Origin of the sequence: Bacillus sp. AFS029533, from assembly GCF_002585125.1 — a bacterium.
Classification (GTDB): Bacteria; Bacillota; Bacilli; order Bacillales; family Bacillaceae_G; genus Gottfriedia; species Gottfriedia luciferensis_B.
Genome location: NZ_NUQC01000016.1, coordinates 1 through 57,671, shown reverse-complemented (window position 1 = coordinate 57,671; position 57,671 = coordinate 1). Strand labels below are relative to the sequence as shown.

The following is a 57,671-nucleotide window of genomic DNA, read 5'->3' as shown; positions in this document are numbered from 1 at the left end:
AATCGCCATTTATATCAGTATGAATTGGATTTGCAGGACGCGGACCGTTGTAAAACGAAACAACTGAATTACTTGACTGATCTACTGGGATACCTAAGCGATTCGCTTCATCCGTTTCTGGATCATATAAATGAATGTTAAAATCATATAAAAATTGTCCATTTGCATCAAACTGACTATCGTCATATTCAATTACTTTTTGATCTAATGAATCAAAGCTAGTCGTCATTTTTGGAGCTCCAGCTTCAAAAATGAAGTCTGATGCAGCAGAGAATGTTTTCCCTTTTTCGTCACTTCCTACAAGTCTTAATTTATAATGTCCGGTTTTTGCAATTACTGGTTCATTACTAACCGGATTTTTTTGGTCACCAGTAAATGGATAGTAGTAAGAATTAAAGCCATTGAAATTAGTGTAAACTTGGTCTTCATTTAAAGTAATTGGTTGATAGGAACCAACTAGCCCAAGGTCTTCACCAGTTTTTGCATCTTGTAAGATAACATCTAACGTTTTCATATGTGTTTTTAATGAAAACTCGAACGCTAGGTTGGGATTTGCATTTGCTGGCCAAATCGTATCAACACCAAATAATGGATTATCTATTTTAAATGATTTAATTCCTTCTTCTACAACTCGTCCTCCAAATGGGATCTGGTATTGCTCTGTTGGATCAGCAGTATTCGTAAACGTTACATAACCTTCATATGTTCCTTTTTCAGCCGTTTTAGGAAAATTCAAGTCGAACTTAACTGATTTTTGACTAATTCCATTTAACTTAACGGATGTAGGACCAGACAATGTTACTCCATTTGCTGCAGCATCTTTAGATCCCCTTAATCCAGTTTGAAATTTTACATTTACGTTAAATGTTTTTGTTTTTTCACTACGATTCTTCAAAATAACGCTACGAGAGTCTGTAATATCTTGATTTTCAAACCCAATTGAGCCAAAGCTCATTCCACCTGTTATTTCTTTGATCGATTTTTGCTTCCCATTAATAATTGTTGGTGTTTGATCAATTACTTCTAATTCGACATTTGAGTGGATTGCTTCATATGCATCAACTCGTCCACTACCTATTTCAAATACACTATAATCTTTTGATAATGGATCAGCAGTATTCATCAAAATAGATTTTACATCTTCTGGTTGTAAGTCCTTATTAGATTGTAATAATAAAGCTGAAACACCTGCTACATAAGGTGATGCCATTGAAGTACCAGATAAGCGCTCATAAGCATATTTATAATCTTCTGGTTTTGATCCATCCGCTACTTTATTATTTACAAAGAATGGAACTGTTGAAAGAATCGATACACCAGGTGCAGTTACTTCAGGCTTAATATCATAATTTACACGAGATGGTCCTCTTGAACTAAAAGTAGCTAACTCATCACCATTTGTTTTTAACTTTGTATAGTCACCAAAAGTGAAATCAGATTTACCTGATTTTAATGCGGCTGAGATTGCTAAACCATCTGCATTCGAAACGGAAAATGCTGGAATTGCATCTACAGATTCTCCAAGGAATGATTGGATTGGGCCTTCCGCTTTATTTGTTTCATCATTATACATTAATACAGCAATAGCACCTTTTGCTTTTGCGTTCATAATCTTATCCATTAATCCAATTGAGCCACGCTTAATGAATGCAATTTTCCCGTTAACATCTTTCCCATTAAAGTCGGATGTATTACCTAGTCCAACATCAACAAGTTGATAGCTTTTCCCTTTTAATGTTGTTAAATCGTCTGCATAATTCCTTGCTAACTGTCTTAAAGAATAATTCGCTCCATTTTGTACGCCAGCATATTGGAAAATATCTAAAGCAATTGATGATGCTCCTACTGTTATAGGTAAAGCTGCAGCGGCTGGCGATCCTACTGTATACATTTTATCGCCTGTATTCCCTGCTGCAACAACAGTTGTTATACCGCTTAATACTGCATTATTAACAGCTACCGATGTCGCATAAAGTGGGTCATTTAATGTATTCCCTAATGACATGTTGATAACATCCATACCATCTTTTACTGCTCGATCTATTCCAGCAATAATTGCTTCAGCTGTACCACTACCACCCGGACCAAGAACTCGGTAAGAATAAAGATCCGCCTCAGGAGCAGCGCCTACCGTTTTGTATTCGCTATCCGATATACCTCGTCCACCAATAATTCCTGCTACATGGGTACCATGTTCTGTATAGTAGTCTGCTCCATTTGCAGTACCAGGTTTTCCTGCTTTTACCCAATCAGCATAGGTGGTTTCCATTGGATCATTATCATTATCAACAAAGTCATATCCACCTTTATATGCATCTTTCAAGTCTGGATGATGATAGTCAATCCCTGTATCTAATATCCCTACTTTAATTCCTTTTCCGGTATACCCTTCCTTATGTAAGCGATCTAATGCGTCATAAGGAGTATAATTGGAAACATTTGCTTCATCTGCTTTTAATTGTTCAGACTTTGATTCAGCTGGTGGATCAATCGTAAATTTCTCATTACTCCATACCGATTTTACTGCATCTGACTTTAACAAGTTTTTAATTTGGTTTGCTGGTAAACTCATTGACACACCGTTAAATGCATTTTTGTATGAATGATTTATCTTGTAATCTACTTTTTTATTATTATCATTAACTAATACTTTCCCAACGTCTTGGCTAAATGTTTCGTGGTCTTTATCCACTAAGTCCTCTGCTTCAGATTTTGAAAGTTCTTTCCCCGCTACACTTGCTTCAATTTGTGCAACTTTAGCTGGTTTGTTTGAAAATTCAACAATGACAGATGTTTGATTTGTTGATGTTAAATCAATTTGGGAAGAAATATTAAGTACCGTTTGTTCATTTGTAGAAAGTTGGTTGATTGCTGCTCTTTGAGCTGGTATTAAATTAGCAAGCATATTATCAGCATTCGTGATACTACTTGCTTTTGTAACATTTGATACATGACCAAATGCCCCAATCATTACACTTGAAGTTAATGCAAAAACTGCAACACTTTTAGAAATTTTACTTTTCCGTGCTTTTCTCATACCTTTCTCTTACCCCCATTTTTTTAGTTTTATACCCTGAAAACATATTTCTAGTAATCTATCAGAAATAGTTCCTTATTTAGACAATTTATTTGCCTATAATAATTTTAAATTTTCTGCTTATTCAAGCATAATAGGGATTATTTAATTGGTATTTAAATTTCACGAAATTCCATGTGGGACATGAATCGTAAAAAAAAAATTATTGAATTGATAAGTTTATGAAGAGAATTTTGTTTTGCAGAATAATAATTTTTAATAAAAATTACCAATTCAAATTTTGTGAAATTCAACAAATATTCTGCCTTCTCATGTATAATAAAAAATTAAATGCTGTATGGAATTCCCAAACTACCCGGAGGATCAAGATGTACTTAGAAAAAATTAACTATCTTATAGAGGTTGCGAAAGAAAAATCAATCATAAAAACTGCAGAGAAACTTCATACTTCTCCTTCTGTAATCAGTCAGTTCATTACTCAAATGGAAAAAGAATGGGGATTAAAGATTTTTACACGGACTAAAACTGGGACAATTCCGACTGAGGAAGGACAGGTTGTTATTAGAAAAGCAGCTGAAATTTTATCTAAATACGAAGAAATGAAAGAAGAGATAAATATTCAAGCTAACTTATCGAAAACTATATTAAAAATAGCTTACGTACCGAGCGTGACGAATATAATATTTGATTCAATATTAGAACTTAAAAGAGAATCTCCCGAAATTGATGTCTATATGTATGAAATGGGTCCGATGGAAGTATTGGCCAATATTAAGTCAGGTAAATCTGATTTAGGATTACTTCCGATCAATGAATTTCAGCTAAAGAGTGAAGTAGATATTAATTATAAAAAAATTTATGAAGGTAACCTATGTATATGTGTCGGTAAGGATTCTCTGTTAAGAAGTTATGAATCACTTACCCCGGAAAATTTAATTAATGAGAAATTTGCTTTATATGACGGTACGCACGTAAAGCGAATATTTGACTTATTTTTTGATGAGGTTAACATTCTCTTTTCTGCTACTAACACAGAAATAATAAAAAAAGCTGTGATCGAAGGTTTGGCAATCACATTAACATATGATAAGACTTTAGATTCAGATATAAATGTATTGACCGGTAAGATGTTCACAATTCCAATTGAATTACCTAATTTTAATCCAAATCCTATATGGTATATTCAGGCTAACAATAAACCCGTTTCAAGTATCACAAAGAGATTTCTTCAATTACTAAAAAAAGAAATAGAATAAACTAAAACAACCCCCTCATAAAAAGTTGGGGGCTGTTTTTTTTTTCTAAAATGTTGTTTTATAAACTGTGCAATGCTTGATTACTAGTATTCAAAGCTTTATCAATTAACTAAAAATCTGGGAACATCCCTCTCCATATTTTAAGTTTACGTATTGTGAAAATGTCGGTACTGAGTTTATTAATCTATTTTTTGGACAGAAGGCATTTTATAACTTCCGTTTAACACATTAAAACTAGGTTGATAAAATCTCATAATTAATTTAAAGTCACCTTCTGGAGCTGGTAACCAATTGGCTTCTTTTCCTTTCGGTGAATCGTGTTGGATATAAATGTCTAGTGACCCATCAGGATTGTATTTTATTTCATTAGAAAAATTACCAATTTTATAGCGGTTAATTGGATTTTTTACTAGAAAAAAGTCTGTACCATACATAGTTAGCGACCAAAATGCTTGTACATCTGGTAATCTACCTTTATCAAAATGAAGTACGTACTTATTTTTTCCATTTAATTGAGTATTTGTGCTATCAACTAAAGTACTGGAATAAAGCGCTTCTTCAGGTATATTTGCAACTGTACCATTATATGCAATAACCGATCTTAATAAATAGTTATGACCGTACACACCACCATCAAAACTAAAACGCCAATCTTTTGTATACGCACGCTGTTGAGTTTTATATTTAATGATGTCCATGCTATCTTTAATCGCTCTGTCCACTCCATTTAATGTATCTTGACTAATGTTTTTTAATGAATCTTTTACAGTTGAATCAATACCAATTTCTTTAAATTGATCTAATAAAGTATTCTCTTCTTGAGATGGCATGTTCTTAAGAATATTTTCATTCATTAATCTTAGGAATTCTTTTGCTGACAACGCTTCCACTTTTGAACTCGTTAATAAATCATTCCTACGTTCTTTAAATATTGGATCCTTCCCGTTTAATTTCGTAATTGTAAACTTTTTCTCTAAGTTAACTGCTTCTGCTAAGTCATCATCATTCTTTACGAATATTCGTCCTAAAGCCCAAACGTGATCAGTAGGTGCTTGAATCTTTGTAACCCCTTCTGGCAATGCACCTTTCCAATTAGGCGATACAATTGCAAAGTGACCAACTTTTGTCCCTGTCGTACGTCGACCAATATAGTTAAATGTGTTGTCCCAAGCATCAACTAGTTGAATACTATAGTAACGGTCATTTGTATCCGGTACATTTATCATAACGGGATACTTAGAAAGATTTAACCATGCATCATAATATAAAGTATCATTGTTTGGAGCCATTGCACTTTTCTCATCTGCTGTCGCTAATGTTTCGCTATATCGAAATTTATTTAATAATAACCAATCTTTTGATTGAGTAGTGGCTCTTAGTTGTTTCGTACGTTCCAACGTGAGTAAAGGATACCCATAAATAAAGGCTTGAGTTCCTAGACTATATCCAAGATTTTCCTCAGGCGACGTAATATCAGTATTCGCTTTCACTGATAATTTAGTTGAGATAACTGTGTTTTTGGTTTCTCTTTTAATTGAATCATTTGTTTTTGCAGATGCAAAAGACATAACAGACCCGAATGAAAGAAATAAAGCAAGAACCGTTGATGCATGAATCAATTTGCGTTTTGACATACAAAAATCCTCCTTGATTTACTTTTGAACAAGCGTTCATATTTTTATTTTAAATTTTCTGATAATTAATTTGTATTGTTTAATTTTTAACTAGTGTTCTGATTTTATGAAATCTATTGCTATAATCGGTTAATATAAAAAAAACACGCCATCTTTAAGTAGATAGCGTTTTAGACTAATTTTCAAATTTAGGAGTTTTGATTGCTTGCTCATTGTAAAATAATCATCACGATTTAAAATCATAATTTACTTCTTAATAGCTAGTGAATGATCTGGGTAATTGTTGGGTTCTATAATGGCACCATAATCGCTCGACCTTCCTCCCCAGCTAGAGTAAATCACTTACAAAAGTTGTTTCAATTCGAAAAAGCGACTTTTCCAACCAATTTAATTATTTCGCAATGCTAGAATCTCGAAATTTCTCTACCCTTGACGAATGTAACGACTTTTTAGTCGAACGTTTTGACTCAAAAGTAAAATTTCTAGAAAGTGAGTGCCTTAAGCAACCTGAAACGGAAGCGATTGTTTAAAACAATCAATACCATTAGGTAGTCCTTTTTTTGTTCAATTGTTTTTCATCACATAAATTCTAAAAGAGTCACTCGGCTTTCGAGTGACTCTTTTCATTTAGTTTTTATACGTCAGAATCGGCGAAAGATTACTATTAACAGTCGTACTCCCTACTGTTCGATACGCCATTACTTTATAGTAATACGTCGTTTTTGTTTTCAACGATTTGTTCGTGAAACTAACCGTAATCCCACTTGTGATCTTCCCGACAACACTGTAGGTTCCAGTTGCACTCGTTGAGCGGTACACTTTGTAGCCACTTGCCCCGTCAACTTTTTTCCAGGACAGTGTCATTGAAGACGAACTCACTTTCTTCGAAGTCAATCCAGATGGTGTAGCTGGAATCGCTTTTCCACTCGCCACACGGCTATAAGATTTGTACACTTTTGCATTATTTACAACATTGTAAGGTCGTACTTTATAGTAATACGTTGAACCAGTTGTGACACCTGTGTTGATCGCACTCATTGTTGAACCACTTGTAACCGTTGCTACTTTCGTGTAACTTCCTGTACTTGATGTAGAACGGTATACTTCATAGCCACTTGCTAATGGCATTTGGTTCCAACTCACTTTGATACTATTGTAAGAACTCGATCCTGCTTTGATTGTTGCATTCACAACAGTCGTTGTTTTCGTTGTACTTTTATTCCCTATACCATCGATTGCGTATACTCCAATAACGGTACCTGCTTTTTGTACAGGAATCGTCATGCTGTACTTTCCATCTTTTGCGGTTGTTTCAGCTAGTTTTGTACTTCCAACTACAGCAATTACTTTTGTACCCGATACAGCTGAACCTTTTACAGTATTGTCGAGATCGTATAACGCATCAATGCTTGGCGTTTTATCATTAAACGTTGCTTTAATGCGGTAAGAACCTGATGTGATCCCGCTGAAATCATTAGGTTGAATTGCTACATAATACGTCCCTTTTTGTAAGTTATATTCCAGGTTTAAGTTCTCTCCAGAATAGTCTGTGTACTCTGAATCAATCCGATTTTTGTTTTGATCAAGCAGCTCTACCCAGTACGAACCGATGGTTTTATCTAAAGATAATAATACGATACCGTCCTTATTACTCGTTAGCTGATACATATCTCGGTCATCTATCGAATAAGCAGTCGAAGAATAGCTCACATTTGATGTAATCGGCAGACTTGTTTCGACCGTGTCATTCGGTTCGAAACTTGTTGCATTACGTGTGAAAGACGACGCGTAAGTCGTTTTTAATCGGTAAGTACCAGCCGTTAGTCCGCTCAAATCACTTGGTTCAACTGTGACATAATATTTCCCTTTTGGGACGTTTAATTGAATCACCCCTGAATCACCAGAACCATCTGTGTATTCATCATCTAACTCTTCTTTATTCACATCGCTAAGTGTTATACGATAACTTCCTTTTGTTTGATCCAGCGCAAGATAGACTTCACCGTCTTTTGTACTAATGAATTGGTACACGTCTTTATCTAGCTCTGTTTCAGCAGTTGACGAGACAAACTCCCCATTTGGAACAGTCATGCTCGTTTCGGGAGTGTCATTACTTTCAAAACTTTTTGCATTTCTAGTGAAACTTGCCGCGTATGTCGCTTTTAAACGATAACTTGGCGCAGAAACATTTGTATATCCTTCTTCTTCAACTTGAATCGTGTAGGTTCCAATTGGTACTTCCACCGAAATATAGGCATCATCACCTGATCCGCCTGTCCAGTTTCTTTCCAATTCATTCTCATTTTCATCGAGTAACGATACCTTATAGGATCCTACTGTTTTGTCTAAAACAATGTACACTTCTCCGTCTTTTGTTGTTGAGAACTCAAAACGTTGTGTTGCTCCTTTTGCAATTTGGTTTGTGATCGGCACGCCATTTTCAATTGTATTTTCCTCCGCAAAGGTCACCCCGCGAAACGAAAACATCACCATCAAAATAACCACAAACGCACTCACAACTTTCTTCAAAACCAACCACTCCTTCTCCTCTATGTGTAATTTGGATAAAATTTCCTTATCCGTAGCATTCTCATTTTACACTACGAAAGTTTTGTATGGTGTAAAATTCTCATTTTTCCGTTTTTTTTCTATATATAATGTTTGGTTTCGAGAGTCTCGGGAACCCTTGGAGTCATGGTGAAATTTAATGATTTTAGTTTAAATTACCTATACATCCCACTCGCGAATTCTTGTGGGGGTTTCTTTCCTTTTCGAATTAATCCCCACTCTTCTCTAACCTATTAATGGAAGTTGGAAGTTTATTTAGTACTCCCATGGTAGTTGCATAAAGGATAGTTTATAAAAAAGTAAAAAAAGTTGTTTCTTCCTCAATCAATTATACTTTTTCGATGAAAATCAATTAAATCTGGATCAATTTCCTTTAATAAATCTTCAAAACTTGACCATCCATTTTTTAAAACAAATTCATCTTCTAGTTCGTAATGGATACCATCCAAACTTGAACAATTTGAACATCTCCATCACCTACCTCAATTTCATGAAATGACTCTGTAAAATAAACCGGCTTCTAATTTTAGTTCTAAAGTATATTTGACCATAAAAAAACTGCACCTCCCAATGTTAGTGGTGTCTAACAATTGGGGTGCAGTTCAAATATGTAATGTCCTTTTATTTATCTATCATTTTTAAAATTAGATCTAGACAATTTTTTTCTTGCCCTGTTCTTTCATATTAAGCATTTCTAGTTGCTCGAATATGATCTAAAATAGACTGTTCAACAGTCTCATTGAAATTGTTTATTCTTGAATTCAAGAAGAATGCATCTACCCAGCTCCACAATAAGGAGCATGCTGTAAAACATAGAAAAATATAAAATAATATATTAATTGTACCTGTATATAATAAAAAAATAATTGCAATTAAAGGTAAAATCATGGAAATAAACATTGCACCACCATATTTATAGTCTTCAGTATAAAAACGATGTGCTCCAAAAAAATGAAGACCAGCCCATAAACCCCAGGCAGCATCTTTACTTTTCATTTTTTTCAACATTTCTGTTTCTAAAAAACCAAGTTCTTCTAAAGTAAGATCTTTTTTATTAAGATTACTTTTGAAATGACTCATGAAAATTATTCCTTTGTAGAAGCGATTTCTGAATTTTTCTTAGCGTTTTTAATTAAACGAATTTCTGAAATGATTTCATTTTCAATTTTTTCATTTGTGTTCTTGATCATACCATTGATTAAGAATAAATCAATTAATGACCAAATTCCTAATCCACCTAATGTTAATAACATAGCAACAGCAGAACCTGTTTTACCTAAATAAAAACGGTGCCCTCCTAAACTAGCTAAAAATAACCATAATAACCAAGTTGTTCCAGATGATTTCTTCTTCTTAGTCATTTCTGAACTTAAAAGCTGTAAATCCTCAGATGATAGATCTTGTTTTTGTAAGATAGACATAAAAATCCCCCTTTAACCAAATTTTAATACAATTGTAAATTATACACTAAAAATGTAACATTTTGTCTTGTTTTAAAAAAATAAATAAATATTTTTCATTAAACCCATTTTTATGTCAAAAAAGAGAAGGCCATTTATTAAATATAAATATAGTCTACAAATTTACCAAAAAGATAAAGCCTGTATCTATGATTACCGAGTAATTATAGATACAGGCTCTTATTTTTCTAATTCAACTAGTCGAGTAGAATGGAGTCTTTTTACCTTCTACTTACTAAATCCTCTAGATTTTCTTCGAGATTGCCACTGTATTGCTCTTTCGTTGTGCCATTTATCCCAGTTGCTTTCTTATTTGGTAATTCAATGTGGCATTGAACTAATGATTGCTTATCTAGTAAATGTGTAAGCGATGTAAATTGCATTTTAGGATCAGATTTTGCTAATTCTGCTATCCTTAGTAGTTTTGTTTCCATTTGTTATATCTACCTCTGTGTGTAGTAAATGTATCCCTATTAAGGATGATAAAATAAAGTTTTTCTGCCCCAAAAAGCTGTTTCCTTATAAATCGGATACTGTTATAAAACAAAAAACCTCTTGATATACAAGAGGTTTGAGTATGATACCAACTGGACTTGAACCAGCGACCTCTACCCTGTCAATTACAGAGTACGAGTCTTATCCAGTAATTATGAATATTTTAGTTCAATTAAGTCCAGTAAATCAATGGGTGATGAAATTTTATTCATTGTAATTCGTTTATTTCTATTGAATCTAATATGTCCGTGCAATTTCTGTGCAATTGAAAAGTAATTGTTTATTTTGAGGTAGGGTGCATATTGTAATTAGTTATTGATTACTCAACTAAAAAAGACGATTGGAAAACAATACATGCAGATACCAATTCTTCTAAAAATTATTGAAGAAAGTCAAATTGAAAAAATTTTTTAATAACTTCATCGGTTACATCTGTAATTTGTTTATATTCATAGTTTGGTGGAGTTCATCGAAAAATCTCCTTTCCTTAGTGTCATAAGACAGGCAGTAATGTTGTCCATAAACTTGAGATTTTCCAAATACAAAATGGAATTCCGAAAAATAATATTACCAAATACTCAAATCTTCGAAAGAACACAAGAAGATATATACATGTTCCAAAAACAAGGCAAGGAATAAAAAATCAGTGATATGAGTTGGGAAAATGTCTGTGATTAGCTTATATTAATCAGCTATGGAGACGACCAATACATTTTGGAATTAATTTGAAGGGAAAACAGTTTTATTTTGTTATGACGGAAAGAACTTGCATAGGAAGTATGTGCAATCCACTTAGTAATAGGTGATTTTTTGTATTTAAAAGGGCTTCCCAAAAGTCAGTTCTCTTAACTTAAGGGGTAGCCCAATTTTTATTTATGCAGCTTTATTTGTGGTTCTTCTATACTATCACTCTGATTTAACTTACTGTTTTTATAACCGTAAGTAGCGTAAATTACTAAACCTATTACTAACCAAACTACAAATCCCTTCCAAGTAAATGCTGAAAGTTGGAACATTAAATATCCACAGAATAAAATTGCTAATACTGGAACAACAGGAACCCAAGGAGTTTTAAATCCACGTTTTAAGTTGGGATGAGTTTTTCTTAAGACTAAAATGCCAAGTGATACAGCTGAGAAGGCAAATAATGTACCAATATTTGTTAATTCAGCTAGTTTATTTAATGGAATTAAACCAGCAAATGCAGCAACTAATCCACCAGTTACCCATGTACTTACAACCGGTACTTGAGTTTTACCATTAACTTTTGATAATTTTTTCGGAAGTAAACCATCTCTACTGATTGAGTAGAATAAACGTGTTTGTCCAAACATCATTACGATTAAAACTGTAGTAATACCAATTATTGCACCTAGTGAAATGAAACCAGCTGCCCAATCTTGGTGGATAAATGATAAAGCAAAAGCAACAGGATCTTTAACACCAAGTTGATCAAACGGCACGATACCCGTAAGAATTAAGGAAACAACGATATATAAGATTGTACAAATTGTTAATGCAGAAATAATACCGATTGGTAAGTTACGTTGAGGATTTTTTACTTCCTCAGCAGCAGTAGCTACTGCATCAAAACCAAAGTAAGCAAAAACAACAACTGCAGCTCCAGCTGTTACACCAGAGAATCCCATTGGCATAAACGGTGTCCAGTTTCCTGGCTCAACATACCAAACACCTATAGCGATGAAAAGAATTACTACTGCTAATTTAACAATTACCATTACAGTGTTTAGTTTTGCAGATTCTTTTACACCTCTAGTAAGAACGAATGTAACTAATAATACGATAAGAACTGCTGGTAAATCTATAAAAGTTCCTTTAGAAGGATCAAATGCACTTGTTAATGCTGTTGGGAAATGAATTCCAAAACCTGATAATAAACTTTGGAAGTAACCAGACCATCCACTAGCTACAGCTGATGAAGCCAGTCCATATTCAAGTACCATATCCCAACCTAAAATCCATGCCACAATTTCACCGAATGCGACATAACTATACGTATATGCGCTGCCTGCCTCAGGAATCATTGATGCAAATTCAGAGTAACATAATGCAGCAAATGTACAGGCTAAACCTGCAATTATAAATGAAAGTATAAGTGCTGGACCAGCATAATCTGCTGCTGCTACACCAGTTAGAACGAAAATCCCGGTACCAATAATTGCACCTATTCCTAGCATTGTTAGGTCAAATGCACCTAAAACTTTATTAAGTGAACTGTTAGATAATCCACTCGATACTGATTTTTTTCGAAATAAATTCATAAAAACCTCCTCTAAATTCTTGTGCTACTTTTCCAATTTTAATTATTTAGTACTTTCATAGTTGTTTGCGAAAAAAGAAAATTCAGACAACTAAAACCATAAAAATTTAATTGTTTGAATTGAACGCGATTTTTATCTTATCATACGATTTGTAACTACACAAAGCATTTTTCAACAAAATAAAATATTCAGAAAATGTGTAGAAAGACTATATTCAGATCCTTTTCTAATATTAAATAAACAAAGACAGCATTGGCTTATTATCCGTACCCTTGTTACAACCTGACTACAACACTTTTACACTCCTTGCAATTTGAAGAAACAAATTTATTGGCTAATCCACCAACTGCTTTGATTCTAAATAGAGCGATTGAATGAATTTTTTCATGTTGATTCGGCTTTGATTAGTGCTTTTTTCACTTTTACCTTCAAGCTCTAACATTTTCTTTCGGACTTCCGAGAAATCGAAAAATGTGGATGAATACGCTTCGAATTTTGGATTCGTGTAATCTGTTAATCCTAATGAGGCAATATGGATGAGCACATGGTAAATAGCTCTGCGAACCCGTTGTTCGGAGGCTTTCGATTCTTTTTGTATTTCCGCCTCGGTAGCCTGTTCTCCAAGCGTTTTTTTTGCATATCCATAAAATATGTCTTTTAGAGACGGTAAGATGTAGAAGGATCCAAACTTTTGTTTTTGGTCCTGCAGGAATTCTAAAATATTCATCAAGTCTTCACTACCGCTTTCTCCGATAATCCCTAAATCCGAAATCAATGAACGACCGGCTTCGATTATGTTTTTGGTATGAGAAGAGCCGAATGGTAGCGACTGATGACCTTTTAATAAAGTTAACGATTCTTGTATGCCTCGAATTGATTTTTCCAGAATCACCCGTTCGTTAACCTTTTTTAACACTTCTGAGATTTCAATGCGGTTTAACGGCTTAGTGATGTAGTATTCTGCTCCTAAACTATATACTTCCCCTATGAGCTCCTTTGCCTCTACTTGCGAAATCATCACGAATTTCCCCTTGAATTCAGAAGAAAGAACACGAATTGTTTCAATTCCATCCCTCTTTGGCATCAGTAAATCAATAAGTACTACGTCTACTTTTTTGAGCGCAAGCAAGTCATTATCTACCAATGATCCGTCTTCTGCTTCACCCATAACTTTGCCTAAATCCTCATCCTCAATCATGTCTATCAGCATCGCTCTAATAGCTGGATCATCGTCTATTATAAAATAATTCATTTGATTTATCCTTTCTGTATCATCGCATTAATTGGAAGCTCGATGACAAATACTGTTTCATTATGACTTTCTTTTAGCTTAATATGTCCGCCAAGCTTGTCCACGGTTAGTTTCACATATGAAAGTCCAATTCCTGTAGAAGGATTGCCGGAAGCATCATACTTAGATGTAAACCCCTCTTTAAAAATGACTTCTTTAAACTTCGGTGCAATACCTGGTCCATTATCACTAACATGAAATTCTACAATCCAGTCTCTTCGAATGACATACAACGATATATGTCCCTCTTGCTCAATAGCTTCCACCGCATTTGCGATCAAGTTATTGATCAAAGATAATACCCTATAGACATGATATGGCGGATGTTCCCCTTCGAGGTGCATAGAAAACGAAATGTGTTTATTCAATAACTCTGCATACCGTCTATTGGAAACAAGAATAATGTTACTCAATAACTCAATTCCCATGTAGTCCTCTTGCTTTTCAGTAGAAATCAACTGTGATAGTCCAGCATAAATTCGCTGATTATCTTTTTTTACTTCATGCACGAGACTTGCAATTTGCAGTGCGGTTTGGGAAAAATGGACATGAGAAACTTCCGATTTCAACCTACGATAAAAATCATAACTTATGCGGGTGATTTCTTCCGCATTTTGCATTGTTTTCTTAAGCTGTACCGATTCCTCATACAAATTCGAAATGAACAACAGCATTTGCTCGTTTTGTCTACGCTGCTCTTCCACTGCCAATTTTGATTCTCTCAGTTTAAAAATGTTAAAAAAGCCAAGTACGAAAAAACTTCGAATAAACGCGATAAAGATAATCTGTTCGATTGAGTGAAATGCAATCATTTTATCAGCTATAGAGTATCGAATCACCATTTCAACTAAACTTGCACCAATTTCTATGACCATTCCTAGTAACCCTATCATAAATGGCTTGTTATGCTGCTCATTCATCTTAGTAAAATGAAAGATGAAAGCGAACACCACGTAATAAAAGAGTACCGGAAAATGACTGTAAAATGCCTCATCAACTGGTATACCACTGATTAGGACCGCCAAAAAAAAACGAAATACAAACACACTTGTCCCAGTCAAAATTCCTGCAATATTCGGGTGAATGCCCCTTCCCAATAACAAAAATAAGAAAAATGCCGGAGTCCCCAGGCTGACACGGAAAGCATCATTGAACGGATAGAATTTAAACTCTCCAGCGAGCGGAACGGTTATCATCAAAAATACAACTGCTAAAATTCGTTCCTTCAGTTCGACACCTCCAAACATTAAACATTTTACTCAAACCTTTGGAAAATTGAAATAGTTGTGAGAAAATTATTTATTTTTTATTTTTTATTTGTAGGTTTTTGTATGATTCGGTATGATTTCGAGTGGAATCGCTTACATTTATATTCTTAATAACCTTGAAGGGGTGTATGGGATGAAAAAACTAAAACTCGGGTTAGCTTGGCAGATTGTAATTGGTCTCATTTTAGGTATCGCAGTTGGAGCTGCCTTTTATGGAAATCCAAATATTGAAGGATACCTTAAACCGATTGGAGATATTTTTATTCGTTTAATCAAAATGATTGTTATTCCTATTGTTGTCTCAAGCTTAATTGTCGGTGTTGCCGGCGTTGGGAATATGAAAAAGCTTGGTAAACTCGGTGGTAAAACGATTCTATATTTTGAAATCATCACAACTATTGCCATTCTTGTTGGATTGCTAGCGGCAAATATCTTTCATCCCGGTAGCGGCGTTGATATGTCATCATTACAGAAAACAGATATCGGAAGCTATATACAAACAACCGAAATGACGAAAAGCCACGGTTTTGCTGAAACTTTCGTCAATATCGTTCCACCAAATATCATTTCAGCAATGACAGAAGGAAACATGTTAGCCATTATTTTCTTCTCTGTTTTATTCGGACTAGGTTTGGCAGCGATCGGTGAAAAAGGAAAACCGGTCATAAAGTTTTTCGAGGGAACAGCTGAAGCAATGTTCTATGTGACAAATCTAATCATGAAGTTTGCTCCATTTGGTGTATTTGCATTAATTGGTGTAACGGTATCAAAATTCGGTGTCCAATCACTAATCCCGTTAAGTAAGTTAACGATTCTTGTTTATTCAACGATGATTTTCTTTGTGTTAGTTGTTTTAGGACTTGTTGCAAGATGGGCAGGCATTAACATTATTCATTTTATTAAGTTATTAAAAGATGAACTGATCCTTGCTTATTCAACGGCTAGTTCTGAGACTGTTTTACCTCGTATTATGAATAAAATGGAGAAATTTGGATGCCCTAAAGGAATCACATCGTTCGTTATCCCAACAGGATATTCTTTCAACTTAGATGGTTCTACGTTATATCAAGCAATAGCGGCCATTTTTATTGCACAAATGTATGGTATTGATTTATCGATTAGCGACCAAATCTCATTAGTACTTGTATTGATAGTAACATCTAAAGGAATTGCAGGGGTTCCGGGAGTGTCGTTTGTTGTATTGTTGGCAACGCTCGGTACAGTTGGAATTCCGGTAGAAGGATTAGCGTTTATCGCAGGTATTGACCGTCTTTTAGATATGGCGAGAACAGCAGTTAACGTCGTAGGTAACTCTCTTGCGGCAGTTGTTATTTCTAAATCAGAAGGTCAATTCGATAAACAAAAAGCGCAAGCTTATATTAAATCACTTGATTCCGGTAAGCAAACAAATGTAGCATAATCTTTCTTAACAAGATAATTGAGTAGACATAGTTTCACTGACTACTAAATTGCAGGCATTGACTACATTTCTTATGCCTTCTCTTTTTTAAAATGAGATCAAGCTCTACTTCTTGTAATCAACTAATATATATAACTATTAATCGTTGAAATTAAAAGCCTGTATCTTCAAATACCAAGTAATTTTCGATACAGGCTCTTTTTATCTATTAAAATTGTTATGTTTAGACTGACAAAAAAGAGAAACTCGTAGGATAAAGAGTTTCCCTAAAAAATAGGTGATATTGGTAAAAAAGAAAAATGTAACTGTACTTTATTATATAAAAATTATTATGTATTGTATTAATTATTCACCTTACTTGTTGGAAGTCTTTTCCACCGTTATATAACTAAAGCAATACATTAGTTACACAAGAAAAGCCTTAGTTAACCCTGTATAGGCAATTTCATATTCTGATTTCTCGTTCCAAAACCTAATGCAATCGCGGCGCCAATACAGCAAAATAAGCAACCAGCAATCAAATACACTGATGGATCAGACTCACCGATTAAAACAGAGGCTACTCCACCAATTGCGGGGAAAAGGGCGACCATATAGCCACTTTGAGCTCCTCCAATTTTTTCTACTAGCTTCAAATAGAATAACCATGCAGCAAAAGAAGCGACCAGCGTTAAATATAGCAACGCAGATAAGTACGTAAAAGAAGTTGAAATAATAATTTCTTTCCCTTGAAACAGTATTATTGCTCCCATCAATAAACTGCCCACCGTAAATCCAATTGCATTTGCATAAATGGGATCAACCTTGCGATTTGCATTTCTTGCCGAGCAGGCGTCACCAACCGCTGTTAGGAGAGTACCTAGGAAAGCGAAAATAATTCCTTTTATGTCATGGAACCCTTGAAAATTTTCCAGTGAAGGATAAATTAGAATACACACTCCCACTACACCAAGAATACCTCCAATTAGAACTCGCGAATGTAATTTTTCTTTTAAAAAAATCCGGAGAGCAATCGGAGTTAAAATCACTTTTAAAGAAAATACCAGTGTTACGATTGCTGCAGAACTCAAAATTGTAGCGTAATAAAGACACAGATAGCTTAATGCAAAGTTACATATACCAAATGCCATTACAAAGGGGAGATCCTTTATTGTTGGTCTACCCTTTGGGCGAATGAACAAAACAAGAACTAAAAATAAAAAGGCTGTCATAACTAGTCGAAAAGTTAAGGATAATTCCAAGCTTATTGGAGTTCCTTGAATTTTTACAGCAATAAAATTAAGTCCCCATACAATCAAGCAAAACATATACATAAATTTTATCATTAATATTACCTCTTCCTACTGTTCCTCCAGTAATTGTAACAAATCAAACTAAAGTAGTTCAAAAGATTCTCGATTCATTTCTTTCAATAATTTGCTTTTTAGTACAATTAAAAAGCAACCTTCTATTGAAGTATCGCATTGCTTTAGTTGAACAAGAACTCACATTTCCGTTAATTTATTTGCCTTCGTGCCAAGCTATTAAGACATAATACAAAAAAATCTACTATTATAGAGTTGTCATTCACAGACTTAGAAAATCTAATTTTTAAATTCTAGGTTGGTAGTCTTAATCTAAGTCTGTCTAAAAAATGAAAAATCTCTAAATTAAAACCTTTTTGGTTTGGTGGTTTGACAGTTTCGTTCATATCAGTTGCATAAGAACGTTTAAGCATTAACTAATAACTGTTCCCCTCCTTTCAGGAAATTAAAAAGACCGTGCAAGACGGAATCCAAGGTCGTCTATGCAAAATGACGGATGGCTACGACGACGACATGAAGCGCCACAACCTCTTGCTACCTCTGCCCAGCTACCACCTCGAAAAATTCGATATGATCCATAGACCTGTTCATCATATAAATCCCAACACCACTCCCAAACATTTCCTAACATATCATACAGACCCCATGCATTCGCTTCCTTTTTTCCTACTTCATGTATTTTATCTCCAGAATTTTCATTATACCAGGCAATTTTATCAAGTTCACCGTATCTATAACCCGTCGTCCCTGCTTTACACGCATATTGCCACTCTGCTTCTGTAGGAAGTCTATAGCCATCTGATTCCCAATCACAATATATGTTTTCACCATCATTACTTATTGAATAACACTCTTTCAGTCCTGCTTTATGTGAAAGTAGATTACAAAAAGAAATTGCATCATTCCAAGAAATATTCACAACTGGTTTTAGATCGCTGACAAAAGTATTAAGTGATGTATTTGTTATAGTATTGTATATCCCCATAGTTACAGGATACTGGGCAAGAAGAAATGGTCTTATTTCAGTTTTCCATTTACTTTTTATTCTATCGTCTCTTAATTCTATATTTCCCCCTGGAATTTTTACCATTTGATAGTCAATATAACTCTTAATTTCATTTGACACTCTGTCTTCCTCCTAATGATCATGATTTAATAAAAATCACCTCGTTAAGAACTATAAGATTAATTCAAAAATTACGTTGGTTTTTTATAGATAAAAATCCGTTAGTAAAATAAGAAAGTCTGCAAATCAGCATATTCGTTATACAACAAGCGCATACGCAAGTTCAATATGATATTTATTATCTATGTGTTATAAAGTTAATAATGCTTACCAAGTTTGGGGCCCTAATCGTTTATTACATCATGCACCAACATAAAGGATCAGTTCCACCACAATGAGGACAACACCCTCCTGTATAAGTAATTCTAATTTGATCTGAATGAAGTACATAATAATCAGTAATAGGTTCAACACCAGGGATCACTATCCCACCTGGAATCTCCGGTAATTTGACCTCCCGCACTGTCATGTCAGACCACTTGCCGATCCAGGAACAAATACTGCACTTTAATATCTCTTCCGATAAGTTCGGAGCATTTTGGATGACAAAAATACATTCTCTACTATTTGTATTACAATTAGGACAATCGTGTACTTTCACGAATCTCCACCTCTCATCAAATTTAAAACTTTTCAAGTACCTTCTTCTTATTATTCTTTTTAACAGTCAATTAGTCCTTTTTAATAAAATAGAGGATAATCAAATGATTACCCTCTAAATGTTGTAAAACTAGTCGAGTAGAATGGAGTCTTTTTACCTTGCGGTAAATTGAACTCCCCCCCTCTCAGAACCGTGCTTGCACTATTAATGCACACGGCTCCTCCAAGTTATCATTCACAGAATGTAGCAATCTTAAAATTGCTAATTCTACTATCCTTAATAGTTTTGTTTCCATTTATTCTACCTCTGTGTGTAGTAAATGTGTCCCTATTAAGGGTGATACTTTGGTAGCAGCCTTTCCTCCATTGGCATTTCCCAACTTCATAGGTACTACGCTGCTATCCGACTCCCTACATCGGCATTTGGTTTCCTTACTTGTTATCGTTTGTACACCATACTCTTCTTCTAAATGAAAAGACCGGTAGGGTCTCCTTGTTTGAATTATATAGTTTACTCACATTCCAATGAAGAAATGCAGAAGAATTCAGCTGATCGATTCGAAGAGAAATTTGGTTTAGATTAAAGTACTCGTGAAGTTTCTGTGCAGTCTTTGTGCAATGAATATTATTCATAACAAAAAATAGAAGTAATTGAAAACAAAGAAAAAGCCCAAACCCTTAAAACATTTAGGTTTGAGCCTTTTATTCTTTATGATCCCAACTGGACTTGAACCAGGGACCCCTACACTGTCAATTACAGAGTACAAGTATTACAATTAAATTATCATGCCCGGTATTCATTGAACACCGGAGTTTAAACCTTATATTCTATTGCAATAGCTTATTACTTGTTTATTTTTTAAAGATGCTGTTCACATCTCTATTCGTATTTAGCAGGTCTTCAACTGATGGCAGACCAGAAATATAGCCTACGCCACCTGTACGATCAATACCGATTTCAGTTTCCATTGCTTTTATTAATTCAGCTTTATTGACAGCTGTAATGTTTTTACCCTCTAATTCATCACCTGGATGCTGGAAGTTACTCATAATATAGGAGAATCCATTACGATTATCGATGGCAGACAAACCTGTTGATTCTGCTCCTGCAGGATTCGATAAAATCCTTGATAATTCTTTAGTGTCAACATTATAAGCCCATACGAAGTTATTTGTATGCATGCTGCTGTCCTCACCAATGAATAATGTTCTTAGTGCTTCTGAGTAGCTTAAGTTGTCAGGATTCGCTATTTTCCCCACATTAGCTGTGTTCCCATATGCATCTGGACCAGGTAGATCCTCACCTTTAATTAATCCAAGCATATTGGTTGCCACATATTGACTGTAAATCTTTTGTCCGCTTCTGTCTTTTTGATCACCTGTCAAATTCAATTGATAGGTAACACCAGATTTAATTTTTGGCAGTTTTATATCATCGGAAGGATCACTAGCATTTTCAAGCATACCATTGCTTTGGTCAGAAATGGCAATATACACTTTGTTATCTTTTTCGTTGAAAGTAACACCTTCCATTTTATTAAATTCGGAGGTAGCACCAAGCATCGCTGCATAACGACGGGATTCTAAAAATGCTGCGGCCTTTTCCATTCCAGGCTTTACTTTTAGGTATTCTGTTTTTCCATATGTGTATTGCTTAATCGCTTTGAATCCTTCTTTAGGTCCTTCAGATATTTCGAAAATATCACTGAACTTCACGCCTCTATCAATTATTGCTTTTATTTCTTCGTCGGAAGCATGTCCTAAATTAATCCATTCCAGGTTTCCGGAACCGCCATTTTCCGTCCCGGTTTGATGGAATTTCGCGGCATAAAGTGTACCAGCAGAAAGATCCTTCTCTTTATCGGCTACATACATAAACATCGTTGTGTAGGAACCGTCATCACCAAAGAAAGCAGTGCGGTTATCAGGCATCATTTTCATTAATTCATGAGAAAAACGGCCGATACTGTAGTGTTTTGAAACGGAAGCTGCTCCATGATTATCTACCTTAATTTCTGGAATAAATCCATAGAAATAAGGATTTGCTTTTAATTTATCCCCAAAATAGAGCTGGGCAAAGCTTTCAACGGAAGTCCTTGCAGATGAGGTTGGATTTAGTTCAAAACTACGTGCATCCGGTTCATACTCTTCAGAACCTAAGTGGGTATTCCAAGGCGATAGAGAACCATTACAAGGGATCCAAAGACCGTTTACGCTAGAGAAATCAATTTTTTTTACACTTTTAGGAGTGAGTTTGCCTGAATTCTTATCCTGCTCGATAGTTGATAATGACATCGAAGCAGGAACGATTCCATAAGCAGAATTACCAGCGGCATCAAATGTTTGATATTCATAATGGGTGACCATATAAATCTTCCCACCAATAGGGTCTAACAGACTATTGGAATCGGGAGCATCAGATACAAAATATGTAGAGTTTCCTGGTACACTGTTATCAACAATCGGCTTCCCGTTCACATCAATTGGTGTACCAGCTGGAATTAACTCTCCATTGTTCATTGCGATTTTATCTTCAGATTTGAAAAGCCTGTTATATGAAAGCGGGAAATTCTTTACTTCACCATTACTATATTTTACTTCCAGAGATGCGTTCGAATAGGTTTGAACCATCTTATCAATAGTTTTTGGTGCATCCATCCCATTAAATTTTACAGAATCAATCGTTACATGTCCTTTATTTTCCATGGCCGAAACAGGCATTACAGCGGGAATCGTTAATGCTAGTGCTAATACTATCGTTGCTCTTTTTTTAGTCAAACGTCCTTTTTTCATAATTCTCCTCCTTGGATCTTTTCTAAAATTTATTTAACAAGATTAGAATAGTAGGAGTGTTTCATTTTAATTTAGTAATATTGTAAATATTTCTTTTAGTTTTTGTAAATTACGGTGAAGTGAATCTGACAATCGTCCATGTGACAAACAGAAGTTTTTTATCTTTCATAAATTAAAAGTGGACCATTAATGAAGTTTTAGAGAAAAACATTCCAACTGGAATTAAGGCATTCAATTTTAATTTATATGAGGGTTCAGAAGATACATATGATATAGAGCTAATTGGCTCTGATGAATTTGATGAAGAAGATCCAAATTGGGCGTGTACTGACTTTTTTACAACATGTGAAAATCTTTGTTTCATTAAAAGAACAAGTGAAATTCAAGATTGGGAAGAAGGAAAAAGTTACATTACATTACTAATAAACGCTACCTTGAAGAAGGAACGTATAGACATATACTTAAGAGTGTAGAGGCAATAGGCATAGGCTTTGTCGATGGAGATATTGAAATTATTTACCAAGTAAATTAAATATTCTTATGTAACTATCGCATGCTTTAGTTGAATAAGAACTTTTAAAATCTAAGTTATGTTACTGAAAGTTTTTCTTTAAATTTTTTTCGATAAAGAAAATAGGAATAAATAAAAAAATTATACTTAACCCCATATTAATAAACGTAACTACATCCACTGAAAAAGGTAAAAGATACAAAAGTAATATCACAATCGCAATATTACAGATGCCAAATCTAACGGAATAATAACCTAACAATTTTTGAGCATGATCCCAAGCTTTTTGTGATGCCATAGAACGAAAAGTGCGATAACCATAAAAATGATTGATTTTTTTGGGAGCCCTTACTTTATTTACAACTCCAATAATAACCATAAGAAAAGGAATTAATAAACTGATAAAATATGAAGATATATTATCCACTTTCTCACCCCTATTTAGTAAAATTATGAACCCCTACCGATATACAACTAAGGCACTGCGTTAATTGCATAAACTATTTAGTTATTAAAGTTATTATCCCTATTCTTTTTTCCGAGAGAATAAACTGAAGCAAAAAGAAATATCATAGCTAATCCAACTCCTATAATCATTGAATAATCTAAATAATCTTTAAGTGCCATACCCCCAGCAATAGATGCAACAAACAATAACAAAAAGAAAACTGTATAATTCTTTTTCATAATTTCCCATCACCTCTTTGGTATATTTTACCATAATTATGTGATTTTTTATTGAACTAACCTGCCATTTAGCTGCATAAGAAATTATACTAACTTTTATATAAATAAAGGATTTCTGCCCCTATCCTGCCCCATAAAACTGTTTCCTTATAAATTAGGTACTGTTATAAAACAAAAAACCTCTTGATATACAAGAGGTTTAGGTATGATCCCAACTGGACTTGAACCAGCGCCCCCTCCCCTGTCAAATACAGAGTACGAGTATTATACAATAATTATGAATATTTTAGTTCATTTAAGTCCAGTAAATAAAGCAAACACTGCAATTTTATTCACTGAAAGTCTTATATTTCTATTGTTTCGAATAAGTCTGTGCAATTTTTTGTGTAATCGAAAATGTAATAGTTTATTGTGAGGTAGGGTGCATTATTTTTCGTTACTACTAGATTGAAGAGCAAACTCGAAAGAATAAAAACAACTGATTAATTCTTCTAATTCATTTTTAGCTTTTTCCAAAATTTCTTCATCTGTATATATCGAGAATCTTGTGATATATCGATCTAATTTATCGTTTAGTTCGATAATATTTTCTGAACTTTTATGTTTCGCATTCAAACGAATTAAGTCTTTTGCAAAAGCTTCACTTAATAATTGAATACTAGGGATTTCTATTTCTTTTTGGATAGAAACAATTGCTGGTGTATAATCCATTCTGTATGCTTGACCTGGTATTTGCTCCCAAAATCGTTCCCATTCATCGAGTAATCCTGCCTTATAAAGAATCAACTTTAAATATCCACATAACCATGCCGTGTGCAGCTCGTATTTCTATTTTTACAACCCTTTCCTTCCTCTAACTCATCGCAAAACTTACAACAAGACCCACCAATTTCTATACAAACATTACATATGGATGAAATACCAACGCCCTTTAAATACTGATGTCCAAACTGTATCAGTTCTTCTCTTGTCATGAGACGTTCCTTTTTATAAGTATCCATCACTTTTAATCCTTTCTTTTTTTACTAAAAGAGAGTGTTTTGATCTTAGAAAACACTTGAAATCTTAAAAACTTTGAATTTATCAATCATTGAGATCGTATCAAACAAATAATTGTTAAACATTAACCGAACAACAAAAAGTAATTCGATAATCAATGGGTCTCTAAGGAAATAGATAACCTTGTTACCATTGTCGTGTGATTCCGGGTTACCGAACCTGTTATTTATTTCTCAGAAACACTTATTAAATTCTGAAATTACGTCTGTACATCTTTATGCACATCTCTTTTTGCTTGTATATAAAATTCTACTAATGTGTCAAAACCTTTACGAAAATACGGGTCTCGATAGAACTTGTCGACAAATCCTTCTTCCGATAATCCGTTCATCTCTTTTACTATATCTTTTACGCTCTCTGCTGCTCGTTTTTGTATTTCATATTTTAATTTCAAATGCATACGTCACCGCTCCATTACTATGGTATTCATCTATATTAATGCAGTAGTATTATCATAATCAGTCGTTTCTACTTCTCTCCTACATCCTTATATAACAATCCCGCATAATCTTTTGTCAGTAAAATCATTAAAAAAAGACCAATGAAGATTAGTTTATTCTAATAATGGTCTATGCAAAAAAATGATTTTATTAATTATCTAGAATTAAATATATTCCTTTCTATGAATAACTAATTTTTTCATCTTTATTATTCTTCTTTAAATTTATCTAACATACTAATCGTATCAACTAAGTGATTATTAAAAATTTGGCGTGCAACTACTAATAGCTCAGAAATTATTGGATCCCTGAGGGAGTAAGTAACTTTATTTCCTTCCTTTGTACCATATACAATATTTTTATTTCGTAAAATTGAAAGTTGTTGCGATACAGCTGACCCTTCACTTCCGATTAAATTTTGTATTTCATTTACATTCCTCTCGCCTTCACTTAGAATTTCAAGAATTCGAATTCGTAGTGGATGACCTAGTGCTTTAAAAAAATCTGCTTTAAATTGTTGTAGTTCTAAATTCAATTGTGTTCCTCCAAACTATCTATAAGATCCATATCCTAATTTTAAAATATTTATTATCATTATACCTATTCAGAATGTTTTTATAAAATTTATAAGGATAATTACTCAACAGAGTCCGTTCTATTTTGATCTACTACTCCATTTTTTGATCTTTTAAATCTAATAGATTTGAGTTGGATAAGCTTGAACACTCTAAAAATGCATAGTGCTTACAGCCTAAACACTTATTATAATTAATATTTAATAGTGCGTGGCCAATTGCTTCACCTGAATGCTCGAAAAAGTTTTGTTTACCAATAACATCATACAATTTGGTACGAATTAATAATTCTTTTGGTTGTGATTGAAGACCAGTTAGTAACACAACACTGTCATTGTCCCTGAGGTATTTGACGATACTTGCTAACTTAGCTTCACCTGTTGTATCAATAAAAGGAACCCTTCCAAATCTTAAAATTAAAAACTTTGGTTTGTTATATGATAACTTCAAAATTGTTTCTTCAAATAGATTAGCAGTTCCAAAGAAAATTGACCCTTCAATTGTGAGAATGCTAATTTGAGGACAATCATGATTTTCATTAACCATATATGTCATCAACTTTTGATTCTGTCGTGAACGGTCAGGTAATACCTTTCTAACGATCAGAAGTTCAGACATTCTTTTAACAAATAAAATCACAGCAATGATTAAACCAACCTCAACGGCTGTTGTTAAATTTAGAAAAATAGTCAGTAAAAAAGTTAAGATTAAAATAATAGAATCACTAGATTTAGTTTTTAAAATATGAATAAACTCTTTTCTTTCACTCATGTTCCATGCTACAAGCATTAAAATTGGGGCCATACTAGCTAAAGGAATTTGTGATGCTAATGGTGCAAACAATAATAATATGATTAGGACAATAACACCATGGATAATTCCCGAGATAGGTGAAATAGCTCCACTCTTTATATTTGTAGCAGTCCTAGCTATTGCTCCTGTAGCTGGAATTCCTCCGAAAAATGGAATAACCATATTAGCAATCCCTTGTCCCATTAACTCTTTATTACTATTGTGTCTGCTACCTGACATACCGTCGGCAACTACTGCAGATAATAGTGATTCGATCCCACCAAGCATCGCAATAACAAAGGCTGGTCCAATAAGTGTACGTATTTTTTCAAAATTCAGCTCTATTAAATGAAATACTGGAATACTACTCGGAATATCACCAAATGTGGACCTGATTGTTGGAACTTCCCCTTTAAAAAAGATGTAAGCCATTAAACTAGAAAAAATTAGACCAATTAATGATCCGGGGACTTTTGGGAATAGTTTAATAACTGTAATAACTGTAATTAAACATATGATTGAGGTTATTACACTATAAATATTTATTGTCGAAATATGCAGTCCAATTTCACTCATATTTGATATGAAATCCTCATGTTTAGTTATATTTTGAAGTCCTAAAAAATTAACAATTTGTCCAGTAAAGATAATAACCGCTATCCCTGCTGTAAATCCTATGGTAACAGGACGAGGTATAAACTGTATTAGAAAACCCATTTTAAAGATCCCCATTAATGTGAGAATAACACCAGCTAAAAAACCTGCAATAAGTAAGTTTTCATAACCATAATGAATTACAATTGATAAAAGTATAGGTATAAATGCGCCTGTTGGGCCCCCTATTTGAAACTTTGATCCTCCAAAAATTGAAATTAATACTCCTGCAATAATCGTTGTATAAATTCCGTACTCTGGTTTTACTCCAGAACTAATCGCAAAAGCCATTCCTAAAGGAATTGCAATAATTCCAACTATTATTCCTGAAATTAAATCCTTTCTAAAAGATACTTTATTATAATTTTCAATTCTCCCTCGCCATTTCACTTTATCGCACCTTCTAGTATATTTGATTATTTGAATATACAAATATTTAATATAATCATAATAACAGATCTCTTTTTCGTCAAACAAAATCTTACAATTAGAAATTGTAACTATTTTCCAATTTCCATAGTACAAAAATAAATTGAACAAATACAAAAAGAGAAAAAAAAGAACCTTTTCGAAAAAAGGTTCTTTACTAATGGTGATGAGTTATATAGTAAACATCTATATTTTTTTTACAAATTCAGATTTTAATTTCATTGCTCCAAAACCTTCAATTTTGCAATCTATATCATGATCACCATCAACAAGACGGATACTTTTTACTTTTGTACCAATTTTAACAACAAGAGAAGTTCCCTTTACTTTAAGATCTTTGATGACAGTCACTGAATCACCATCATTTAATATATTTCCATTGGCATCTTTTACAACTTTCTTATCATCCATTTCAGTTTCAATATCCAGTGTCCATTCATACCCACATTCAGGACACACAAATAGATTACCATCATGATATGTATAGCCTGAATTACATTTTGGACAATTTGGTAGTTCGACCATGAACTATCCCCTCCTTTAGTATTGCTTTTAGAGCATCATTATTTCTATACTGACATAATTTAAAATTCTTTACAATATAATTTTTGTATATTTGAATCTTTGAATATACTTTTTTTAAATTGGAAAAATTAACATATATTTAACTAGGAAAGACACTAGACGTCTTAAATATAGTCTACCTAATCAAAATTAATGAGGTAAAAAATGAAAAAACTCAATTTTAATATATTAATTATTTATTATCTACTAATTGGAGTTCTATCCTTCTGTAAGGCCTAGGATATAGAATTGAAGGATGCCAACGTGCTACATTCGATAATGTTTCAACATTAAAAGAGGAATAAAAAGATGGAATTAGATGAAAACAAAGAAAAAGCCCAAACCCTTATATACTTAGGTTTGAGCCTTCTCATCTTTATGATCCCAACTGGACTTGAACCAGCGACCCCTACCCTGTCAATTACAGGATGCGCGGATTATTCAGTATTACTGAATATTTTAGGTCAATTAAGTCCATTAAATCAAGGGACAAATGTAATTTTATGCAATTATTGTCTGTTAATTACATTGATTCTAGTAAGTCTGTGCAATTTCTGTGCAATGAATTAGTAATTGGTTAATAAAGAGGTAGGGTGCTTTTTTTAATAAGAAAATATAAAAAAGCATGGAAATTATTATAATTCATGCTTTTTATATTTTCTTATTGGCTTTTTTGCTCAAATAATCACTACTAATATTTGAATAATAATCTTATACTAACGGCTTTTTTTCTATTTAAATAGTTTTCGAATAACTTTTAGTGCTCCTTTAGTAATATGATATCTAACACTTAAGTCAAATTTAGTTGTTTGGTCTAGAACACTTTTGTCATGTGTGAAACATTTAAATGAATGGATTCCATGGTATGATCCATGTCCACTATGTCCAACTCCTCCGAATGGCAAATAAGGTGAAGTAATATGAATTAACGTATCATTTATACATCCCCCACCAAATGAGACACTATTTATAATTAGCTCTTTTACCGAACTATTTTCGGTAAAAAGATAAAGTGCTAATGGTTTAGGTTTATTGTTAATTTCACTTATTACTTCACGGATTGATTCAAACGATAATACTGGTAAAATAGGGCCGAAAATTTCTTCATTCATTACAGGATGATCGAATGATACATTTGTCAGGATGGTAGGTTCAAAGGCTAATGTATTTTCATCTGTTTTTCCTCCATGGTAGACTGTAGGGCCTTCTAACATTTTTTTCAATCTTGCGAAATGGCGATTATTAACTACATGTGTATATTCACTATAAGTTAGCGGGTTTTCTGTGTATAATCTTTCAATCTCTTCTTTTAAGGCTTCAAGAAATTTTTCTTCAATTGTTTTGTGCACGAAGATATAATCAGGCGCAATACATGTCTGACCAGCGTTTAAAAATTTCCCCCAAGCAATCCTACGTGCAGCACTCTTAATGTTCGCACTTGAATCGACAATGGTTGGGCTCTTTCCACCAAGTTCAAGAGTCGCAGGCGTTAAATGTTTACTTGCAGATTGCATAACAATTCTTCCAACCTGAACACTACCTGTAAAGAATATGTGGTCAAATCTCTCATTTAAAAGAGCTGTACTTACTTCAACTCCACCTTCTATGCAAGTAATATAATGACTAGAAAATGTCTCTCTTATTAATCTTGAAATAAGAGCAGACGAATTTGGTGTAAGTTCTGAAGGCTTTACAACTGCTGTGTTCCCTCCAGCTATTGCACCAATAAGTGGTATAAAAGTTAATTGGAATGGATAATTCCACGGTGAAATGATTAAGTTTACACCATAAGCTTCATGATAAATTTTACCTTTACTTCCAAAGTGAGTTATTGGCGTTCGAACACTTGAAGGCTTCATCCACTTTTTTAAATGCTTCTTAACAAAAGAGATTTCGCTAAGTATTAATGCAATATCCCCGAAATAGCCTTCAAATACGCTCTTATTTAAATCCTTTTTAACTGCTTCTAAAATAAGTTTTTCATTTTCAGATATTACTTTGTATAGTTTATTTAATTGCGTCATTCGAAATTCATAAGATCTTGTCTTACCAGTTTGAAAATAAGCTTGCTGTGATGAAACGATTGAAGCATATCGTAATGAAATATCCAATGGATTTCCTACTAATTGTTCCAAATTATAACTCTCCTTTTATCGCATTGAAATATTTAAGACACTATGTTTTCAACACAATTTGATTCAAAGCCTTCATAAAGATTTAGAAGTTTAAAACAATCCCCAAACATCTAGATAGTAAGCACCAAAAATAAGAAAGATAAGAATTGAGGCCACCGATAAATAAACAACCAATATCCTTGAGTATTTAAACGTTCGATTATTAATATCATTTCCCTTGATAAAATAACTGATTGTTGAAATGATTAAAGCAAAAATTCCAACAATAATTGAAGATAATCCTATTATCTTTGATAATGTATCTCCAAATTTTGCATTAGAAGCTAGTGTAGTAAAATGAAGATTAGTGATTAAAAAGCCTACTCCCATAATTGTTATACTTGTTCTTACCCAAGCAAGATACGTCCTTTCATTCGCTAAATGCTGTTGTATATATTTAGAATCAATTGTTTCTTTCTGCTTTTCTAACGCATTATTCATACTCATACCTCTGTATTTAAATCTTTCATCAAAGTAACCTTTCATACCCCTAACAAATTAAAATAGTAAACTAGTATAAACAACTCATTGTAATCACTTTTAGAGATACCATGGATTCTTTTTTTCTTTTCATTAAAACTTCACTAGTTTATTACTATTGTCTGTTGAAACTTGTTGATTTCGACGTCCGAAAAGGAATATTAACATCGCAGTAATTACCAGTGCAATTGCAATCCCATAAATTGCTATGTTATATCCACCTGCTAGATTTGTACTAGAATCTTGAATAAGTTTTCCGAAAATAATTGGAGTAATTATACCTGATGAAGCCATTATTCCAAAATAAGTTCCTGTCATAACACCCCTTCGATTTGGAAGTAAACTAACTACTACAGCCGGGTTAAGTGTGTTTACAGTCACCACAAGTGTATTTACTAATGAAAGTACAATGATTATTGAACCCACTCCGCTCAAAAGTGGATAAAGTGAGTACAAAATCCCTGCTAGTAAAACACAAATAGCGGTAAATAGGGTCCGCGCCTTCCATAAACTTTGTGTTTTTTTGTATAGTCGATCTGAAATGATGGATAGTACGATTGATAAGATTGCTCCTATTAATCCAGAAATAGCAATAACTGTTGCTGACTGTTGTTCAGATACCCCCTTTACTTTTATTAGATACGAAGGATTAAAAGTAAGTCCAAAGACAATGAACGAATAGGCAATAAATGCAATTAAAGTTGTAAAAATAAAAATAGGAGATCGTAAAGCTTTCCAAATATCTTTCCGATTATTCCCTCTTTTGTTTTCCATCTCACTAACTTCTTCTTCAAACGAAACAGTTGGTTTCATTCTTCCTAACCAAAGCCAACAGATGAACCAGACAAAGCTAAAAATACCAGTAATAAAAAATGCTTGTCTCCAACCAAAATTTGATATTAGTAAAACGATTATAGGAGCTGTAACAGCTATCCCAACAACATTTCCAAAATTAATGATTGATATTGCAAATCCACGTGATTCTGGTTTAAACCATTTACTTATATGACTAATTGCGGTTGCAAGAAATGCGCTTTCTCCTGCACCTAATAAAACTCTACTCAATATAAGAAGAGGTAGACTTGATGCAAACAAAGCCATAGATTGCGCGACTGTCCAAACAATTGCCATAATAGCCAGTGATTTTCCAGTACCAAAACGATCCGATAAAGAACCACCTATTATTCCAAATATTGAAAATAACCAAAAGAAACTGCTACCTACAATACCAAACTCGGTGGAGGTTAAGTTCAAATCCTTGGTAATATGTATTCCAGCTAAACCTACAATTGATTTATCAGCAAAATTAATAATAGCCATAATAAAAAGTGAAAATAAAATAATCCATTTCGCCCAACTTTTCATCCAAACTCCTGCCTCTCATAAAAACTATCTCTTCATTACGATAAAAATTCAGCAAACTTACCCTTGGAAAAGACACCTGCACAATCCTTTTTTGTACCGAATTACAATATTTGGATAAGGATCAAATCCATCTAAAACCATGCTTACGAGCAAGTACCTTAAAGCCTTTTGTTTTTACATTCATCGTATTTTCTCCTATAAATTTTTATTTCTTTTAATCTATAACTCTTATAAAGGCATATTTCCGTGCTTTTTCTTTGGTCTTATTTCATCTTTTGTACTAAGCATTTCTAAAGTTTGTTTAAGGACTTTCCGTGTATCTCTAGGATCAATAATGTCATCAACCATACCATGTGAAGCAGCAACATAAGGATTCGCAAACATATCACGATATTCTGAAATCTTCTCCGATCTTGTAGACGTTGGATCACTACTTTGATTAATTTCTTTCGCAAATATAATATTAGCTGCACCCTCTGGTCCCATTACAGCAATCTCTGCATTTGGCCAAGCGTATACAACGTCTGCACCAATCGACTTCGAATTCATCGCTACATATGCTCCTCCATAAGCTTTTCGAAGAATAACTGTTATTTTTGGTACAGTAGCTTCCGAATAAGCATATAAAATTTTAGCTCCATGACGAATGATTCCACCGTGTTCTTGATTAACTCCAGGAAAAAATCTAGTAACATCTTCAAATGTAATGAGAGGTATATTAAAAGAATCACAGAATCGAATGAATCTTGATAGCTTATCAGAAGAGTTAATATCAAGACCTCCTGCCATAACCTTTGGTTGATTCGCGATTACTCCTACACTATTTCCAGCAATTCGCCCAAAACCAATAACGATATTTTTTGCGAAATTTGATTGTACTTCCATAAAATCGCCATGATCAAGCACTTGCTTTAAAACTTTACGAACATCATAAACTTTCGTTGCTTGAAGTGGCACTAAATCTATTAAATCTTCACGCCAATCATCCTGTCCAAAAAAAGGCACGCTATCTGGTTTTTCATTACTATTTTGAGGTAAGAAACTAATTAATCTTCGTACTTGTTCAAGTATTTCTGGCTCTGATTCATCAGTAAAATGTGCACAACCACTAATGGCTGAATGAACTGTCGCACCTCCAAGATTTTCAGTCGAAATTTTTTCCCCTGTTATTGTTTCGATCACTTTAGGTCCAGTTATAAACATTTGACTTGTTTTTTCGACCATAAATACAAAATCAGTAATCGCAGGAGAATAAACTGCACCGCCCGCACATGGTCCCATGATGACTGATATTTGTGGGATTACTCCAGAATAAATAGAATTTCGATAAAAAATATGTCCATAACCGTCTAACGATACGACACCTTCTTGTATTCTAGCTCCTCCTGAATCATTTAACCCGATAATTGGAGCACCGACTTTTGCAGCTAAATCCATGATCTTTGCTATTTTAATAGCGTGCATTTCGCCTAATGCTCCTCCAAAAACTGTAAAGTCCTGCGCAAAAACATAGATAAGCCGTCCATGGATTTTCCCGTAACCCGTCACAACCCCCTCACCAGGACTTTCAACTTTGTCCATACCAAAGTTTGTTGCTCGATGTTTAATAAATGGATTTAATTCAACAAATGTATCCTCATCTAAAAGTAAATTTATTCTCTCTCTAGCAGTTAATTTACCTCGGTTATGTTGAGAGTTAATTCGTTCATCTCCCCCGCCAAGTTCAATTTTTCGCTTCCGATCCATCAAATCATTTATTTTCTCGTATGCAGTTGTCACTAACTACTCAGCTCCTTTTCTTGAAATATTAGATGATGACTAGCTGTAATTCGCATCCACAAGCCTTCGATTAATCTCTTCAATAACTTTTTGTGCTGCGACTGGGATGACTGTACCTGGTCCAAAAATGGCTGCAGCTCCGTTATTTAACAAAAACTCATAATCTTGTGCTGGAATAACGCCGCCAGCAATTATGACAATATCATCTCGACCTAATTTTTTAAGTTCTTCCATAAGCTGAGGAAGCAGCGTTTTATGTCCCCCAGCTAAAGAACTCATTCCGATAACATGTACATCGTTTTCTACAGCTTGAAGTGCAGTTTCCTCAGGTGTTTGGAATAATGGCCCGATGTCAACGTCAAATCCTAAATCGGCAAATGCTGTAGAAATTACCTTTGCACCACGATCATGACCATCTTGACCCAATTTAGCGATCATTATCCTTGGACGTCGTCCTTCCCCGGCTTCAAAATCATCGGCCATTTTTCGAACTACATCGATTTCAACTTTTTCTCCGTATTCCGCACTATACACACCTAAAATGGAACGAATAACTGCTTTATGCCTTCCGACTACTTTTTCATATGCATCAGAAATTTCCCCTAAAGTTGCTCTTACTCTAGCTGCTTCAATTGCAAGTGCTAACAAATTACCTTCTCCTGATTTTGCTGATTCTGTTATTGCTGATAAAGCAGCTTGTACTTTTGTTTCATCTCTATTTGAACGAAGCTCACGTAAGCGTACGATTTGAGCTTCACGAACTGAAGTATTATCTACTTCAAGAACATCTAGTAGATCCTCTTTTTCAAGACGATATTTATTCACACCGATAATTGTTTCTTTACCTGAGTCAATGTGAGCTTGTCTTCTAGCAGCCGCCTCTTCAATTCGCATTTTTGGTAAACCAGTTTCGATTGCCTTTGCCATTCCACCTAATGATTCGACTTCCTGTATATGCTCCCAAGCTTTATGGACTAGTTCATTTGTTAGTGACTCAACGTAATATGAACCGCCCCAAGGGTCAACTACATTACATATTCCGGTTTCTTCTTGTAAATATAACTGTGTATTACGTGCAATTCTTGCTGAAAAGTCAGTTGGAAGTGCAATCGCTTCGTCTAATGCATTTGTATGCAAAGACTGTGTATGACCTAATACTGCTGCCATCGCTTCAATACATGTCCTCGTGACATTGTTAAACGGATCTTGTTCGGTTAAGCTCCATCCTGATGTTTGGGAGTGTGTACGTAGGGCCATTGATTTTTCTTTCTTTGGATCAAATGTTTTAATTAATTTAGCCCATAAGAGTCTTGCTGCTCTCATTTTGGCGATTTCCATAAAATAATTCATGCCAATACCCCAGAAGAACGATAACCGCGGAGCAAACGAATCAATATCAATTCCAGCTTTTAAACCTGTTCTTACATATTCCAATCCATTAGCAAGTGTATAGCCAAGTTCAATATCAGCTGTTGCCCCAGCTTCCTGCATATGATAGCCAGAAATACTAATACTGTTAAATTTCGGCATAAATTCTGATGTATAAGAAAAGATGTCTGCTATAATCCTCACTGATGCTTCAGGCGGATAAATATATGTGTTTCTCACCATATATTCTTTAAGAATATCGTTTTGAATTGTGCCGGTTAATTGTGATTGATGTACGCCTTGCTCTTCAGCTGCGACGATATAAAATGCTAATACTGGAAGAACTGCTCCGTTCATTGTCATTGAAACGGACATTTTATCTAATGGAATTCCATCAAATAATATTTTCATATCCAATACTGAATCTATTGCTACACCTGCTTTTCCAACATCCCCTTCAACTCGAGGATGATCTGAATCATACCCACGATGGGTGGCTAAATCAAAAGCGATTGATAACCCTTTTTGACCTGCTGCTAAATTCCTTTTATAAAAAGCATTACTTTCTTCAGCTGTTGAAAACCCTGCATACTGACGAATTGTCCACGGTATATTAATATACATCGTAGGGTAAGGTCCTCTTAAAAAAGGAGCAATTCCTGAAACATATCCCATATGTTCCACATTTTGAATGTCATTTGAATTGTAAAGTTGCTTCACATCTAATTGCTCTAATGTCTTCCAATTCTCAATCTCATAATCTACTTGTTTTGGGGGAAATGAATTTTGTGCTGAATTTTGGAAAGGTATTTTCGTAAAATCGATCACTTTACTCATTTTCTAAATCCCCCAATCTTGAAGATTTTTTAATTTTTCATAATTGTTAACATGAAGATGGATAAATTCATCTACTCCAAATTGTTTGTATAAACTCATTTCTTCAATCGTTGGTTTTACTGCCAATAAGACCTTTGTTTTTGATTCATACTCTTTAAACTGTTTTGTTAATTCAGGTACGATTTCTGGATATTGATCATCACCTGAACAAATTACTACAATAGTGGATTCAGATTGTTTAAAGGCATGAACTATTTCTTCCATCGAGTTAAAGCCTTTATTTCGTGTAACTTTAAATCCTCCAACTTCAAAAAAATCTGTAACAAAATCCGTTCGAGCTTTATAAGTTGCAATTGGTCCGAAATTAGCGACGAACACCTCCGGATAATCACCATTTTTATTTTTATATCTCTCTGAATTTTGGCGAAGAGATTCAAACGGTTCAGCCCCACGGTGAATATGTAAAGGTAGGATTACTGGGCTTGTCATATTTGAATAATTCATTGCATCTATCAAATCAACTATTGTGGCTCCATTATTAAGCGCGTTAATTGCATTTTCAATTGAACATATCTTAGAAAATTCGTGTAAATCCTTAGTGAAATGTTCAGCAGTTGATTTTGATTCAACTTTTTTCGATTTTAGAGCAGCTATTCGATTATTATTAGAGGTTTTTGCGTTTAAGGGAGCCTCTTTTAAGTTTGGGAAGATATTTGTCCCAATAAATTTATCTTTTCTATATTTAATATTTGTTGCTCTTTCTTTTGCCGTTTGATGAACCATTTCCTGTGGAAAACCAGATTGAAGTGCTTTAAACTGGCCACCTACTTCTTCAACTTTTTGGAAAAGTTCCCAAGCTTTTTCAGCTAAAGTATAGGTAAGTTTTTCGATATACCAAGACCCACCAGCAGGATCAGATACTTTAGATAAATTGGATTCCTGATCAAGTATTAATTGAGTATTTCTTGCAATTCGTCGTGAAAACTCATCTGAAGGTTTGATTGCTTCATCGAAAGGTGACACATGAAGACTATCAGTTCCCCCTATCACCCCAGCAAAAGCTTCTACAGTCCCTCGAAGAATGTTTACATATGGATCATAAATCGTTTTATTCCATGAAGAAGTTCGAGTATGAATTTTTATTTTTTGTGAAGTTTCATTTCCACCTAGTTCTTTAATAACTTTTGACCATAACAATCGAGCTGCTCTTAACTTAGCAATTTCCATAAAGAAATTAGATCCAATCGAAAAAGAAAAGCTAATATGTTGTGCAGCATTATCAACCGCAACTCGGCGCTTGTTCAATTCTCGTAAATAGTCTAATCCAGTTGAGATGGCAAAAGCTAATTCATGTACTGCATTTCCACCTGCATCGTGATATGAGTTCGCTTGAACAATTATACTTTCTACATTTTGTGCATTTTTTACCGACCAGTTGGTCATTTCTGTCATCATGTCATAAGCTTCGTTTAATGAATAAGGTAAAGTTCCTTCTTTAACTAACTGTCCTAATGGATCCATACCGAGAAAACCTTTAACCTTTTTCAAATCATAATTTTGTTGTTTCAAAAAAGTAATAAAAGTAGAAAATAAAGCTTGTCCACCATATACAGTTTCGATATGAAATGGAATTTCTTCTAAATTTATATTTTTAAACGCCTGCTCAAAATCTTTTACGGTTTCAATAGATAACCCTCTTTGTATTTCGTTCTCATAATTATTTGACAAATTTGTTTCATCAAGAACAATTTTTAAAATCGTTTGACCTTTATCTAAATCATGTCTGGCAACACGATTAAATTCTTCAGGAGTAGAACAATCTAATTCCTGACAAATTCCCCATGGCTCTTCAAGATAACCTAATTTACTTATTCCTCGTATATATGGATATTCACCTGGCAATGCGTCTAAATATGGATAATTTTCGATATCCTCTTTTTGATACATTGGCTGTAAAGATATTTCTTCATATGTTTTTGTGACAAGTTTTTCTTCAATCGTTGCTCCTTTTAATGACTTTCCCACAACATCTCTCCACTTTTGTGTTGTCGGTTTTGGAAAGTCACTAAACAACTCGGTGTTATAATATTTTTTATTATCTGACACTTTAATTTACACCCCTTCCAATTTCTCCTTTTTAGCTTCAACTATGAAGTTTGTTTCACTAAAAAGAGGGGTTGCCCAAATTCAACTAATTGACCATTTTTAACAAGTATTTCTACAATTTCACCTTTTATTTCTGCTTCGATTTCATTAAACAATTTCATTGCCTCTAATATACAAACAACAGTTGATTCATCAACTTGATCACCTTTATGAACATATGATGGTTCACCTTCAGCTGGTGCTGCATAAAACGTCCCTACCATCGGAGAAATGATTTTCGTATGTTTTTCTGAAGATACTTCGTTTGGCAAAACCTTTTTTTCAACACTTTCAACTTCACCTTTATGAAATTGTATAGTTGGTTTGTGGTCATTACTTCCTTCTCTTTCAGGTAGTACTTCTATTTTTGAATTGATAGATTGAGAAGATAGACTACGATCATTCCCTAGAATTAAGCTATTATTTCTTTTTATAGATACCTTAGATTCACCATTCTCTATTTCTATATGTTGGATTGATGATTCATCAACAAGCTTGATGATTTCTCTAATTTCATGAATTTTATACATATTTCTCTCTCACTCCTCTTCTACTGATTTTCGGATTTATTTTGATAATAATTCTGGATTCGTTTCAAGGAATTTTGTGTTAAATTCGCCATTTACAAATAATTCATTCTCAAATAATCTTTGATGGAAAGGTACCGTAGTATGCACACCTGTTATAACCATCTCATCTAATGCTCTTTTCATTCGTTGAATTGCTTCATCTCGATCTTTTCCCCATACAATAATTTTCGCAACCATTGAATCATAAAATGGAGAAATTTCATAACCAGGATATACTGCACTGTCTACCCTTACGCCGTAACCTCCTGGTGGAAGATACATTTCAATTTTCCCTGCTGAAGGCATGAAATTCTTTGAAGGATTTTCGGCATTAATTCGGCATTCAATTGACCAGCCATTGATCGTTACATCACTTTGATCAAATGATAAAGGATATCCTGCTGCTACCATAATTTGTTCCTTTATTAGATCGATACCTGTAATCATTTCTGTGACAGGATGTTCTACCTGAATGCGAGTATTCATTTCCATAAAAAAGAATTGACCGTGTTTATCTAATAAAAACTCTACTGTTCCTACCCCATGGTATCGAACCGCTTTTGCTGCAGTAATAGCTGCATTTCCCATTTCTTGACGCAGGTCTTCTTTTAATGCAGGTGAAGGCGCTTCTTCTACTAATTTTTGATGACGCCTTTGAATCGAACAATCTCGTTCTCCTAAATAAACGACTTTTCCCATCTTATCCCCAATTATCTGGATTTCCACATGACGTGGTTCTTCAATATATTTTTCGATATATACATCAGAGTTTCCAAATGAAGTTTCAGCCTCATTTTGAGCTTGTTGGATCGCTTTGCTTAAATGACTACTATCTTCAACGACTCTCATTCCTTTGCCACCGCCTCCAGCACTTGCTTTTACAATGACCGGAAAACCAATTTCACTTGCAATTTTATGGGCTTCTTCAATATCATGTATAACTCCATCTGATCCAGGAACAGTTGGTACACTAGCGTCCTTCATCGTATCTCGAGCTACGGATTTAGCCCCCATTTTATTGATTGCTTCTGGATTAGGTCCAATAAACGTTAGATTACATGCGGAGCATATTTCCGCAAAATTTGCATTCTCAGCCAAAAAGCCGTATCCAGGGTGAATGGCATCTGCATTTGTTAGTAATGCGATACTTAATATATTTGTTATATTTAAGTAGCTCTCACTAGATGCAGTTGGGCCTATACAGTAGGCTTCATCGGCGATATGAACATGTAAAGCTTCACGGTCAGCATCAGAAAATACAGCAACAGTTGCAATCCCCATCTCTTTACAGGCTCTGATTACTCGTACAGCTATTTCTCCTCGATTAGCAATCAATATTTTTTTAAACATTACATATCCCCCTTTTTGCCAGAAATCTTAAATAGAGGTTGTCCATAATCAATTAGATCCCCAATATCATAAAGGACTTCAACAATTTCACCATTAATATCTGAATAGATATCATGAGATATATTCAGTCCACCAACTCTACATTGGGCTATCAATTTATTTTCTTTTACTAGATCACCAACTTTAACATTCGGTTGAAATGTACCAATAAATTGCGATTGGATAATATGTAGCTCTGTACTTTCCACATCTTCTGTTACGAATACATTGGGTAATGAACTAGTGGGGTCAGTTTGTATTGGAAGTCTTTCCACTGGTTCACTATGTAAATTTGACATTGAATCTTTTTTTATTAAAATTCTGTGATCCTTATTTTTTATCTCAAGTTCATTTAGTGTAGATTGATCAATTAATCTCAAAATTTCTCTAATTTCTAATATCTTCATATCTGAATGCACTCCAGTATAGATTTGGTTTTATCGTTTTAAATAGAAAGTAATGCTGAGAACAAGATTAAACAATTTCATTTTTTTCAAAGTCATCATCGTGCATTTTCAAATTTGGATCTTCTAATGCAAAATCAATAAAATCTTTAATATTCTCACCTGAATATAGTATGTTGATGTTCTGATTTTTTACCATTTCAATCACTCTTCTCAATATCATTAGATCACCCCACTATTCACATTTTTTCTAGTGATAGGCCAGACGCTTTCTTGTAATATTTTTGGTTAGCCCGAAAACTTTTGTAATACTGAAATAAAGTTTTAAATTGTCGCTATATGTTATTAAGATTTTGTATGTTCACAACATGGTAAGAAGTTGGTTAGTTTAAAAAGAACTGTCCATTTATTTACACATGTTGAGTGAAAAATGGACAGTTTATTTTTTCCGAGAATAATTTTCTATTTTACTAGATTTAGATTATTAATTGTTTCCTTTGTATGAACACCTAGCGGAACTCCAACATGCTTATAAATAGGTGTAAAAACAGATGACTTTATTGGACAAGCAATCTGTTTCTGATACCCCCCATTTAGTCTTGGAACATCTACGATCATTTTACGATCAGTAATCTGTAGATGTTCACTTGCTTCTTTAACTGAAAGAACTGGTTCAACACAGGCATCTAAATCTTCAAAAATTGCCTTCCACTGGTTAAAAGTTTTTGTGAGAAAGGCAGCCCTTACTTCTTCCTTAAACGCAATGATATCCTCTGATTTAAAACTAAAGCTAAGTCCAATTAAATCTTCTCTTTCAATTCCTTGACAAAGGAGCTTTCTAAATTGAGGTTCTATACTACCCACAGAAAAGTAACGTCCATCCTTCGTCTCATAGTAATCATAAAATATTCCACCATTCAGCATCGTACTTTCTAATTTAGGATTAATTCCACCCATTAAACAATCAGCCCCAGCTAACGCATTTAATGCAAAACTGCAATCTGTCATACTAATATCTAGCCATTGTCCTTCACCAGTTCGATTTCGATAAATAACAGCAGATAATATACCTATAGTACTGTGTAATGAACCTCCAGCAACATCTGCTATTTGTACCCCTGCAGGCGTTGGTCCTATATTTCGACGACCAGAATAGCTTGCAATCCCGGAAATGGATAAATAATTATTATCGTGCCCAGCACGATTTCGATAAGGACCTGTTTGTCCAAATCCGGTAATAGAACAGTATATTAATTTGGGATTAATCCTCTTTAATTCTTCATATCCCAAACCTAGTCGCTCCATTACACCTGGACGGAATTGCTCCATAACTATGTCATATTCTTCTATTAATTTTTTTACGGTTTCAATGGATTCTTCCTTTTTCAAATCCAAAGCAACTGACTTCTTAGAGCGATTTAAATAGCCATGTGCCACCGAATCATTACCGTCTCGAGGAAACCCTTCACGTACTAAATCTGGCCTCGTAGGTGATTCCACACGTAAAACCTCTGCGCCAAGGTCAGCCAGCATCATCGTCGCATATGGTCCGGGAAGTAAAGTGGAAAAATCCAATATTTTTAATCCATTTAATAGGCTCATATGTAGTCTCCTTTTCTTACACATTTGCTAAAAATGAGTGTTTTCTATGTAAAAAATACTGATTGACAATACAATCAGTATTTTATTAAATCTTGCTACTAATCTCTAGAAGGGAGCGTTGCTTCAAAAATACCAGAAACTTTTACCTCGCCTACTGAATTCGTCGCAAGTACTTCTCCTATTACCCTATTATTCTCTTTTTTTTCAATGATTTTTCCAAACACTTGAATTTCTTCACCAGGAAATGTCATTTTCCGAAAACGAACAGACACTTTATTCACATATTTTCTTGGAATCCAAGTTGTTATTCCTTGTGAAGTCATACCCATGACTAACATACCGTGGGCAATAATTCCAGTTCCTGCTTGCTTTCCTACTTCTTCAACAGTATGAAGTGGGTTAAAGTCCCCTGAAGCTCCTGCAAACTTTACTAATTGAACACGTGAAATCGGAGCTTTATTTACCGTTTCAAAAGTGTATCCTTCATATAGATCTTCAAAAAACATTTTCTTTACCTCCTTTGTATTTAATGTCGATGAACTAATTTAGCCCTTGAAATGGCAACTAGCTCTCCTCTTTGATTTTTAAATTGGTTTTCCATCGTTACAAAATCCATTCCACCTGAAGTTCCAATTTTTGTTTCTGCATGAACAACTTTACCTGTAACTGTTAGTTGGTCTCCCGCATATATTTCACCAAAATATTCATATTCTTGTTCACCATGTAAAATTTTTACTGGATTAAATTTTAATTTAGCAATTTGTTCTTCAAATCCAGTTTCATTCCCAAATGATTCGATTACCTGTAAATATGTAAGCGGTACAGGAATCCCGTCATATCCAGCATTTTGTGCCACATCTAAACTTCGGAAAATTGGATTATCATCCCCAATCGCATTGACCAATTCAAGGATCTTTCCTTTCTCCACCCCGAAGCTAAATGTACTTAAATCCATTCCTACTAATTCTTTAACCTTTGTCAAAATAATCACCTCATTTTATAAAATCTTCTTCAAATTACAATTACTTTATTTTGTTTTATGCTTTCTTATACATTGTTACGACTACAGCTCCCCCAAGCCCTAGGTTATGTTGCAATGCGACTCTAGCATTATCGACTTGCCTCTTTTCTGCTTGACCACGTAATTGCCATACTAACTCCGTACTTTGTGCCAAACCTGTTGCTCCAAGTGGATGGCCTTTTGACATTAATCCTCCTGATGGATTTACGACATATTTACCACCATACGTATTATCACCGTTATTGATAAACGTTTCTGCTTCCCCTTCACCACAAAGCTTTAAACCTTCATAAGTAATGACTTCGTTTGGAGTAAAACAATCGTGTAATTCAACTACATCGACATCCCCAGGTCCAATTCCTGATTTTTCATATACCTCGTTAGCAGCTCTACGTGTCATATCAGCTCCAACGATTTGAAGTTCATCCTCAAATGATTTTAATGTGTCAGTAGCCATTGCTTGAGCGACGATTTCAACTGCATCTTGTTTCCCTTGCTTTCTAGCAAATTCTTCACTACAAACGATAACTGCGGCTGCTCCACAAGATGGAGGACAGGCCATAAATCTTGTTAAATAAGGTGGATGAATCACTGGTGAGTTCATTACTTCTTCAACCGTTAAAGGTGTATGAAACATTGAATACGGATTATTAATTGCATGATTTCTAGTCTTAACAGCAACTTTTGCAAAAATATCTGGATTTGCTCCATATTTTTGCACATATGCTGTTCCAGCTGCACCAAAAATTCTTGCTGGACCAGTATTTCCAACCGCACCAGGTTCTAATTCATCTAAACGTTCCAAAAATGTTTGTAACGGATTTGTACGGTCTCCCCATACATTTCCTAATGCGCCTGGCTTCATTTCTTCAAAACCAAAAGCAAGTGCACAGTCCACTACTCCAGAAGCAACTGCTTGACGAGCTAAAAATAATGCTGTCGATCCAGACGAGCAGTTATTATTTACATTAATGACTGGAATACCAGTCATACCTACTTTATAAAGAGCAGCTTGACCAGATGTACTATCTCCATAAACATAACTTGCAAATGCCTGTTTAATTTCTTTAAAATCAATTCCTGCATCCTTTATTGCTCCACTAATTGCCTTTGAAGCCATCAATTCATAAGGCTCTTGTTTTCCAGGCTTAACAAATTTGACCATATCTACGCCGATTACTTTTACGTTCTTACTCAATGTATATCCCCCTTTTTAGTCATTTGACATTCAATTCATTAATGAAAGACACAAATTGTGTACCTTTAAAATTTACTGTTAATTAGAAATATTCAGTCAAATAAACATAAACTAATTACTACTAATCTATTAGCTTGAATAACCATTAACTAAAATCAAGTATATAATCCACCGTTAACATGAACGAGTTGACCATTTACATAGTTTGATAGTGGTGATGCAAGGTAAAAAATAGCTTCTGCAGCTTCGCGAGCTGATCCAATACGTTTTTGAGGAATTGTTTGTATAAACATATTACGCACTTTATCTGGAATACCGACTGTTACTCCATCAACAACTTCCCCTTCTTCTTTTGGACGAGTAAGGCGTGTATCAATGAATCCATAAGCAACTGAGTTCGCATTAATATTAAATTGTCCCCATTCTTTTGCAACAGTTTTTGTTAGACCAATAATCCCTGCCTTTGCTGATGAATAATTTGCTTGTCCTACATTTCCAGTTGATGCAACTGAAGATACATTAACAATCTTTCGATGATTAATGATACCTTGTTCCATTTCCTTTTTAGCCACGTCTCTCATATATGGTGCTGCTGCGCGAATTAGACGAAATGGTGCAACCAAATGAATATCCAGCATCGCCTGGAATTGATCGTCAGTCATTTTATGAATTAATCCATCTGATGTATATCCAGCATTGTTCACTAATATATCCAATTTACCAAAATTATTAATAGCAGCAGCAACAATATTCGTTGCAAATTCTTTCGCTGTAATATCACCACAATAGACAGCTGCTTCTCCTCCATTTTCACGAATAATTGCTGCAACTTCTTCAGCTGGAGTTAGATCCTTATCTGAAACGACTACTTTTGCTCCTTGTTCAGCAAATAGTAACGCTACTTCTCGTCCAATTCCTCGACCTGAACCTGTAATAATTGCAACTTGGTTTTCTAAAAATTTACTCATGATTTTCCTCCTAAAAAATAATTATTAAAAATCTATTTCAACTTTTATGTGGTAAATGTAGTCTTACATCAATACAATTGTATTTGTCATATATTTATTTAATTAAACATCAAAATTCTTCTATAGAAATAGGATTCTTGTTATTTAAATGAAGAATCGTTCTTAAAGCTTCTTGATATTCCTTACTTAAATACGCTTCATCCATTGTTCTAATTCAGCTGTTGTTCGAGCGTTTAATGCTGGAAAAGAACCAATGACGCCTGCTTTACAGCTTTCAATAACTGTTTCTGGATTTGATATTAGAAACATTGGTGATACGAAAACTGGGAAACTTAATTGTTCAAGAATGTATTTTGGTAATTTCTTTTTCATATGTTTCATCCCCAAAACTAATTTTTCTCTACCTAAAGTATTTGACATTCCATAGAGTTCAACATTTTTAAGAATAGAGCTAACGATCAATTTTAATTGTTTTTGTTTCCAGTACGTTTTCTATTTAAACAACCCTCCTCTATGTTTTCAATTAATCAATTAGTTTACTTGTCTCGTAGTATCTTTCCAAAATTGCTCACGTAAATTACGTTTTAATATTTTTCCAGCCGCTGTTTTAGGGATTTCATCAGTAAATAATATTGATTTAGGTACTTTATAATTAGCTAAATAGTTTTTTGTAAACTGAATTAATTCGTTTTCTGTAATGCTACTTTTAGGTTCTTTGACAACTACTGCCAAAACAGCTTCGCCCCATCTCTCATCTGGAACACCAATTACAGACGCTTCGATTACATCTTGATGTTTATAAAGTACATTTTCTACTTCAGTTGAATAGACATTTTCTCCGCCAGTAATAATCATGTCCTTTTTTCGATCGACGATATAAATATAATTATCTTCATCTATAGTTGCCATATCTCCAGAATGGTACCATCCATCTTTTAATGACTCTGTTGTTTCAACTGGTAGATTCCAATAACCCTTCATAATATTTTGACCACGAGCGATAATCTCGCCCGTTTCACCTGGTTTTACATCTACTCCATGTTCATCAACAACTCGTAAATCAACTCCAAAAACAACTCGACCAGCTGATTTGAGCCTTCTTTCACTCTGCTCATTACCATCCGTTATATGATCTTCTGCAGTTAAATAAGTTAAACATGGTGAAGCTTCGGTCATTCCATATGCCTGTTCAAATTGTAATTTTGGAAAGGAGTGTTGAATTTTTTTCAATAGTTCAAATGGCATTGGAGAAGCTCCATATAATATCTTCTTTAAAGATTTTAAATGCTCCCTATTAAAATCAGGATCATTTACTACCATATTTAGCATCGTTGGCACAAGTACACTATCCGTCACGTTATTTTTTTGGACCTTATCTATAAATAATTTAGGTGTAAACATTCTTAAAAAAGTATGAGTGCATCCTACCATTATTGCATTAATCATAAAGGTAGCATCTGCTAAGTGAAACATAGGGGCACTATGTAAATAGGTTGAAGTATGATCTAAACCGGTAAACTGAATAGTTTGGTAAAAATTACTAACCATATTACGATGAGTCAGCATAACCCCCTTTGAACGGCCTGTTGTACCACCTGTATAGAACAACCCTGCAACATTATTCTCATCAGTTACATCATATTCAAGTTCCGTATCTGGTTCATTTTTAATAATATTTTCATAGGAGAGCAATTCTGAATCCTTCATTTCCTCATCTGCCAAAATATATTGTTCGATTGAAGGAGTATTTATTTGTAAAAAAGGTACTACTTTTTCGAATTCTTTATGAATAAAGAGTAGTAAAGCTCCTGAATCATTTAAAGTAAATTTTAGTTCCTCTGGAGATAAACGATAATTTAATGGAACAATAATCGCTCCAATCGCAGTACAAGCATAGAATAGCTCTATGTATCGGAAATCATTGAGCATTAATACACCGACACGATCACCTTTTTTAACATTGTTCTTTTTTAGCCAACTTTTTAATTTTGCTGTCCGATTTGCTAACTGTTTATACGTGAATTGATAATCATCATCTAAAATCGCAAGCTTATTTGGCCAAATGATTGAAGAACGAATTAGCGCTTTTGTAATAATCATTTATACTTCTCCTTTTATTTTATTTGTTAAATAAAAATGAACAGTAGTAATTTGATTCAAACAGTTTCAAAAAGATTTTAAATAATTTCTAACTTATAATCCCATGTTGTCGGCAATAATTACCTTCATTATTTCATTTGTCCCTGCAAATATAGGTAAAACTGCTACATCTCTATACCATCTAGCTATCTCATATTCTTCCATAAAACCATATCCTCCGTGCAATTGTAGACATTCAGAAGCTGCTTTCTTTGCTAATGCTGTCGTCCACCATTTTGCCATGGATACTTCAGTAACAACATTCTCTTTTGCAATATGTTTTACAATTAAATCATCTAGAAAAGTCTTTCCAATCGTAATTTCAGTTGCAAGCTCTGCAAGTTTAAATTGTGTATTTTGGAATGATCCAACTGGTTTGCCAAATACTTTACGTTCTTTTACATAGTCCATCGTAATATCTAGAATTCGTTTAGCACTGTATACAGCAGTTATCGAGCACATCAATCTTTCCTGCTGAAGTTTTTCCATTAAATAATAAAATCCTTTATTCTCTTCCCCTAGAAGATTTTCTACTGGAACTATGGCATCTTCGAAAATAAGTTCTGCGGTATCTTGAGAATGTAAACCAACCTTATTTAATTTTTTCCCTCTTTTAAATCCAGGGGTACCTTCCTCTACAACAATTAGACTAATCCCTTTATGACCAGGTACTGCCTTAGGGTCTGTCTTAACTGCTACAACAATAAGATTTGTTAATATCCCACTTGAAATGAATGTTTTTTCACCATTAATCACAAAGTGATCACCTTTTCGTACAGCTGTTGTCTTAATACCTGAAAGGTCTGAACCTGTACCTGGCTCTGTCATTGCAACTGAAGACATGTATTCGCCGGTAACAGCACCTGGTAACCATCGTTTCTTCTGCTCTTCATTCCCGTAACTTTGAATATATGGCATAACAATATCATTATGAAGACCTATTGCAGTTGAAGCCCCAAGTCCAATTTTAATCAATTCTTCAGCCATTACGATACTGTAGCCAAAATCCGCATTCAAGCCACCGTATTTTTCATCTACCCAAGGACATAAAAAACCATTTTCTCCTGCTTTTCTCCAAAATGATAGAGGTACAAGATGATCTTCTTCCCACAGATCTACAAAAGGGATTGCTTCTTTTTCTAAAAATTTCACGAATGCTTGTCTAAAAATATGGTGCTCCTCATTCAAAAAACTTCTTGATGAATTCTTACTTTCTGATAATACTTTAGCCATAATGTCCCCTCCTAAAAAAAATTCCAACCTATATTTAGCTATAAATCAAGAAGTATACCAATTATAGAAACTATCAAACATTGAATTCTTCGTTGGAAACTTCTAAGAGTTGTCTTTCTTTTTAACAAAATAAGTATTTCATGTCTCTAAATGATGTCTATTTTTTAATACACAAAAACTTCTAATTATATTTAGCTTAAGATAAAGAAAAATATTAAATTGTTAGTTGTAAATCCTTAATGTTGACGGCAAAATCAACAATTTCAACTGTTCCTCCTACTTCTTTAGGAGAAAAACTATCTTTATGCACAACTACTAATGGAATTCCACACTCAACTTTTTTTAACTCATTTAGAAGAGATAAAGTTGTAGATCTAGTAAAATATAAATCACCTTCGCTAAAATTAATATCAGTCACATTTGTAACAAGCTCTACTTCTTTGTTCATTTCGATATGTAACGCTAAATCTACCCCTATTACTGTATTAGGAACAAGAATTATATCTGGTTGAACAGCATCACAAACTTGTAGAAAAGCTTGTGTGTAGTTATTAACCATATAGATGTTTAGCTTTTTATTCTTCAATAAATACAATTTATTTGCACCATGCTTTGCTAATAATTTTGCAAATTGAGGTAAGTTACGATCAAATCCAATTACATTCAATTCACAACAATCACTTATCTTTTTTGCGGCTGCTAAAACTTCTAAGGAAATTTTAAGTAATTTTTCAGTTTTTGTTTCAACTAAAATAAGAACTTTTCTCATTTTCATCCTCCTCTAACTTCACTTGAATAAAGAATTTTAGTATTTCAATTAAATCTTTCATTTCAATTGAGTCAACAAAGTATGGACTAGCTATCTTTTCCTTTTATTTCAACCTAATCATTTTGCAAAACAAAGTCGATTTTTTGAATTTTCCCTGTAAACGCGAAGTCTCCTATTTCTGCATAGTTTTTGCTTACAGGTAAATATGCATCTCTTCCAACAGTTAATCCATCCATTGAAATTATAAATGGTAAGGTCCTTGGCATATCAACCTCTCCAACATGGTGATCATCGATAAATAGGCTTCCTTTTCCTTGAAATTGACTTGTTTTCGAAAATTCAAAACGTACGGTTGATTTTCCAACCGGTATTTCTTGATTAGATTCAATGATATAGACAGTCTCCACATTATTATACTCATAGTATAAACGGTTATTTTGAATATACATTGTATATCCGCTGTATTGATTTCCGTGCGCAATCAATACACCCTTACTGTCTTTACTCGGACAATCTATCGGTACTGTAATTTTATAAGATCGATTAAGTATAGATGGTATTGCATGAGTATGGCCCATTTTTGGATAGTAAGTAAACTCTGTTCGATATCTTACTTTATCATCAGGAAAAACATAAGAAAATAATTCAACTGTTTTATCAATCATTGGGAGTGCATTATATTTTTCAGCTTCGCCAAACCAGATCTCCTTTAATTCATTCAGTTTCTCTGGAAACTTTTCAGCTAAATTATTTGTTTGAGAAAAATCTTCAATCGTGTTATACAATTCCCATCGATCATCTTCAAAAGGTGTTCCTTTCGTATGAAAAGAAGTCGCCTTCCAGCCGTCATGCCAAATCGCTCGCTGTGCTGCCATAAGGAAGTATTGAGTTTCACGGATCGTTTGAACTTTCTGATCATCAAATGTATACTGCATGCTCTTTCCATGCAACGGCATTTGTTTAACTCCTTTCATTTCTTTAGGTGGACTTATTCCAGCCAAGTCTAAAATTGTCGGAGTGATATCAATGACATGATGGAACTGATTACGAACAGTTCCAATATCCTTGATTCGATTTGGGAAATGATAAATCAATGGAACATGAATTCCTCCGTCAAATGTTGTTTGTTTATAGTACTTAAACGGTGTATTGCTTGCCTGAGCCCAGCCACGAGGATAGTTTGCCTGTGTATTTGGTCCACCAATTTCATCGATGTGATCGAACATTTTTTCAGCCGTCGGTGAAATTCCGCTATAAAAAGAATTTGGTTCCAAAAACCCATCAAATTCCCCCTCCTGACTAGCCCCATTATCAGATAGAAATACGATCATCGTATTGTCTAATTGTCCAATAGTTTCGAGAAACTCAATGAATCTACCTATCTGTTCATCTGTGTGAGTTAGGAATCCTGCATATGTTTCTTGAAATCTTTCGAAGAGACGTTTTTCTTCAGATCTAAGTTTATCCCATTCCTTCACACCAGGATTACGTTCCGCAAGCACTGTATCTTGTGGTACGATTCCTAATAATTTTTGACGTTCCAATCTTTCTTCTCGTATTTGATCCCATCCTTTTGAATATTTTCCTTTGTACATATCAATATAACTTTGTGAGACTTGATGAGGATAATGCTGCGCGCCAAATGCAAGATACATAAAGAATGGTTTTTCTGGGAAAATTGAAGCGTGATCAGAAAGAAATTGTATTCCATGATCAACAAGATCCTCAGAAAGATGATAGTCGGGCTTTTTTGGAGGCTCCACATTATGATTATCGTAAACTAAAGTAGGTGTATATTGATCTGCACAAGCATCTAAAAATCCGTAATACCGTTCAAAACCTTTTCCTAACGGCCAGTTATGAAAAGGACCAGCCGGTGTTTCTTCATATATTGGTGCTAAATGCCATTTTCCTACAGCATAGGTACTATAATCATTTTCCTTTAGAATTTCCGCTATTGTTCCTGCTGAAGAGCTAATTTTACCGCGTGAGTTAGGAACATCAGGACCTAAATCGAAATTTGCTAGAAGCCCCATACCTACAGAATGATGATTTCGTCCAGTCAATAAACTTGCTCTCGTCGGAGAACAAAGAGGCGTAACATGGAAATTATTATAACTCAATCCATTTTGTGCTAAACGATCAATATTAGGCGTCTTAATTTCCGAACCATAGCAACCAAGGTCAGAAAAACCCATATCATCAAGGACTATGTATACAATATTGTTTTTCATTTTTTATGGTCTCCTTTAAATGTAAAAATAATTAATCTGTTAATCTAGCTTTCATTGAGCATCTTAAATCTTGTACTTTCAATTGCATTTGTATTGAACACTCATTAAATGAAGTCAAAAAACACTATTAAAATTCCTTACGAGTGATTAATTTCGCATCCATAGCACAACGAAATCCCATATTTCCTGTAGAACTGTCAGGTGTATTGGAACTACGGGCAGCTACTCGATAACGATTACAGTAAGATTCGTGACAAAGATAAGAGCCTCCACGTATTACCTTTGATGTTCCGTTTGGTATACCTTTGGGATTTTCTTTTGTGTCATATACATGATAGGTAGGACTGAACCAATCAGAACACCATTCCCAGACATTTCCGGAAACATTATATAGGCCATAATTATTAGGTGGAAATGAACGAGCTGGGGCAGTTCCTTTATAACCATCTAATTCGTGATTTTCATTTGGGAATTTCCCCTGCCAAATATTTGCATAATGTTGACCATTCGGATGTAATTCATCACCCCAAGCATATTTTTTTTGTACTAAACCTCCCCGAGCAGCAAATTCCCATTCTGCTTCGGTGGGAAGTCTTTTCCCGGCCCAGTTGCAATATGCTATAGCATCATTCCAAGATACATGAACTACAGGATGATCGACTCTATTTTCAAGTATTGAATCCGGTCCTTCAGGATGTCTCCAGTTCGCTCCATCAACCGCTAGCCACCAAGGAGTCTGTTTAACAAATTGAGTAACTGCCATTCGTGTTTTAATTGACACTAGCGAATGAAAAACAAAGGACCAACCATAAATCTCTGCCTCAGTTTTGTAACCTGTATCAGTTACAAATTCCTCAAACTGAGAATTTGTTACGGTACAAGCATCTAAATAGAAAGGATCCACTTTTACTTTTCGTATAGGTCCTTCACCATCCGCCATATACCCTTCTGGATCATCAGTTCCCATTAAAAATTCGCCACCTTGGATGTAAATTGCATTTTTGTCAAAAATCCCCTTACAGCTTTTAACAATATTTAATCCTAATGATTGAGAAAAAGCTGATTTTTCTTTACTTGGTGAACAGCACCCAGATATTTTTTCTAGTTCCATTCATATCACTCACTTTATGAATTTTATAGTTGCAAAACGAAAACAATAGATTTAGTTTCTCAATCAGTAATTACAACAACCTTTCCTTTATGGGGATACATATGATACAACTAATCAATTAATTTTATAAATTCAAATTTCCAAATAATTTTAAAGATAGATATCAATATCTCATTATGTAAAACTTTTAATTCGAAATATTCTACACTCCACAGCAATGTAGAAACTCGATTTAATTTAAGAAATCTAATTAAACGATAAATTACACCTCCAAAAAATATTAGTTAGTTCATCCTTTAGCGAAGTTAAATTACAACTACAACAATTCATTTTGGAATTTAATTTTCAGAAAAATCTTATACTTCTTAGAAATTAATATACTTTCTCTTTAAGTTAATATAAAGTATAAAATAGTGAGGCTTAATTGACTTTTTTTCACTTTCAAAAAAAAGGAGTGACGAAATGAATCTATTACAAATGGAATACTTAATTGAGGTTGCGAAAACAAAATCATTAATTAAAGCTGCTGAGAATCTTCATATCTCTCCTTCTGGTATTAGTAAAGCCATTACTAATCTAGAAATGGAACTTCAAATAAAGATTTTTACACGTTCGAGGTTGGGTGCTGAGCTTACAGAAGAAGGAAAAATTATTGCAAGTAAAGCGCAGGAAATTATGCTTAAAGTCAACGATATTTCCATTTTTGCATATCAGAAGCTTTATCCAGAAAAAGTTAATATAACATTATCTGTCAGTCCTAACGCAATGTTAATTATTCCTAGCACGCTTGTTACATATAAAAAAAACTATCCCTATAGCCAAGTAGAAGTTTTTGAAAAAAAACCTAATTCAATTTTGTCCGACATAAAAACGGAAAAGATTGATTTCGGTATTACAATATTTACAGACGAAATGGTGGCTTCTAATCCCGAATTGGAGTTTGAAACGATTCTCGAAGGTGGCACAGTAATATGTGCCAGTAAAAATTCTCCACTTGCCTATTTAGAAAAAGTACAAGTTGAGGACCTTGCTAATCAATCTTTGATTCTTACGGAGGATCCTATTTTGGCGGGGTATGCAAATGAACTTATTAACTATGTTCCTGAAATGAATATATTATTTACAACAAACAACGTGAATGTTATTTCTGAAGCACTATTAGAGGGATTGGGTATTATTATCACAATGAATTTATTTTTGAACAAAATAAGCAGTATTCAAAATGGTAGTATTATTACAATTCCATTTGTGTTTCCTCGTTCATTACGCTTTTGCGTTGGAATAGTTCGATTGAGAGGCAAGAAATTATCCGAACATAGTAAACAATTTATTAAAGCCTTTAAACAAAATCTCACTTAAATAAAAACTAGGTTTTCAATATTATTCATTCTTGTTACAATTTAATAATAATTTCGAAAAACAAACAATTTGTCTGGATAATATTGCTTCAACTGATCAATAGTAATTAAAAATAAGCAGCGCTCTAATTGAGTCGTTGCTTATTTCTATTTTAAAATACACTTTCTTTAAAGACTACAGAGCTTGTTTTTTATAAGAAGCAAGATCATGCGTTGAAAATTCTATTAACTACTTCTGTAGCTGAACATCCAACTTTCAATCTATTATTATTTTAAATTTAAAATTGTACATGCTTTCCTTGCCCTGCAGTAAATTATTTCATTTCTTATTGTAAATATACTGCAAAATAGTGAAACAGGAGTTAATTGAAAGAACAGCCTCCCACGAGTAATGTAACTAACGTATGCGTTAGCCATCCATGAACCACAGGATCTCCACGTTGAATGGAAATTTATATCGTTCTTCCATATTAGTTCAATATGGAATCCTATCAATTGTTAATGGAAATATGTAAATTGCTTATCCCTAGTTTACATAAGTATAATCCCTTACCTCAATTGTGAATGTTTAAATCATCTTAGCACATACTAAATATTGGTAATTATTAACATTGAATGCTTAGAGGTGAATAGAATTTGAATAATGCACAGGCTGATTTTACAAATAGTTTTCATAAAAACGTTGAAATAATTAAAGAACAATTACATCATACAACGGAGTTAGTTGTTCGAACGATTCGTATTGGTGAAACCAAGTCATTTGACGTAGCACTCCTCTACCTTGATGATCTCGTGAATGCTGATGTGATTCGGGACTTTATTATTACCCCGTTATTTTTATTTCAGAATATCAAAAAAAACGATACCGGACCATTTATCGACAATTTAGCCTCAAGACATATTCGAGCTTCTTCAGTTGAAATCGTTTCATCTTTCGAGGATGCACTGGGTGGAATTGTCCGAGGTCGAACACTGATCTTAGTCGACGGATATGACAGTGGAATTATCGCAGAAACGACCCAATGGCAACAACGTTCGGTTGAACAAAGTAGCCGACAACGTTCACCAGCTGGTCCGATGATTGGTCTGTCAGAACAATTAAAAGTGAACTTGAATTTAATTCGGAGTTTTATTAAGTCACCTGATTTAGTTGTGGAAATGAAACAACTAGGAAAATTTGCTAAAACAGATCTTTCAATCGTCTACCTAAACAATAAAGTGGATCAACAAGCATTAGAAAATATACGAAAGCGCATCGATACATTAGATGTGGAATACGTTTTGGAATCGAGAGTTGTTGAAGATGTTTTGGAAGGAAAGAAGAAAACAATCTTTCCCCTTATTTTCAATACGGAGATGCCGGATATTGTAGCTGCTGCTTTATATGAAGGACGAATTGCCGTTTTAGTCGATGGTACACCACAAGCTTCCATCGCTCCATCTTTATTCGTTCAGTTTATGGCGCAACCGAATGAATACTACTCAAAAACTGGTAAGCTCACTAATCGATTGATCTTATTCTTTAGTTACTTTTTATCCGTCTTCTTGCCAGGAATGTATGTTGCAGTCGCTAAATTTCATAAAAATTGGGTTCCTGCAAAATTTGCTAAAACGTATTTTACACATTCCGATACCATCCTCCCATTATTTCTAGAAATGACTCTAATGATACTCATTATAAGTATATTAATCTTAGCGGCCTTCCGGATTCAATCCGATATGATTATTGTGGTTTCTTTGGTAGGTACAATGGTGATTAGCACGACGGCTGTTGATGCCAAACTAGTACATCCTCTTAGCTTGATTATTACAGGGATTGCTTTCCTAACAAATTTTCTGTTTGTCACAGGTGGGATGGCTAGTGCCGCTTTTTCGTTACGCTTCTTATTTTTAATCATAGGTAGTTTCTTTGGTTTAACAGCGATGGGAATCGGATTCCTCTTGTTGATACTTTATATGGCTCTCTTACGCTCGGTTGGTGTTCCGTACTTAGCGCCGATCATTCCGTTTCGACCACAAGAGTTTAAAGATGTTTTTTACCGTGGAGATTTAAAGAAATTGATTAACAGTGAACACAAGTATCCTCATGATGATAAAGAATAATTAATAGTTTTCAAAAAAAGGATCTTAATAATAGATCCTTTTTGAACGTCTATTGAATTACACTTTTTCGCACACAGAATTTAATATTTTTTAAGTTTAAATTAATAAAAAATCCTCCTCATTTTGCCTCATAAGTTTAAAATTCCAAACGAACGTCACTACATAAACTGTACTTGCAGTTTTAAAAAATACATATCAAAAAAAACACTAAAGTAAACCCCTTCTTTATATGCTGACGAGGTTAGTTGTCGGATTCGGAATTAAAGCATACATTGATACGACTAGGATAATTTTCTAAATTTATATCTTATTCAACTATTTTTTGAGAAACGAAACATTATGTTTAAAATTGATCAAATTAATGTATTTTTTCATATCATTTCTATTTTCATAAATATAAATATGCTCGATCCAGATGCTATCTTTTATATTTTGAAAACATTTAATTGTACAAGGATAGTTATTATAAAAGCAACATTAATTGAATTCGATTTTTAGTAAATAGTTTAAATAAATTCGGTAATAAGTAAAGTTTAGGATGTCAAAAATAGTATAATATGAGTCACATAATTTTTTTATTGAAAATTATTGACAAACTATTAGCTGCTGGTTTAGTTGAAGAAGAATTATATGATCTTGTTTCAACTTTTTAATTGTTGAATAAAAAATCTTTTTGCAACTTGAACGTAAAAAATCTCCTTCTACAGGAGATTTTTTATTTCGTATTATTAGTTAAAGAGTTAATGCTACATAAAAATACTAATCTATTTGAAACTAATTTAATTTTTTTATGACAATAGAAGCGTTTACGTTCGCTTGGGTTCCTCCAATTACAGTTGCAAGTCCAACAGCTGAAGCAGAAGAATGGTTTCTAAGAGTAAGCACATCAGCAGCTGCAAAAGCTATTATAGCTTGCCCGTTGTTTTGCTGAGTACCAGCACCTGAACCATAGATTGTACCTGCAACCGGCAAGCCATTTACAAATAGTGCAAATTGGTTCGATTCTGTACCTGACACGGAGAAAGTAACTTCGTAAATCCCCGGAGTAATAATTGCAATTTGAGACGTACTAGGGGTATGTGTAATTCCACTTGTCATTATTCCATTTGAATCAAAAATGACATCTGCCTCTACTGCAACCGTCTGAGGAGTTAGATTGAAGATGTATGCGAATTCTGATAAGCCACCTCCTGTTGCTCCTGCTGGACCTGTTGCTCCTACTGGGCCTGTCGCTCCTGCT

The 57,671-nt window shown here is 34.0% G+C and carries 47 protein-coding genes (1 of these 47 running past the window's edge); 5 read left to right on the top strand and 42 right to left on the bottom strand.

The features are described from left to right. Positions 1 to 3,037, bottom strand: the 5' portion of a protein-coding gene (locus COE53_RS08950; protein WP_098947843.1) for a S8 family serine peptidase. Its footprint begins 1,124 nt before the window's first position; 3,037 of the gene's 4,161 nt are visible here — the first part of the coding sequence; it begins with the start codon at positions 3,035 to 3,037; the stop codon falls past the left edge of the window. A gap of 368 nt (positions 3,038 to 3,405) precedes the next feature. Here COE53_RS08950 and COE53_RS08945 point away from each other — a divergent pair, with 368 nt between their 5' ends. Further along, on the top strand, positions 3,406 to 4,293 hold the full coding sequence (locus tag COE53_RS08945; RefSeq protein WP_175495672.1) for a LysR family transcriptional regulator: 888 nt from the start codon (positions 3,406 to 3,408) through the stop codon (positions 4,291 to 4,293). A 179-nt stretch (positions 4,294 to 4,472) separates the two neighbouring features. Here the strand turns inward: COE53_RS08945 and COE53_RS08940 are convergent, their stop codons facing one another. From COE53_RS08940 to COE53_RS08920, 5 genes are all read right to left on the bottom strand, one after another. Further along, positions 4,473 to 5,927, bottom strand: coding sequence for a DUF1254 domain-containing protein (locus tag COE53_RS08940; RefSeq protein WP_091024889.1), 1,455 nt, complete (start codon positions 5,925 to 5,927; stop codon positions 4,473 to 4,475). Positions 5,928 to 6,554: 627 nt separating this feature from the next. After that, complete coding sequence (locus COE53_RS08935) at positions 6,555 to 8,456, bottom strand: fibronectin type III domain-containing protein (protein ID WP_142350401.1); 1,902 nt, start codon at positions 8,454 to 8,456, stop codon at positions 6,555 to 6,557. A gap of 723 nt (positions 8,457 to 9,179) precedes the next feature. Continuing rightward, a complete protein-coding gene (locus COE53_RS08930; RefSeq protein WP_091024885.1) occupies positions 9,180 to 9,575 on the bottom strand; it encodes an NINE protein in 396 nt (131 codons plus the stop codon). 5 nt (positions 9,576 to 9,580) lie between these two features. Further along, entirely contained in the window at positions 9,581 to 9,916 is a 336-nt protein-coding gene (locus COE53_RS08925; protein WP_091024883.1) for a TM2 domain-containing protein, read from the bottom strand. A 260-nt stretch (positions 9,917 to 10,176) separates the two neighbouring features. Then, entirely contained in the window at positions 10,177 to 10,389 is a 213-nt protein-coding gene (locus COE53_RS08920; RefSeq protein ID WP_286143892.1) for a hypothetical protein, read from the bottom strand. 143 nt (positions 10,390 to 10,532) lie between these two features. On the opposite strand from COE53_RS08920, the gene COE53_RS24295 reads away from it, so the two are divergent. Next, entirely contained in the window at positions 10,533 to 10,667 is a 135-nt protein-coding gene (locus COE53_RS24295) for a hypothetical protein (protein WP_286143891.1), read from the top strand. Positions 10,668 to 11,319: 652 nt separating this feature from the next. Here the strand turns inward: COE53_RS24295 and bcaP are convergent. The 3 genes from bcaP to COE53_RS08905 all read right to left on the bottom strand — a co-directional run bounded on the left by bcaP (position 11,320) and on the right by COE53_RS08905 (position 15,270). Continuing rightward, complete coding sequence (bcaP, locus tag COE53_RS08915; protein ID WP_069033026.1) at positions 11,320 to 12,732, bottom strand: branched-chain amino acid transporter BcaP; 1,413 nt, start codon at positions 12,730 to 12,732, stop codon at positions 11,320 to 11,322. A gap of 334 nt (positions 12,733 to 13,066) precedes the next feature. Beyond that, positions 13,067 to 13,984 carry a response regulator gene (locus COE53_RS08910; RefSeq protein WP_098947839.1) on the bottom strand — a complete coding sequence of 306 codons (918 nt, stop codon included), beginning with the start codon at positions 13,982 to 13,984 and terminating at the stop codon, positions 13,067 to 13,069. 5 nt (positions 13,985 to 13,989) lie between these two features. Continuing rightward, positions 13,990 to 15,270 carry a sensor histidine kinase gene (locus COE53_RS08905; protein WP_286162551.1) on the bottom strand — a complete coding sequence of 427 codons (1,281 nt, stop codon included), beginning with the start codon at positions 15,268 to 15,270 and terminating at the stop codon, positions 13,990 to 13,992. A gap of 154 nt (positions 15,271 to 15,424) precedes the next feature. Between COE53_RS08905 and gltP the strand changes: the two genes are divergently transcribed. Next, complete coding sequence (gene gltP, locus COE53_RS08900; protein WP_098947837.1) at positions 15,425 to 16,711, top strand: glutamate/aspartate:proton symporter GltP; 1,287 nt, start codon at positions 15,425 to 15,427, stop codon at positions 16,709 to 16,711. A 425-nt stretch (positions 16,712 to 17,136) separates the two neighbouring features. Here gltP and COE53_RS08895 read toward each other — a convergent pair whose 3' ends face one another. The 32 genes from COE53_RS08895 to COE53_RS08735 form a co-directional block, all read right to left on the bottom strand. Further along, positions 17,137 to 18,036, bottom strand: a complete 900-nt coding sequence (locus COE53_RS08895; RefSeq protein ID WP_091024879.1) for a DMT family transporter — start codon at positions 18,034 to 18,036, stop codon at positions 17,137 to 17,139. Between the two features lie 424 nt (positions 18,037 to 18,460). Beyond that, positions 18,461 to 19,105 carry a formylglycine-generating enzyme family protein gene (locus tag COE53_RS08890; protein ID WP_175403462.1) on the bottom strand — a complete coding sequence of 215 codons (645 nt, stop codon included), beginning with the start codon at positions 19,103 to 19,105 and terminating at the stop codon, positions 18,461 to 18,463. Between the two features lie 271 nt (positions 19,106 to 19,376). Beyond that, positions 19,377 to 19,550 (bottom strand): hypothetical protein, encoded by a 174-nt coding sequence (locus COE53_RS23910; protein WP_175403461.1) that lies wholly within the window; start codon positions 19,548 to 19,550, stop codon positions 19,377 to 19,379. A 983-nt stretch (positions 19,551 to 20,533) separates the two neighbouring features. Then, the gene (locus COE53_RS08880; RefSeq protein ID WP_091024877.1) at positions 20,534 to 22,474 is read right to left on the bottom strand and encodes a PhoX family protein; all 1,941 of its coding nucleotides are present in this window, start codon (positions 22,472 to 22,474) and stop codon (positions 20,534 to 20,536) included. 593 nt (positions 22,475 to 23,067) lie between these two features. Next, positions 23,068 to 23,412 carry an SdpI family protein gene (locus tag COE53_RS08875; RefSeq protein ID WP_091023754.1) on the bottom strand — a complete coding sequence of 115 codons (345 nt, stop codon included), beginning with the start codon at positions 23,410 to 23,412 and terminating at the stop codon, positions 23,068 to 23,070. A gap of 77 nt (positions 23,413 to 23,489) precedes the next feature. Further along, the gene (locus COE53_RS08870) at positions 23,490 to 23,672 is read right to left on the bottom strand and encodes a hypothetical protein (protein WP_069033017.1); all 183 of its coding nucleotides are present in this window, start codon (positions 23,670 to 23,672) and stop codon (positions 23,490 to 23,492) included. 426 nt (positions 23,673 to 24,098) lie between these two features. Next, positions 24,099 to 24,458, bottom strand: a complete 360-nt coding sequence (locus COE53_RS08865) for a hypothetical protein (RefSeq protein ID WP_098947835.1) — start codon at positions 24,456 to 24,458, stop codon at positions 24,099 to 24,101. A 472-nt stretch (positions 24,459 to 24,930) separates the two neighbouring features. Next, positions 24,931 to 25,131 carry a hypothetical protein gene (locus COE53_RS08855; protein WP_069033015.1) on the bottom strand — a complete coding sequence of 67 codons (201 nt, stop codon included), beginning with the start codon at positions 25,129 to 25,131 and terminating at the stop codon, positions 24,931 to 24,933. Between the two features lie 248 nt (positions 25,132 to 25,379). Next, on the bottom strand, positions 25,380 to 25,706 hold the full coding sequence (locus COE53_RS08850) for an ArsR/SmtB family transcription factor (RefSeq protein ID WP_069033014.1): 327 nt from the start codon (positions 25,704 to 25,706) through the stop codon (positions 25,380 to 25,382). Between the two features lie 133 nt (positions 25,707 to 25,839). After that, positions 25,840 to 27,582: a SulP family inorganic anion transporter gene (locus tag COE53_RS08845; protein WP_098947831.1), complete on the bottom strand. Its 1,743-nt coding sequence runs from the start codon at positions 27,580 to 27,582 to the stop codon at positions 25,840 to 25,842. 225 nt (positions 27,583 to 27,807) lie between these two features. Beyond that, the gene (locus COE53_RS08840; RefSeq protein ID WP_091024007.1) at positions 27,808 to 28,146 is read right to left on the bottom strand and encodes a zinc ribbon domain-containing protein YjdM; all 339 of its coding nucleotides are present in this window, start codon (positions 28,144 to 28,146) and stop codon (positions 27,808 to 27,810) included. Positions 28,147 to 28,916: 770 nt separating this feature from the next. Beyond that, on the bottom strand, positions 28,917 to 30,320 hold the full coding sequence (locus COE53_RS08830) for an aldehyde dehydrogenase (protein ID WP_286133548.1): 1,404 nt from the start codon (positions 30,318 to 30,320) through the stop codon (positions 28,917 to 28,919). A 90-nt stretch (positions 30,321 to 30,410) separates the two neighbouring features. Further along, positions 30,411 to 30,800 carry a YidH family protein gene (locus COE53_RS08825; RefSeq protein ID WP_097976210.1) on the bottom strand — a complete coding sequence of 130 codons (390 nt, stop codon included), beginning with the start codon at positions 30,798 to 30,800 and terminating at the stop codon, positions 30,411 to 30,413. Between the two features lie 132 nt (positions 30,801 to 30,932). Further along, positions 30,933 to 32,204, bottom strand: a complete 1,272-nt coding sequence (locus COE53_RS08820) for an MFS transporter (protein WP_098947826.1) — start codon at positions 32,202 to 32,204, stop codon at positions 30,933 to 30,935. Positions 32,205 to 32,432: 228 nt separating this feature from the next. Then, the gene (locus tag COE53_RS08815) at positions 32,433 to 33,950 is read right to left on the bottom strand and encodes an acyl-CoA carboxylase subunit beta (protein ID WP_098947855.1); all 1,518 of its coding nucleotides are present in this window, start codon (positions 33,948 to 33,950) and stop codon (positions 32,433 to 32,435) included. A gap of 72 nt (positions 33,951 to 34,022) precedes the next feature. Next, on the bottom strand, positions 34,023 to 36,188 hold the full coding sequence (gene scpA, locus COE53_RS08810; protein ID WP_098947824.1) for a methylmalonyl-CoA mutase: 2,166 nt from the start codon (positions 36,186 to 36,188) through the stop codon (positions 34,023 to 34,025). 3 nt (positions 36,189 to 36,191) lie between these two features. Next, the gene (locus COE53_RS08805; protein ID WP_098947822.1) at positions 36,192 to 38,294 is read right to left on the bottom strand and encodes a methylmalonyl-CoA mutase family protein; all 2,103 of its coding nucleotides are present in this window, start codon (positions 38,292 to 38,294) and stop codon (positions 36,192 to 36,194) included. Between the two features lie 41 nt (positions 38,295 to 38,335). Beyond that, on the bottom strand, positions 38,336 to 38,863 hold the full coding sequence (gene accB / locus COE53_RS08800; RefSeq protein ID WP_098947820.1) for an acetyl-CoA carboxylase biotin carboxyl carrier protein: 528 nt from the start codon (positions 38,861 to 38,863) through the stop codon (positions 38,336 to 38,338). A 36-nt stretch (positions 38,864 to 38,899) separates the two neighbouring features. Then, entirely contained in the window at positions 38,900 to 40,252 is a 1,353-nt protein-coding gene (gene accC / locus COE53_RS08795; protein ID WP_098947818.1) for an acetyl-CoA carboxylase biotin carboxylase subunit, read from the bottom strand. Further along, the gene (locus tag COE53_RS08790; RefSeq protein ID WP_098947816.1) at positions 40,252 to 40,698 is read right to left on the bottom strand and encodes an acetyl-CoA carboxylase biotin carboxyl carrier protein; all 447 of its coding nucleotides are present in this window, start codon (positions 40,696 to 40,698) and stop codon (positions 40,252 to 40,254) included. The genes accC and COE53_RS08790 overlap by 1 nt, the downstream gene beginning before the upstream one ends. Positions 40,699 to 40,765: 67 nt before the next feature. Further along, positions 40,766 to 40,918: a hypothetical protein gene (locus COE53_RS23905; RefSeq protein WP_176522528.1), complete on the bottom strand. Its 153-nt coding sequence runs from the start codon at positions 40,916 to 40,918 to the stop codon at positions 40,766 to 40,768. 239 nt (positions 40,919 to 41,157) lie between these two features. Beyond that, on the bottom strand, positions 41,158 to 42,297 hold the full coding sequence (locus COE53_RS08785; RefSeq protein ID WP_098947814.1) for a CaiB/BaiF CoA transferase family protein: 1,140 nt from the start codon (positions 42,295 to 42,297) through the stop codon (positions 41,158 to 41,160). A 98-nt stretch (positions 42,298 to 42,395) separates the two neighbouring features. Then, positions 42,396 to 42,803, bottom strand: a complete 408-nt coding sequence (locus COE53_RS08780) for a MaoC/PaaZ C-terminal domain-containing protein (RefSeq protein WP_097976130.1) — start codon at positions 42,801 to 42,803, stop codon at positions 42,396 to 42,398. A gap of 20 nt (positions 42,804 to 42,823) precedes the next feature. Beyond that, positions 42,824 to 43,288: an FAS1-like dehydratase domain-containing protein gene (locus COE53_RS08775; RefSeq protein WP_286162550.1), complete on the bottom strand. Its 465-nt coding sequence runs from the start codon at positions 43,286 to 43,288 to the stop codon at positions 42,824 to 42,826. Between the two features lie 46 nt (positions 43,289 to 43,334). Next, positions 43,335 to 44,516 (bottom strand): lipid-transfer protein, encoded by a 1,182-nt coding sequence (locus COE53_RS08770; RefSeq protein ID WP_098947810.1) that lies wholly within the window; start codon positions 44,514 to 44,516, stop codon positions 43,335 to 43,337. A gap of 155 nt (positions 44,517 to 44,671) precedes the next feature. Then, a complete protein-coding gene (locus COE53_RS08765; RefSeq protein WP_097976136.1) occupies positions 44,672 to 45,484 on the bottom strand; it encodes an SDR family NAD(P)-dependent oxidoreductase in 813 nt (270 codons plus the stop codon). 186 nt (positions 45,485 to 45,670) lie between these two features. Then, positions 45,671 to 45,856, bottom strand: a complete 186-nt coding sequence (locus COE53_RS08760) for a hypothetical protein (protein ID WP_097976138.1) — start codon at positions 45,854 to 45,856, stop codon at positions 45,671 to 45,673. A 159-nt stretch (positions 45,857 to 46,015) separates the two neighbouring features. Next, positions 46,016 to 47,584, bottom strand: a complete 1,569-nt coding sequence (locus COE53_RS08755) for a long-chain-fatty-acid--CoA ligase (RefSeq protein ID WP_098947807.1) — start codon at positions 47,582 to 47,584, stop codon at positions 46,016 to 46,018. Between the two features lie 93 nt (positions 47,585 to 47,677). Beyond that, on the bottom strand, positions 47,678 to 48,856 hold the full coding sequence (locus COE53_RS08750; protein WP_097976141.1) for an acyl-CoA dehydrogenase family protein: 1,179 nt from the start codon (positions 48,854 to 48,856) through the stop codon (positions 47,678 to 47,680). A gap of 214 nt (positions 48,857 to 49,070) precedes the next feature. Continuing rightward, on the bottom strand, positions 49,071 to 49,625 hold the full coding sequence (locus tag COE53_RS08745; RefSeq protein ID WP_180242403.1) for an adenine nucleotide alpha hydrolase family protein: 555 nt from the start codon (positions 49,623 to 49,625) through the stop codon (positions 49,071 to 49,073). A 113-nt stretch (positions 49,626 to 49,738) separates the two neighbouring features. Continuing rightward, entirely contained in the window at positions 49,739 to 51,859 is a 2,121-nt protein-coding gene (locus COE53_RS08740) for an arylsulfatase (protein WP_098947803.1), read from the bottom strand. 127 nt (positions 51,860 to 51,986) lie between these two features. Further along, positions 51,987 to 52,970, bottom strand: a complete 984-nt coding sequence (locus tag COE53_RS08735; protein WP_098947800.1) for a formylglycine-generating enzyme family protein — start codon at positions 52,968 to 52,970, stop codon at positions 51,987 to 51,989. 462 nt (positions 52,971 to 53,432) lie between these two features. Between COE53_RS08735 and COE53_RS08730 the strand changes: the two genes are divergently transcribed. Together COE53_RS08730 and COE53_RS08725 are read left to right on the top strand one after the other, a co-directional pair. Continuing rightward, positions 53,433 to 54,329, top strand: coding sequence for a LysR family transcriptional regulator (locus COE53_RS08730; RefSeq protein ID WP_098947798.1), 897 nt, complete (start codon positions 53,433 to 53,435; stop codon positions 54,327 to 54,329). 635 nt (positions 54,330 to 54,964) lie between these two features. Then, positions 54,965 to 56,431 (top strand): spore germination protein, encoded by a 1,467-nt coding sequence (locus COE53_RS08725; RefSeq protein ID WP_097976149.1) that lies wholly within the window; start codon positions 54,965 to 54,967, stop codon positions 56,429 to 56,431. Positions 56,432 to 57,205: 774 nt separating this feature from the next. Here COE53_RS08725 and COE53_RS08720 read toward each other — a convergent pair. Continuing rightward, on the bottom strand, positions 57,206 to 57,671 hold a 466-nt coding region (locus tag COE53_RS08720), incomplete at its 5' end, for a BclA C-terminal domain-containing protein (RefSeq protein WP_142350400.1).

Bases quoted from the DNA above. Each gene is read 5' to 3' on its own strand.
- COE53_RS08945 (WP_175495672.1), top strand. From the start codon at position 3,406: ATGTACTTAGAAAAAATTAACTATCTTATAGAGGTTGCGAAAGAAAAA.
- COE53_RS08940 (WP_091024889.1), bottom strand. From the start codon at position 5,927: ATGTCAAAACGCAAATTGATTCATGCATCAACGGTTCTTGCTTTATTT.
- COE53_RS08930 (WP_091024885.1), bottom strand. From the start codon at position 9,575: ATGAGTCATTTCAAAAGTAATCTTAATAAAAAAGATCTTACTTTAGAA.
- COE53_RS08925 (WP_091024883.1), bottom strand. From the start codon at position 9,916: ATGTCTATCTTACAAAAACAAGATCTATCATCTGAGGATTTACAGCTT.
- COE53_RS08920 (WP_286143892.1), bottom strand. From the start codon at position 10,389: ATGGAAACAAAACTACTAAGGATAGCAGAATTAGCAAAATCTGATCCT.
- COE53_RS24295 (WP_286143891.1), top strand. From the start codon at position 10,533: ATGATACCAACTGGACTTGAACCAGCGACCTCTACCCTGTCAATTACA.
- bcaP (WP_069033026.1), bottom strand. From the start codon at position 12,732: ATGAATTTATTTCGAAAAAAATCAGTATCGAGTGGATTATCTAACAGT.
- COE53_RS08910 (WP_098947839.1), bottom strand. From the start codon at position 13,984: ATGAATTATTTTATAATAGACGATGATCCAGCTATTAGAGCGATGCTG.
- COE53_RS08905 (WP_286162551.1), bottom strand. From the start codon at position 15,270: ATGTTTGGAGGTGTCGAACTGAAGGAACGAATTTTAGCAGTTGTATTT.
- gltP (WP_098947837.1), top strand. From the start codon at position 15,425: ATGAAAAAACTAAAACTCGGGTTAGCTTGGCAGATTGTAATTGGTCTC.
- COE53_RS08895 (WP_091024879.1), bottom strand. From the start codon at position 18,036: ATGATAAAATTTATGTATATGTTTTGCTTGATTGTATGGGGACTTAAT.
- COE53_RS08890 (WP_175403462.1), bottom strand. From the start codon at position 19,105: ATGGTAAAAATTCCAGGGGGAAATATAGAATTAAGAGACGATAGAATA.
- COE53_RS23910 (WP_175403461.1), bottom strand. From the start codon at position 19,550: ATGACAGTGCGGGAGGTCAAATTACCGGAGATTCCAGGTGGGATAGTG.
- COE53_RS08880 (WP_091024877.1), bottom strand. From the start codon at position 22,474: ATGAAAAAAGGACGTTTGACTAAAAAAAGAGCAACGATAGTATTAGCA.
- COE53_RS08870 (WP_069033017.1), bottom strand. From the start codon at position 23,672: ATGAAAAAGAATTATACAGTTTTCTTTTTGTTATTGTTTGTTGCATCT.
- COE53_RS08855 (WP_069033015.1), bottom strand. From the start codon at position 25,131: ATGCATTTGAAATTAAAATATGAAATACAAAAACGAGCAGCAGAGAGC.
- COE53_RS08840 (WP_091024007.1), bottom strand. From the start codon at position 28,146: ATGGTCGAACTACCAAATTGTCCAAAATGTAATTCAGGCTATACATAT.
- COE53_RS08825 (WP_097976210.1), bottom strand. From the start codon at position 30,800: ATGAATAATGCGTTAGAAAAGCAGAAAGAAACAATTGATTCTAAATAT.
- COE53_RS08820 (WP_098947826.1), bottom strand. From the start codon at position 32,204: ATGAAAAGTTGGGCGAAATGGATTATTTTATTTTCACTTTTTATTATG.
- COE53_RS08815 (WP_098947855.1), bottom strand. From the start codon at position 33,950: ATGGATCGGAAGCGAAAAATTGAACTTGGCGGGGGAGATGAACGAATT.
- scpA (WP_098947824.1), bottom strand. From the start codon at position 36,188: ATGAGTAAAGTGATCGATTTTACGAAAATACCTTTCCAAAATTCAGCA.
- accB (WP_098947820.1), bottom strand. From the start codon at position 38,863: ATGTATAAAATTCATGAAATTAGAGAAATCATCAAGCTTGTTGATGAA.
- accC (WP_098947818.1), bottom strand. From the start codon at position 40,252: ATGTTTAAAAAAATATTGATTGCTAATCGAGGAGAAATAGCTGTACGA.
- COE53_RS08790 (WP_098947816.1), bottom strand. From the start codon at position 40,698: ATGAAGATATTAGAAATTAGAGAAATTTTGAGATTAATTGATCAATCT.
- COE53_RS23905 (WP_176522528.1), bottom strand. From the start codon at position 40,918: ATGATATTGAGAAGAGTGATTGAAATGGTAAAAAATCAGAACATCAAC.
- COE53_RS08785 (WP_098947814.1), bottom strand. From the start codon at position 42,297: ATGAGCCTATTAAATGGATTAAAAATATTGGATTTTTCCACTTTACTT.
- COE53_RS08780 (WP_097976130.1), bottom strand. From the start codon at position 42,803: ATGTTTTTTGAAGATCTATATGAAGGATACACTTTTGAAACGGTAAAT.
- COE53_RS08765 (WP_097976136.1), bottom strand. From the start codon at position 45,484: ATGAGTAAATTTTTAGAAAACCAAGTTGCAATTATTACAGGTTCAGGT.
- COE53_RS08760 (WP_097976138.1), bottom strand. From the start codon at position 45,856: ATGAAAAAGAAATTACCAAAATACATTCTTGAACAATTAAGTTTCCCA.
- COE53_RS08755 (WP_098947807.1), bottom strand. From the start codon at position 47,584: ATGATTATTACAAAAGCGCTAATTCGTTCTTCAATCATTTGGCCAAAT.
- COE53_RS08750 (WP_097976141.1), bottom strand. From the start codon at position 48,856: ATGGCTAAAGTATTATCAGAAAGTAAGAATTCATCAAGAAGTTTTTTG.
- COE53_RS08745 (WP_180242403.1), bottom strand. From the start codon at position 49,625: ATGAGAAAAGTTCTTATTTTAGTTGAAACAAAAACTGAAAAATTACTT.
- COE53_RS08740 (WP_098947803.1), bottom strand. From the start codon at position 51,859: ATGAAAAACAATATTGTATACATAGTCCTTGATGATATGGGTTTTTCT.
- COE53_RS08735 (WP_098947800.1), bottom strand. From the start codon at position 52,970: ATGGAACTAGAAAAAATATCTGGGTGCTGTTCACCAAGTAAAGAAAAA.
- COE53_RS08730 (WP_098947798.1), top strand. From the start codon at position 53,433: ATGAATCTATTACAAATGGAATACTTAATTGAGGTTGCGAAAACAAAA.